General features: G+C 58.9%; 52 protein-coding genes and 1 tRNA gene (1 of these 53 running past the window's edge). 23 read left to right on the forward strand and 30 right to left on the reverse strand.

Features of this window, described 5'->3' with window-relative positions; genetic code table 11:
• Positions 1 to 357: 357 nt before the first annotated feature.
• The 4 genes from G5137_RS15120 to G5137_RS15135 all read right to left on the reverse strand — a co-directional run bounded on the left by G5137_RS15120 (position 358) and on the right by G5137_RS15135 (position 4,892).
• Positions 358 to 2,289: a putative bifunctional diguanylate cyclase/phosphodiesterase gene (locus G5137_RS15120; RefSeq protein ID WP_421207312.1), complete on the reverse strand. Its 1,932-nt coding sequence runs from the start codon at positions 2,287 to 2,289 to the stop codon at positions 358 to 360.
• 23 nt (positions 2,290 to 2,312) lie between these two features.
• A complete protein-coding gene (locus tag G5137_RS15125) occupies positions 2,313 to 2,813 on the reverse strand; it encodes a molybdopterin-binding oxidoreductase (protein ID WP_421207310.1) in 501 nt (166 codons plus the stop codon).
• A gap of 106 nt (positions 2,814 to 2,919) precedes the next feature.
• Complete coding sequence (groL, locus tag G5137_RS15130) at positions 2,920 to 4,554, reverse strand: chaperonin GroEL (protein ID WP_005340575.1); 1,635 nt, start codon at positions 4,552 to 4,554, stop codon at positions 2,920 to 2,922.
• A gap of 44 nt (positions 4,555 to 4,598) precedes the next feature.
• Complete coding sequence (locus G5137_RS15135; RefSeq protein ID WP_005309514.1) at positions 4,599 to 4,892, reverse strand: co-chaperone GroES; 294 nt, start codon at positions 4,890 to 4,892, stop codon at positions 4,599 to 4,601.
• A 260-nt stretch (positions 4,893 to 5,152) separates the two neighbouring features.
• Here G5137_RS15135 and G5137_RS15140 point away from each other — a divergent pair, with 260 nt between their 5' ends.
• Entirely contained in the window at positions 5,153 to 6,487 is a 1,335-nt protein-coding gene (locus tag G5137_RS15140; protein WP_421208996.1) for an MATE family efflux transporter, read from the forward strand.
• 47 nt (positions 6,488 to 6,534) lie between these two features.
• Here G5137_RS15140 and G5137_RS15145 read toward each other — a convergent pair whose 3' ends face one another.
• Positions 6,535 to 7,011, reverse strand: coding sequence for an FxsA family protein (locus G5137_RS15145; RefSeq protein WP_005340570.1), 477 nt, complete (start codon positions 7,009 to 7,011; stop codon positions 6,535 to 6,537).
• A gap of 442 nt (positions 7,012 to 7,453) precedes the next feature.
• Here G5137_RS15145 and aspA point away from each other — a divergent pair, with 442 nt between their 5' ends.
• Together aspA and G5137_RS15155 are read left to right on the forward strand one after the other, a co-directional pair.
• Complete coding sequence (gene aspA, locus G5137_RS15150; protein WP_005341227.1) at positions 7,454 to 8,896, forward strand: aspartate ammonia-lyase; 1,443 nt, start codon at positions 7,454 to 7,456, stop codon at positions 8,894 to 8,896.
• Between the two features lie 125 nt (positions 8,897 to 9,021).
• Complete coding sequence (locus G5137_RS15155) at positions 9,022 to 10,341, forward strand: anaerobic C4-dicarboxylate transporter (RefSeq protein ID WP_021229055.1); 1,320 nt, start codon at positions 9,022 to 9,024, stop codon at positions 10,339 to 10,341.
• A gap of 243 nt (positions 10,342 to 10,584) precedes the next feature.
• Here G5137_RS15155 and tsaD read toward each other — a convergent pair whose 3' ends face one another.
• Complete coding sequence (gene tsaD, locus G5137_RS15160) at positions 10,585 to 11,598, reverse strand: tRNA (adenosine(37)-N6)-threonylcarbamoyltransferase complex transferase subunit TsaD (RefSeq protein WP_042052807.1); 1,014 nt, start codon at positions 11,596 to 11,598, stop codon at positions 10,585 to 10,587.
• A gap of 179 nt (positions 11,599 to 11,777) precedes the next feature.
• Here tsaD and rpsU point away from each other — a divergent pair, with 179 nt between their 5' ends.
• From rpsU to G5137_RS15185, 5 genes are all read left to right on the forward strand, one after another.
• Entirely contained in the window at positions 11,778 to 11,993 is a 216-nt protein-coding gene (gene rpsU / locus G5137_RS15165) for a 30S ribosomal protein S21 (protein WP_005309452.1), read from the forward strand.
• Between the two features lie 15 nt (positions 11,994 to 12,008).
• Positions 12,009 to 12,452 carry a GatB/YqeY domain-containing protein gene (locus G5137_RS15170; RefSeq protein WP_005349081.1) on the forward strand — a complete coding sequence of 148 codons (444 nt, stop codon included), beginning with the start codon at positions 12,009 to 12,011 and terminating at the stop codon, positions 12,450 to 12,452.
• An 88-nt stretch (positions 12,453 to 12,540) separates the two neighbouring features.
• On the forward strand, positions 12,541 to 14,328 hold the full coding sequence (dnaG, locus tag G5137_RS15175; RefSeq protein ID WP_421255622.1) for a DNA primase: 1,788 nt from the start codon (positions 12,541 to 12,543) through the stop codon (positions 14,326 to 14,328).
• A 183-nt stretch (positions 14,329 to 14,511) separates the two neighbouring features.
• Positions 14,512 to 16,407, forward strand: a complete 1,896-nt coding sequence (rpoD, locus tag G5137_RS15180; protein ID WP_263718854.1) for an RNA polymerase sigma factor RpoD — start codon at positions 14,512 to 14,514, stop codon at positions 16,405 to 16,407.
• Between the two features lie 187 nt (positions 16,408 to 16,594).
• A tRNA-Ile gene (locus tag G5137_RS15185) sits at positions 16,595 to 16,671 on the forward strand.
• 337 nt (positions 16,672 to 17,008) lie between these two features.
• Here G5137_RS15185 and G5137_RS15190 read toward each other — a convergent pair.
• From G5137_RS15190 to purH, 4 genes are all read right to left on the reverse strand, one after another.
• Positions 17,009 to 17,563, reverse strand: coding sequence for a cytochrome b/b6 domain-containing protein (locus G5137_RS15190; protein WP_421255623.1), 555 nt, complete (start codon positions 17,561 to 17,563; stop codon positions 17,009 to 17,011).
• Entirely contained in the window at positions 17,544 to 17,918 is a 375-nt protein-coding gene (locus G5137_RS15195; RefSeq protein ID WP_041209147.1) for a cytochrome b562, read from the reverse strand. The genes G5137_RS15190 and G5137_RS15195 overlap by 20 nt, the downstream gene beginning before the upstream one ends.
• A gap of 247 nt (positions 17,919 to 18,165) precedes the next feature.
• On the reverse strand, positions 18,166 to 19,458 hold the full coding sequence (gene purD, locus G5137_RS15200; protein WP_421255624.1) for a phosphoribosylamine--glycine ligase: 1,293 nt from the start codon (positions 19,456 to 19,458) through the stop codon (positions 18,166 to 18,168).
• Between the two features lie 109 nt (positions 19,459 to 19,567).
• Positions 19,568 to 21,160, reverse strand: a complete 1,593-nt coding sequence (gene purH, locus G5137_RS15205) for a bifunctional phosphoribosylaminoimidazolecarboxamide formyltransferase/IMP cyclohydrolase (protein WP_201908755.1) — start codon at positions 21,158 to 21,160, stop codon at positions 19,568 to 19,570.
• 421 nt (positions 21,161 to 21,581) lie between these two features.
• Here purH and zntR point away from each other — a divergent pair, with 421 nt between their 5' ends.
• On the forward strand, positions 21,582 to 22,034 hold the full coding sequence (gene zntR, locus G5137_RS15210) for a Zn(2+)-responsive transcriptional regulator (protein WP_041209144.1): 453 nt from the start codon (positions 21,582 to 21,584) through the stop codon (positions 22,032 to 22,034).
• 172 nt (positions 22,035 to 22,206) lie between these two features.
• Positions 22,207 to 22,446 (forward strand): alternative ribosome-rescue factor A, encoded by a 240-nt coding sequence (locus tag G5137_RS15215; RefSeq protein ID WP_163129758.1) that lies wholly within the window; start codon positions 22,207 to 22,209, stop codon positions 22,444 to 22,446.
• A gap of 106 nt (positions 22,447 to 22,552) precedes the next feature.
• Here the strand turns inward: G5137_RS15215 and hemW are convergent, their stop codons facing one another.
• Both hemW and rdgB read right to left on the reverse strand, forming a co-directional pair.
• Positions 22,553 to 23,698 (reverse strand): radical SAM family heme chaperone HemW, encoded by a 1,146-nt coding sequence (gene hemW, locus G5137_RS15220; protein ID WP_421255625.1) that lies wholly within the window; start codon positions 23,696 to 23,698, stop codon positions 22,553 to 22,555.
• A 90-nt stretch (positions 23,699 to 23,788) separates the two neighbouring features.
• Positions 23,789 to 24,385: an RdgB/HAM1 family non-canonical purine NTP pyrophosphatase gene (rdgB, locus tag G5137_RS15225; RefSeq protein ID WP_076495765.1), complete on the reverse strand. Its 597-nt coding sequence runs from the start codon at positions 24,383 to 24,385 to the stop codon at positions 23,789 to 23,791.
• A 238-nt stretch (positions 24,386 to 24,623) separates the two neighbouring features.
• Here rdgB and G5137_RS15230 point away from each other — a divergent pair, with 238 nt between their 5' ends.
• The 3 genes from G5137_RS15230 (at position 24,624) to G5137_RS15240 (ending at position 27,530) form a co-directional block, all read left to right on the forward strand.
• Complete coding sequence (locus tag G5137_RS15230; RefSeq protein WP_421255626.1) at positions 24,624 to 25,787, forward strand: multidrug effflux MFS transporter; 1,164 nt, start codon at positions 24,624 to 24,626, stop codon at positions 25,785 to 25,787.
• A gap of 135 nt (positions 25,788 to 25,922) precedes the next feature.
• Positions 25,923 to 26,972 carry an oxidoreductase gene (locus G5137_RS15235; protein WP_421255627.1) on the forward strand — a complete coding sequence of 350 codons (1,050 nt, stop codon included), beginning with the start codon at positions 25,923 to 25,925 and terminating at the stop codon, positions 26,970 to 26,972.
• Between the two features lie 309 nt (positions 26,973 to 27,281).
• A complete protein-coding gene (locus G5137_RS15240; RefSeq protein ID WP_005340533.1) occupies positions 27,282 to 27,530 on the forward strand; it encodes a hypothetical protein in 249 nt (82 codons plus the stop codon).
• A 62-nt stretch (positions 27,531 to 27,592) separates the two neighbouring features.
• Here G5137_RS15240 and rimJ read toward each other — a convergent pair whose 3' ends face one another.
• On the reverse strand, positions 27,593 to 28,144 hold the full coding sequence (gene rimJ / locus G5137_RS15245; RefSeq protein ID WP_421255628.1) for a ribosomal protein S5-alanine N-acetyltransferase: 552 nt from the start codon (positions 28,142 to 28,144) through the stop codon (positions 27,593 to 27,595).
• Positions 28,144 to 28,698 (reverse strand): GNAT family N-acetyltransferase, encoded by a 555-nt coding sequence (locus tag G5137_RS15250; RefSeq protein ID WP_005341258.1) that lies wholly within the window; start codon positions 28,696 to 28,698, stop codon positions 28,144 to 28,146. The genes rimJ and G5137_RS15250 overlap by 1 nt, the downstream gene beginning before the upstream one ends.
• Positions 28,699 to 29,044: 346 nt before the next feature.
• Between G5137_RS15250 and G5137_RS15255 the strand changes: the two genes are divergently transcribed.
• Positions 29,045 to 30,820 (forward strand): M4 family metallopeptidase, encoded by a 1,776-nt coding sequence (locus G5137_RS15255; RefSeq protein WP_421255629.1) that lies wholly within the window; start codon positions 29,045 to 29,047, stop codon positions 30,818 to 30,820.
• 32 nt (positions 30,821 to 30,852) lie between these two features.
• On the opposite strand, the gene G5137_RS15260 is transcribed toward G5137_RS15255, so the two are convergent.
• Positions 30,853 to 31,746, reverse strand: coding sequence for a LysR family transcriptional regulator (locus tag G5137_RS15260; protein WP_005349020.1), 894 nt, complete (start codon positions 31,744 to 31,746; stop codon positions 30,853 to 30,855).
• Between the two features lie 92 nt (positions 31,747 to 31,838).
• On the opposite strand from G5137_RS15260, the gene mdtH reads away from it, so the two are divergent.
• Positions 31,839 to 33,035 (forward strand): multidrug efflux MFS transporter MdtH, encoded by a 1,197-nt coding sequence (mdtH, locus tag G5137_RS15265; RefSeq protein WP_421255630.1) that lies wholly within the window; start codon positions 31,839 to 31,841, stop codon positions 33,033 to 33,035.
• Positions 33,036 to 33,174: 139 nt separating this feature from the next.
• The gene (locus G5137_RS15270) at positions 33,175 to 34,089 is read left to right on the forward strand and encodes a bifunctional helix-turn-helix transcriptional regulator/GNAT family N-acetyltransferase (protein WP_421255631.1); all 915 of its coding nucleotides are present in this window, start codon (positions 33,175 to 33,177) and stop codon (positions 34,087 to 34,089) included.
• Between the two features lie 43 nt (positions 34,090 to 34,132).
• Here G5137_RS15270 and G5137_RS15275 read toward each other — a convergent pair whose 3' ends face one another.
• From G5137_RS15275 to G5137_RS15295, 5 genes are all read right to left on the reverse strand, one after another.
• A complete protein-coding gene (locus G5137_RS15275) occupies positions 34,133 to 34,609 on the reverse strand; it encodes an ASCH domain-containing protein (RefSeq protein WP_266134772.1) in 477 nt (158 codons plus the stop codon).
• Between the two features lie 57 nt (positions 34,610 to 34,666).
• Entirely contained in the window at positions 34,667 to 36,253 is a 1,587-nt protein-coding gene (gene prfC, locus G5137_RS15280) for a peptide chain release factor 3 (protein WP_005340517.1), read from the reverse strand.
• Between the two features lie 219 nt (positions 36,254 to 36,472).
• Positions 36,473 to 38,320: a diguanylate cyclase gene (locus tag G5137_RS15285; protein WP_421255632.1), complete on the reverse strand. Its 1,848-nt coding sequence runs from the start codon at positions 38,318 to 38,320 to the stop codon at positions 36,473 to 36,475.
• 195 nt (positions 38,321 to 38,515) lie between these two features.
• Complete coding sequence (gene viaA, locus G5137_RS15290; protein ID WP_421255633.1) at positions 38,516 to 39,970, reverse strand: ATPase RavA stimulator ViaA; 1,455 nt, start codon at positions 39,968 to 39,970, stop codon at positions 38,516 to 38,518.
• Positions 39,971 to 39,979: 9 nt separating this feature from the next.
• Positions 39,980 to 41,593, reverse strand: a complete 1,614-nt coding sequence (locus tag G5137_RS15295) for an ATPase RavA domain-containing protein (RefSeq protein ID WP_421255634.1) — start codon at positions 41,591 to 41,593, stop codon at positions 39,980 to 39,982.
• 313 nt (positions 41,594 to 41,906) lie between these two features.
• Here G5137_RS15295 and G5137_RS15300 point away from each other — a divergent pair, with 313 nt between their 5' ends.
• Positions 41,907 to 42,341 (forward strand): DNA polymerase III subunit psi, encoded by a 435-nt coding sequence (locus G5137_RS15300; protein ID WP_257696323.1) that lies wholly within the window; start codon positions 41,907 to 41,909, stop codon positions 42,339 to 42,341.
• Positions 42,342 to 42,443: 102 nt separating this feature from the next.
• On the forward strand, positions 42,444 to 42,893 hold the full coding sequence (gene rimI / locus G5137_RS15305; protein ID WP_216952883.1) for a ribosomal protein S18-alanine N-acetyltransferase: 450 nt from the start codon (positions 42,444 to 42,446) through the stop codon (positions 42,891 to 42,893).
• Positions 42,894 to 42,900: 7 nt separating this feature from the next.
• Here the strand turns inward: rimI and G5137_RS15310 are convergent, their stop codons facing one another.
• On the reverse strand, positions 42,901 to 43,401 hold the full coding sequence (locus tag G5137_RS15310) for a hypothetical protein (RefSeq protein WP_406596058.1): 501 nt from the start codon (positions 43,399 to 43,401) through the stop codon (positions 42,901 to 42,903).
• 227 nt (positions 43,402 to 43,628) lie between these two features.
• Here G5137_RS15310 and G5137_RS15315 point away from each other — a divergent pair, with 227 nt between their 5' ends.
• Positions 43,629 to 45,419 (forward strand): AMP-dependent synthetase/ligase, encoded by a 1,791-nt coding sequence (locus G5137_RS15315; protein WP_421255635.1) that lies wholly within the window; start codon positions 43,629 to 43,631, stop codon positions 45,417 to 45,419.
• Positions 45,420 to 45,500: 81 nt separating this feature from the next.
• On the opposite strand, the gene gshA is transcribed toward G5137_RS15315, so the two are convergent.
• The 4 genes from gshA to G5137_RS15335 form a co-directional block, all read right to left on the reverse strand.
• Entirely contained in the window at positions 45,501 to 47,099 is a 1,599-nt protein-coding gene (gene gshA, locus G5137_RS15320; protein WP_216976905.1) for a glutamate--cysteine ligase, read from the reverse strand.
• Between the two features lie 61 nt (positions 47,100 to 47,160).
• The gene (locus tag G5137_RS15325; RefSeq protein ID WP_236375967.1) at positions 47,161 to 49,974 is read right to left on the reverse strand and encodes a M16 family metallopeptidase; all 2,814 of its coding nucleotides are present in this window, start codon (positions 49,972 to 49,974) and stop codon (positions 47,161 to 47,163) included.
• 27 nt (positions 49,975 to 50,001) lie between these two features.
• Positions 50,002 to 50,439: a YqaA family protein gene (locus tag G5137_RS15330; RefSeq protein WP_042656294.1), complete on the reverse strand. Its 438-nt coding sequence runs from the start codon at positions 50,437 to 50,439 to the stop codon at positions 50,002 to 50,004.
• Positions 50,436 to 51,413 (reverse strand): NADP-dependent oxidoreductase, encoded by a 978-nt coding sequence (locus G5137_RS15335; protein WP_421255636.1) that lies wholly within the window; start codon positions 51,411 to 51,413, stop codon positions 50,436 to 50,438. Before G5137_RS15335 ends, G5137_RS15330 begins: the two co-directional genes overlap by 4 nt.
• A gap of 56 nt (positions 51,414 to 51,469) precedes the next feature.
• Between G5137_RS15335 and G5137_RS15340 the strand changes: the two genes are divergently transcribed.
• Positions 51,470 to 51,637, forward strand: coding sequence for a hypothetical protein (locus tag G5137_RS15340; protein WP_005308905.1), 168 nt, complete (start codon positions 51,470 to 51,472; stop codon positions 51,635 to 51,637).
• Between the two features lie 54 nt (positions 51,638 to 51,691).
• On the opposite strand, the gene G5137_RS15345 is transcribed toward G5137_RS15340, so the two are convergent.
• Complete coding sequence (locus G5137_RS15345) at positions 51,692 to 52,702, reverse strand: Preprotein translocase subunit SecY (protein ID WP_139494909.1); 1,011 nt, start codon at positions 52,700 to 52,702, stop codon at positions 51,692 to 51,694.
• 255 nt (positions 52,703 to 52,957) lie between these two features.
• Here G5137_RS15345 and G5137_RS15350 point away from each other — a divergent pair, with 255 nt between their 5' ends.
• Positions 52,958 to 53,254, forward strand: coding sequence for a hypothetical protein (locus G5137_RS15350; RefSeq protein WP_139494910.1), 297 nt, complete (start codon positions 52,958 to 52,960; stop codon positions 53,252 to 53,254).
• 19 nt (positions 53,255 to 53,273) lie between these two features.
• Positions 53,274 to 53,624, forward strand: coding sequence for a hypothetical protein (locus G5137_RS15355; protein ID WP_421255637.1), 351 nt, complete (start codon positions 53,274 to 53,276; stop codon positions 53,622 to 53,624).
• Between the two features lie 50 nt (positions 53,625 to 53,674).
• Here G5137_RS15355 and G5137_RS15360 read toward each other — a convergent pair whose 3' ends face one another.
• The 4 genes from G5137_RS15360 to rpsF all read right to left on the reverse strand — a co-directional run bounded on the left by G5137_RS15360 (position 53,675) and on the right by rpsF (position 55,663).
• Positions 53,675 to 54,415, reverse strand: coding sequence for a ferredoxin--NADP reductase (locus G5137_RS15360; RefSeq protein WP_201953778.1), 741 nt, complete (start codon positions 54,413 to 54,415; stop codon positions 53,675 to 53,677).
• A gap of 101 nt (positions 54,416 to 54,516) precedes the next feature.
• On the reverse strand, positions 54,517 to 54,963 hold the full coding sequence (rplI, locus tag G5137_RS15365) for a 50S ribosomal protein L9 (RefSeq protein WP_005340490.1): 447 nt from the start codon (positions 54,961 to 54,963) through the stop codon (positions 54,517 to 54,519).
• A gap of 52 nt (positions 54,964 to 55,015) precedes the next feature.
• Entirely contained in the window at positions 55,016 to 55,246 is a 231-nt protein-coding gene (gene rpsR / locus G5137_RS15370) for a 30S ribosomal protein S18 (RefSeq protein ID WP_005308890.1), read from the reverse strand.
• Positions 55,247 to 55,276: 30 nt separating this feature from the next.
• Positions 55,277 to 55,663 (reverse strand): 30S ribosomal protein S6, encoded by a 387-nt coding sequence (gene rpsF, locus G5137_RS15375; protein WP_005308887.1) that lies wholly within the window; start codon positions 55,661 to 55,663, stop codon positions 55,277 to 55,279.
• Between the two features lie 237 nt (positions 55,664 to 55,900).
• Here rpsF and G5137_RS15380 point away from each other — a divergent pair, with 237 nt between their 5' ends.
• Positions 55,901 to 56,594: the 5' portion of an Nramp family divalent metal transporter gene (locus tag G5137_RS15380; RefSeq protein WP_042053364.1), read on the forward strand. The gene runs 530 nt beyond the window's last position; the window shows 694 of its 1,224 coding nt (coding positions 1-694); the start codon lies at positions 55,901 to 55,903; the stop codon falls past the right edge of the window.

Here is a 56,594-nt window from a genome sequence, read left to right on the forward strand (position 1 = left end):
GAAAATCAAAAATTGTTTTTGATGCTCGATGCTGTGAGTGCCCACACAGATTGCTTGATTCAAATTGTTAAAGAGCGACGCAACAGCGTGTTGCTGCGGGAGTAGAATTCTACTCAACCGCCTTCTCGAGTCAAGCCTTATTTTCAAAGGCTTTTCGAGGTTACCCACTTGGCTTTCTGCGTTGCCGCTTGCCCTGTCGATGGAGGCGCATTATAGGGAACAGATTCTTTCTGGCAAGGCTAAACTGCATGTTTTTTTGATAAAACCGCACAACCGTTCAAACAACAAACAAAAAGCATAAAACTTGAACTGAATCACACATTCTTGAGGCAGATGACCGTCAAGTACCCCTCCCCTTCAACTCATATAAGCCATTTCGGATTGTTGACGTGCTAGCCAAAGCTCCTCCATCTCCAACAAGGTCTGATAGATTTTCTCCGCCTGCTCCGGTCGGCTGAACAGATAGCCCTGTCCATACAAGTGGATATCGGTCAGGGATCGCAGCACATCCAACTGGGCCTGTGTCTCAATCCCTTCACACACCAGACTCTTGCCCAGCATCGACCCCATCCTGCAAATATTGGCGACCAGTTCGGATGCCTCCATTGAGGTGTCAATGCCCTGTATAAAGGAGCGGTCGATCTTCACCTTGCTGACCGGTAACTTTTGCAGATAACTCAAAGATGAATAACCAGTCCCAAAATCGTCTAATGCCAGCAGTACCCCCTGCTGATTGAGATCCTGCATCAGTTGCAGCGAATTCTTCACTTCACGCATGGTGGTATCTTCAGTGACCTCCAAAACCAGACTGCTGGCTGGCAGGTGGTTCTCCATCAATGCCTTGGCCACCAGTTTGAGCAAATTGCGCTGGTACATGCCCGGCGAGATATTCACGCACATCTGCAGGTCGACCATACCCAACTGATGCCACTGATAAAGCTGCTCGCAAGCGGTGTTCAACACCCAGCCGCCCAGACGCTCGGCAAGCTGGAACTCCTCAGCCACCATGATCACTTCGTTTGGCGGAATAAAGCCCAGCTCCGGATGCCGCCAGCGCAGCAGTGCTTCGACAGCTTCACAACGGCCACTCTCGAGATTGACGATGGGTTGGTAATAGAGTTCCAACGCATTGTGTTCCAGCGCCATGATCATGTCCGAGGCCAAATGCTTGCGCCGCGCCGTCTCGTTGAGCAAGGAGTTATCGTAAATCACATAGGGGACATGGGTCTTGCGGCTATGGAACAGAGCCTGTTCCGCACGACTCAATAACTCCTGTGTTTTATCGCTGTCCATCGGATAGAAGGCAATCCCGATCCCCACCTCGAGCCGGAAGGGATAGTTATCATAGACGATATCTTGCTTCAGAACGTGCAGCAGTCGCGCTACCAGCTCCCTGACCTGACGCAGATCGCTGCTACCACGCTGGATAATGGCAAATTGATCGCCACCCAACCGACCACTCCACTCCCCTTCTTCACAGAGCAATCTGATCCGTCTGGCCAATTCACTGAGCAAAAAATCGCCCGCATCATAACCAAACTTGCTGTTGATATCTCTGAAGTCGTTGATATCGACCAATACCAATCCGAAAGGTACCTCCTGAGTGGCACAGAGCTCCATCCGTTCCAGCAATGCCACCCGATTGGAGAGACCCGTCAACGGGTCACGCCTTGCTGCCCTAAAGTGACGTCGAGCTTCATATACAAGAAGCAAGCTAAGGAGTAAAACCGAGATAACCAACCCCGACACCATCAACAGCAGAGCATTACGCAATTGACCAAAATGGCGATCATTCTCTGAGTAGATGTTGATGTTCTTCTGCATAACGGAAGCTAGTGCATAGGATAAAGGCTCCTGCAAGGGGGCTAGGCGCATCATTATTTGCTGGTAGACAGAGTCTCCGCTCTGCAGCTTGGTAATGACAGGCTCTATATCGCGAATGTTGTTTTCAATCAGTTGCACCAAGCGCAAGGTTTTCTGCTTATCCTGCATGCTTTTACGCAACTGACCGCTCAACAGGATGGGGGTTCTGCTCCAAAGAATGTCATAGCGCAACATCAGGTCATTGTGCTCTATTCCACCATAATGGTAGACCTCTACAGCACTGAGGAAACGCCCCAACTCGAGCTGCAGCTGCATCAGCGCCCAGGAGACATCATAGGTATATTTCTCCATCGCTCTGGTCGCATTCTGGAGCTGAACCAGACAATAAAGGGTGCTCCCGGTAAACGACAGAATGGATACATACAGAATGACGAGCAGTGGCCACGCCCTGGTCTTTCCTTTCACCCCGTGCTCCCGTGACTCTTTTATCAGTGTTGAATATCTATCAGGTCCAGCTGCCAAATCATCATGTCGGTATATTCAGAGCGCTTCAGCTCCGGATATTGATCAAGCGGCAACATAAACCAGAGCGGCCCCTTGTCACGGACCCTCATGGCTACCCCGTCATCTTCCCAAGCAAGAATAGGGTTATACTTGGCAACTTTGTCCCAATTGATGCGGATCTGAAAACTGTTCAATGCTGTCAGGGTTATGCTCTTGCCATTAGCCCCCACTGCGGCCAGCACGTCCGCCACCTTGGGCCCTCTGTACTTGTGAGGTTTATCAACCCAAGGGTTGCTGGTGACTATCTCATATTGCGGCAACGCCTGCAGCGTGGCCAAGTCAAAAAGCACTTTGCCGTCCACCTCATCTGGGGATCTGATATTGCCGCTTACTTTCAAGATCACAGGCCCCTTGAGGGCCTCGGCAGCCACAAGCGGCATGGCAATCAATGCAAACAGCAGAGTTATCCATCCAAGCACCTTCATCTTTCCCCCTTACACTTTTCTGCTATCAACAGACTCAGTTTAGCCAGATATAAAAAAACGGCTCGCCTTGAGCGAGCCGTTTGTCAAACAAAGCAAGGGGGGATGATTACATCATGCCCATGCCACCCATGCCGCCCATGTCAGGCATTGCAGGGGTATCTTTCTTCGGCAGTTCGGTGACCATGCACTCGGTGGTGATCATCAGACCGGCGATGGAAGAGGCAAACTGCAGGGCTGAACGGGTTACCTTGGTCGGATCCAGGATACCCATGGCCAGCATGTCACCATACTGTTCGCTGTAAGCGTTGTAACCGAAGTTGCCTTCGCCGTTCTTCACTGCATTGGCAATGACGGAGGCTTCTTCACCGGCGTTGATGACGATTTGACGCAGCGGGGCTTCCATGGCGCGCAGGGCAACCTTGATACCGACGTTCTGGTCTTCGTTGTCACCACGCAGACCAGCCAGTTTGGCTGCAACGCGAACCAACGCAACACCACCACCGGCAACCACACCTTCTTCAACCGCGGCGCGGGTAGCGTGCAGGGCATCTTCAACGCGGGCTTTCTTCTCTTTCATCTCGACTTCGGTGGCTGCGCCAACCTTGATCACGGCAACACCGCCAGCCAGCTTGGCTACGCGCTCTTGCAGCTTCTCACGATCGTAGTCGGAAGAAGTCTCTTCGATCTGCTGACGGATCTGGGCAACACGACCTTCGATCACACCGGCATCACCCACGCCATCGATGATGGTGGTGTTCTCTTTGGTGATGACGATGCGCTTGGCACGACCCAGATCTTCCAGAGTCGCTTTTTCCAGCTCCATGCCAACTTCTTCAGAGATGACGGTACCGCCAGTCAGTACGGCGATATCCTGCAGCATGGCCTTGCGACGGTCACCGAAGCCAGGCGCCTTGACGGCAGCCACTTTCACGATACCGCGCATGGTGTTGACCACCAGAGTCGCCAGGGCTTCGCCTTCCACGTCTTCAGCAACAATCAGCAGCGGCTTGCCAGCTTTGGCAACGCCTTCCAGCACCGGCAGCATTTCGCGGATGTTGGAGACTTTCTTGTCAACCAGCAGGATGAACGGGTCGTCCAGTTCAACGGAACCGGTCTCTTGTTTGTTGATGAAGTAGGGGGACAGGTAGCCGCGGTCGAACTGCATACCTTCAACAACTGCCAGCTCATCTTCCAGACCCTGACCATCTTCAACGGTGATGACGCCATCGCGACCCACTTTGTCCATGGCTTCAGCAATCAGCTTGCCCACTTTCTCGTCGGAGTTGGCGGAGATTGTGCCCACCTGAGCGATGGCATTGCTGTCAGCACACGGCTGGGACAGCGCCTGCAGCTCGGCAACCGCAGCCACAACGGCCTTGTCGATACCGCGCTTCAGATCCATCGGGTTCATACCGGCGGCAACGGCTTTCAGACCTTCGTTGACGATAGCCTGAGCCAGAACGGTTGCAGTAGTGGTACCGTCACCGGCGGCATCGTTCGCCTTGGAAGCCACTTCCTTGACCATCTGGGCGCCCATGTTCTGGAACTTGTCTTCCAGCTCAATTTCGCGCGCAACAGAAACACCATCTTTAGTGATGGTCGGGGCGCCGAAGGACTTGTCCAGCACCACGTTGCGGCCTTTCGGGCCCAGAGTCACCTTGACGGCATCAGCCAGGATGTTGACACCTTCCAGCATCTTGATGCGAGCTTCGTTACCAAACTTGACGTCTTTAGCAGCCATTTTCTTCAATCCTTTCTATCAATTCGGGGAAAATCGGGGATAGATTACTCTTCGACAATCGCCAGGATGTCAGTCTCGGACAGGATCAGGACGTCCTGACCATCCAGCTTCTCGGTCTTCACGCCGTAGCCTTCGTTGAAGATCACCTTGTCACCAACCTTCACGGCCAGCGCTTTCACATCGCCATTATCCAGGATGCGACCAGTCCCCACGGCAAGCACTTCACCACGGGTGGACTTCTGGGCCGCAGTACCAGTCAAGACGATACCGCCGGCAGATTTGGCTTCAGCTTCGATGCGCTTGATGATGACGCGGTCGTGCAGTGGACGAATTTTCATCGATAACTCTCCCAAAATGAGTCTCATTGTTGCTTTGAGGAATGGCCGTTCCAGGCCAAATTAGATATGTCCCTGATGTGGGGCAGAGTTGCTAACCCTTCAAGGGCAAATACAAAAAAAATTTTTTCACGTACTATAAACATCTTCGATGGTTCAGCCATGTCCACACCCTGGAGCAAGGTCGGTTCAAGCCGCCCGTTTTCCATGCCAGAACCTTCAAAGCCAGCTGTAGAGACGAGCCCTTGACCCGCACCAACCCCATGTTGACAGCCCCTATTCCGGTCGTACTGCGCCAGATGACGGGCCCCATGATCTTCGGCATCATCGCCATTCTGGCCTTCAATCTGGTCGATACCTTTTTTATCGGTATGCTGGGCACCGAAGCTCTGGCAGCCATCAGTTTTACCTTTCCTGTCACTTTTGTGGTTACCTCGCTGGCGATGGGATTGGGCGCCGGATTGTCAGCGGTGATCGGTCATACTCTGGGGCAGGGCAAACACGATGAGGCGGCCCATCTCGCCACCGACAGCCTGTTTCTGGCGGTGATCATGGTGGCCCTGCTATCCGCGGGGGGGGCTCTCACCATCAAGCCTCTGTTTACTCTGTTGGGGGCCAGTGCCGAGCTTATCTCTCTCATCCATGACTACATGCTGATCTGGTATCTCACCGTCCCCATGCTGGTGCTGCCCATGGTGGGCAATGCCGCTATCCGGGCGACCGGCGATACCAAAACCCCCAGCCTGGTGATGGCCATAGCCGGGCTGGTCAACGGGGTACTGGATCCTCTGTTGATCTTCGGTATCGGCCCCTTTCCCGAATGGGGGATCCGCGGGGCAGCCATCGCCACCTCTATCTCCTGGTTGATGGCGATGCTGGTCAGCCTCTATATCCTGCGTCATCGGGAGGGCTTGCTGCTGTGGCGCCTCTCGCCTCGGGCTCGGTTGCTGACCCACTGGCGGGCGCTGCTCCATGTTGCCGTCCCCGCCTCTTTTACCAATATGCTCAACCCTCTGGCCAATGCAGTGCTGATGACGATCTTTGCGGGCCTGGGTACCGAGGTGGTAGCCGCTTACGGCGCCGCATCGCGGGTCGAGGCGCTGCTGCTGATCGTGATGATGGCCCTTGCCTCCGTACTGGCCCCTTTCATCTCGCAAAACTGCGGCGCCGGCAATCCGGCCCGGGCCAAAGCCGCACTTCAGAGCTGCCTGCGCTTTGCCCTGCTGTTCCAGCTCGCCATCTATGGCCTGACCTGGCTGCTCGCCCCGCTGATCGCCAATCTGTTCAGCGATCATCCGCAGGTCATTCGCCTGATTATTCTCTATCTGCATCTGGTGCCGATCGGTTACGGCTTTCAGGGCATGGTGATGCTGCTGGCCTCGGCGCTAAATGGCGTGCGAGCATCCAGTATTTCGTTCTTGTTCAACGGATTGCGACTGTTTGGTTTTCTGTTGCCAGGAGCCTGGCTGGGGGCAAAGCTGGGGGGAGAACAGGGGATATATCTAGGAATACTGCTGGCCAATCTGGCGGCGGGCACCCTCGCGTGGTGGTATGCCCGACACCGCTTCGAGGCGCTGTGCCATCAGGGCAAACCCTGATTCAGTCACTCGCCTCGGGTTTTCGTCTCGTCGATTACTCTTTACGCTCACTCTTTGCGCTCAAATTCGCCTTCGATGGTGGTGCCGCCCTGCTTGGCGTTCCCCAGATGATCATCGGACGGTGCGTTGCCAAACGGCGATTGAGTACGCTGGAAACCGCCCATCTGCATCCGGAACTGGCTGCTGCCGATCAGCTTGTCAGCCAGTTTGTTGCGCAGCCAGGGTTGCAGCAACAGCACACCGAAAATGTCGGTCACGAAACCCGGGATAATCAGCAGCAGGCCCGCCAACGCCAGCATCATGCCCCCCATCACCTCGCGGCCCGGCATCTCGCCCATCTGCATCTTTTGCTGGGCGCTGAACAGGGTCTTGATCCCTTCACTTCGCACCAGCGAGGAGCCCAATACCGCGGTCAGTATGAGCAAGCCGACAGTCGGCAGCGCCCCGATTACCGAGCCGACCTCGATCATCACGGTGAGCTCCAGCACAACCAGACCCACCAACAACAAAAACAACTTGCCCATATCCACTCCAGCACCGGTAAATTGAGAAAAAGTGGCGCCCATCCAACGATGGTCAGAGGCGATTTTGCCGCCCCGTCATCACCACTTTCTGCCCTGAATAAATGGGGGCCGTCCCCCCTTTTTCAAGTTGGTCAACTGACTCCTACGTCATCAGCAATCTAAAAAACCAGCAAAAAGTCACAAAAATATATAAAAATCATCATGATAAAAACTTCATAACATATGTGTACTTTCCTCAAAGTAATTTGAAAATGTCGCAAATTTAGTGATCCACCTCTAATAACCGATACCTCAATTGGAGTAGTATATTGATTAGTTTTTCGGGAGGTCACTCTCCCTACCGCCCCACTCGATGTGTGGTGCTTCAGGATGAGCTGTGCGCAAGGAACTCGCGGCCACTCGGTGAGGATTTTTCCATTTATCTGATTTCTGAGGCATTACAATGAGCGACATCAAGAACGTCCGCATTGAAGAAGACCTGCTGGGCACCAAAGAAGTTTCCAATGATCTCTACTACGGTGTGCACACCCTGCGCGCTGTCGAGAACTTCAAGATCAGCTCTCAGAAGATTTCTGACGTTCCGGAATTCGTCCGCGGTATGGTGCTGACCAAGAAGGCCGCTGCGCTGGCAAACGGTGAACTGGGTACCATACGTCCTGAAATTGCTGACAAGATCGTAGAAGCCTGCGACCTGATGCTGAACACAGGCAAATGCTTCGACCAGTTCCCGGTCGACGTTTACCAGGGAGGTGCCGGCACCTCCGTCAACATGAACACTAACGAAGTACTGGCCAACATCGCCTTGGAAATCATGGGTCTGGAGAAAGGCCGTTACGACGTCATCAACCCGAACGACCACGTCAACAAGTGCCAGTCCACCAACGATGCTTACCCGACCGGTTTCCGCGTTGCTGTGGTCAACAGCACTGACGTGACTCTGCATGCTCTGGAAGCACTGATCGCCGCTTTTGATGCCAAAGCAGAAGAATTCAAGAAGATCCTGAAGATGGGCCGTACCCAACTGCAAGATGCGGTTCCGATGACCCTGGGTCAGGAGTTCCACGCATTCGCCGTGACCCTGCGTGAAGAGATCAAGTCCATCAAGCGTTGCCAGGAGCTGCTGCTGGAAGTGAACCTGGGCGCGACCGCCATCGGTACCGGTCTGAACACTCCGCCCGAGTACTCTGCACTGGCCATCAAGCGTCTGGCCGAGATCACCGGTCGTGCCTATGTGCCGGCAGAAGATCTGATCGAAGCGACCTCCGACTGTGGCGCCTACGTCATGCTGCACGGCGCCATCAAGCGTCTGGCCATGAAGCTGTCCAAGATCTGTAATGACCTGCGTCTGCTCTCCTCCGGCCCGCGCACCGCACTGAAAGAGATCAACCTGCCGGAAATGCAGGCGGGCTCCTCCATCATGCCGGCCAAGGTCAACCCGGTTATCCCGGAAGTGGTCAACCAATCCTGCTTCAAGGTATTCGGTAACGACATCACCATCACCTTCGCCGCCGAAGCCGGTCAGCTGCAGCTGAACGTCATGGAGCCGGTGATTGGTCAGGCGATGTTCGAATCACTGAGCCTGATGGAAAAAGCCTGTATTTCCCTGCGCGAGAAGTGCGTGGAAGGTATCACCGCCAACCCGGAAATCTGCATGAATCACGTGCTGAACTCCATCGGTATCGTGACCTACCTGAACCCCTTCATCGGCCACCACGAAGGGGATATCGTCGGCAAGATCTGTGCCCAGACCGGCAAGAACGTCCGCGAAGTCGTTCTTGAGCGCGGCCTGCTGAGCGCCGAGCAGCTGGACGAAATTCTCTCCATCGAGAACCTAATGAACCCGCAATACAAAGCCAAGCGTTTCACCCGCGAAGCTGCCGTATAAGCGAGTGTGGGCCGGGATCTTCCCGGCCCATAAAGTCAGTTCCCGATTGGTCTTTATCCCCAGCCCGATCGGGAATTGGCTTTTTGCCAAATAAAAACCAAAAACTAAAAAATGGAGTTATCGCTATGATTGGAATCGAGTTACTTGTCGTGCTCGCCGCTATCTATCTGGGGGCCCGGATAGGCAGCATCGGCATCGGCTTTGCCGGTGGTCTGGGGGTACTGGTATTGACGTGGGGTCTGGGCATGCCCATCCCGAGCGATCAACTGGTCAGCTACATCCCCTGGGATGTGATCATGATCATCGCGTCCGTCATCTGTGCCATCGCCTGTATGCAACTGGCTGGCGGGATGGACTATCTGGTCTTCCTGGCAGAAAAAGCGCTGCGCAAGAACCCCAAATACATCACCTTCGCCGCCCCGGTGGTCACCTATCTGATGACCATGCTGGCCGGTACCGGTCATACCGCCTTCTCCACCCTGCCGGTGATCGCGGAAGTGGCCAAAGAGCAGGGGATCCGTCCGTCCCGTCCGCTCTCCATCGCAGTTGTCGCCTCCCAGATCGCCATCACAGCTTCCCCGATCTCTGCCGCTGTGGTTGCCTTCTCCGGTATGCTCGAGCCGTTTGGTGTTGACTACCTGACCCTGCTGGCCATCTGCATCCCCTCTACCTTCCTGGCCTGTATCCTGGGCGCCTTCATTGCCAACATGATGGGCAAGCCGCTGGAGCAGGACGAAGTCTATCTGGAGCGCAAAGCCAAGGGTCTGATCAAACTGCGTGGTACTACCAAGCTCGAGATCAAACCGTACGCCAAGCTGTCGGTCTGGATCTTCATCGCAGCCATCGTTGCTGTCATGGCTTATGCCACTGCCATCTCCGGTAAAGTGGGCCTGATCACCAACCCGCCGATCCCCCGTGACGGCGCCATCATGGGCATCATGCTGGCCGCGGCCACCATCATGACCCTGGTGTGCAAACTGGACGCCACCCAGGTCACCAACATGCCGACCTTCAAGTCCGGTATGTCCGCCTGTATCTGCGTACTGGGTGTGGCCTGGCTGGGTAACGTCTTCGTTAAAGGCAACATGGACACCATCCAGCTGATCGCTGGCGACCTGCTGAACCAGTACTCCTGGCTGCTGGCCGTGGTGCTGTTCTTTGCCGCCATGCTGCTCTATTCACAAGGCGCCACCACCAAGGCCCTGATGCCTGCCGCACTGGCACTGGGTGTCAGCCCGCTGACTGCGATTGCCTCTTTCGCAGCCGTGAGCGCCCTGTTTGTACTGCCAACCTACCCGACCCTGCTGGCCGCGGTAGAGATGGACGACACCGGCTCCACCCGTATCGGTAAGGCGGTCTTCAATCACCCCTTCTTCGTACCGGGCACCGCCACCATCGCCATCGCCGTGGCGCTGGGCTTCTTCTTCGGCGGCATCCTGCTGTAACCCTATCGCCTGCCGATTACCAAACAAAAATCCCCGCCAGTTGGCGGGGATTTTTTTATCTCTTTACTCTGTACTTTGCAGTCTGCCAGCACGAGACCTGACCTCTTATACGGATGGCTCAACCACGGCGACAGCAGACACCACAACAGCGTGCCAGCGGCGCTATAACCACCGCTGCCGGATTGCAGGAGCAATAGGCCACCATGGTACTCACCACCACGCCAGAAGGCGGGATCCGTCGGATCAGACCGGATCCAAGGTATCCAGCGGCCAACGCGGCACGGCTTTGACCGCCAGCGGCTCAAACACGCCCGCTTTCAGGCGCTGCATACCGGCATAGGCAATCATGGCGCCGTTATCGGTGCAATATTCAGTGCGTGGATAGAACACCTCGCCCTTGAGGCTCTCCATCAGCTCCGCCAGCTGGGCACGCAGATGACGGTTGGCACTGACGCCACCGGCCACCACCAGGCGCGTGAGGCCGGTCTCTTTCAAGGCGCGACGGCACTTGATGGCCAGGGTATCGACCACCGCATCTTCAAACGCACGGGCGATATCGGCGCGGGTCTGCTCATCATCACCATTGGCGGCGATAGTGTTGGCGGTGAAGGTCTTCAGGCCGGAGAAGCTCATGTCGAGCCCGGGACGATCTGTCATCGGACGAGGGAAGTGGAAGCGCCCGGTAGTGCCCTTCTCGGCCAGACGGGAGAGCAGCGGACCACCTGGATAGTCCAGCCCCATCAGCTTGGCGGTCTTGTCGAACGCTTCGCCAGCAGCATCATCGATGGATTCCCCCAACAGCTGATAGCTGCCGATGCCGTCAACCCGTACCAGCATGGAGTGACCACCGGAGACCAGCAGCGCCACGAAGGGGAACTCGGGAGCTTTCTCTTCCAGCATGGGGGCCAGCAGGTGACCTTCCATATGGTGGACGGCGATAGCAGGCTTGTTCCATGCCATCGCCAGCGAACGACCAATAGTGGCGCCCACCAGAATGGCGCCAACCAGACCCGGCCCCGCAGTATACGCGATACCGTCGATGTCATCCTTGCCCAGTCCCGCCTCTTGCAATGCGGCCTGGATCAACGGGATCGTCTTGCGAACATGATCCCGGCTGGCGAGCTCGGGGACAACGCCACCGTAGTCCGCATGCAGCTTGACTTGGCTGTATAACTGATGGGAAAGGATCCCTTTTTGATCGTCGAAGATCGCGATCCCGGTTTCGTCACAGGATGTCTCTATGCCCAATACACGCATTGCTAAAAAATTTCACTGCTAAAATGAGACGGCTATGGTAACCTTCGCGGGTTTTTTAAACCAGAGCGATCTCTGCGGGTTTACTTTCATTCCCTGTCCAGAGTATAATTTCGCACCATTTTAAGACATGCTGATCGATTGAAGGTCAGCTAACAATTTATCACTGAGGTGAAAGGCACATGCCAGTAATCAAAGTCCGTGAAAATGAGCCGTTTGACGTTGCTCTGCGTCGTTTCAAGCGTTCTTGCGAAAAAGCCGGTATCCTGTCCGAAGTTCGTAGCCGTGAGTTCTACGAGAAGCCGACTACCATTCGTAAGCGCGCCAAAGCGTCTGCTGTCAAGCGTCACGCCAAGAAGCTGTCTCGCGAAAACGCACGTCGTATCCGCCTGTACTAATCGGGAGATATTGCCGTGTCTCTGAAGGATCAACTCAAGGATCAGCAAAAACTCGCCATGCTTGCCAAAGATAAGGCACGTCTGGGAGCGATCCGCTTGTTGATGGCAGAAATCAAGCAACGTGAAGTCGATACCCGTATCGAGCTGAATGATGAGGATATCCTCGCTGTCGTGACCAAAATGGTCAAACAGCGCCGCGATTCCATCAGCCAATTTGAAGCTGCCGGTCGCCAGGATCTCGCCGACAAAGAGTCCGCCGAGATCGTTGTGTTGCAGGAATTCCTGCCGCAACAGCTGACCGCAGATGAAATTGCTGCCCTGATCGAGCAAGCCATCACTGAAAGTGGTGCTGCCGTCATGGCTGATATGGGCAAGGTCATGGCTGTCTTGAAGCCGAAAATTCAGGGGCGTGCCGATGTCGGCGCCGTCAGTGCTCAGGTGAAAACCCGCTTGGCGTAACAGGCAACTCTCTTGTTTGGTCGAAGAAGCCGTGCTTCCCTTGGAATGCGCGGCTTTTTTATTTTCTCCGCAATGAAACAGGACGGTTATGGCAGGCAGGATCCCCCAATCCTTTATCGACGATCTGCTCGTACGCACAGACATAGTCGAGCTGATCGACTCGCGAGTGCGGCTGAAAAAAGCCGGTAAGAATTACCAGGCTTGCTGCCCTTTTCATAACGAAAAAAGCCCCTCTTTTACGGTCAGCCAGGAGAAGCAGTTCTACCACTGTTTCGGTTGTGGCGCCCACGGCAATGCCATCGGCTTTGTCATGGAGTACGACGGTCTCGAATTTCCCGATGCCATCGAAGAGCTCGCCAGCATGCAAGGCATGCAGGTACCTCGCGAGCAGAGCATCGGCGGCTCGGCCAATAGCCAGGCCGCCGTCAGCAAGGATCTGTTCGAGCTGATGAACCAGATCGCCCGCTTCTACGAGAGCAATCTCAAGAGCGCTCCCCATGCGGTGGAGTACCTCAAAGGCCGCGGTCTGACTGGCGAAGTGGTCAAGCGCTTCAACATCGGTTATGCCCCAAGTGACTGGGATCAGGTACGCCGCCGCTTCGGCGCCAGCCGGGATCACGAGCAGTTGCTTATCTCGGGCGGCATGCTGATCACCCGTGACAATGGCCCGGGGAGTTATGATCGTTTCCGCGATCGCATCATGTTCCCGATCCGTGACAAGCGTGGCCGGGTCATCGGTTTCGGCGGCCGGGTGCTGGGTGATGGCACCCCCAAATACCTGAACTCGCCGGAGACCCCCATCTTCCATAAAGGGCGGGAGCTGTTCGGTCTCTACGAAGTAAAGCAGGCACACAAGGATCCACGCCGGATCCTGGTGGTGGAAGGCTATATGGATGTGGTGGCACTCGGTCAGTACGACATCGACTATGCGGTGGCGGCGCTGGGTACTGCAACGACCAGCGACCATATCCACACCCTGTTTCGCACCACCGCCGAGGTAGTCTGCTGCTACGACGGTGACAACGCCGGTCGTGAAGCCGCCTGGCGCGCGCTGGATAATGCCCTCCCTCATCTGCAGGATGGCCGCGAGCTGAAGTTCGTGTTCCTGCCCGATGGCGAGGATCCCGACTCGCTGGTACGCCAGATCGGCAAGGAGGGTTTTGAAGCCCTGCTCGATGAAGCCCAACCGTTCGCCGACTTCATGTTCGAGCGTCTCGGCCGGGATGCCGCACTTTCGGGTGAGGCAGGCAAGTTCGAAGTGGCCAACAAGGCCGCCGAGCTTATTCGTCGCGTTCCGGAAGGGTTTACCCGCGAAGGGCTGATCACTCGTCTCTCCAGCATGATGCGTTGGGGCGAGAACAAACAGCGCATCGCCGAGCTCTTTGCTCGCAACAGTCAGCCCAAGGCCGAGGTCAACAAACCCAAGGCAGCCAAGCTGACACCACTGCGGCGTGCACTGGCACTGATGGTGCAATATCCGGCAGTAACGGCTGAGCTTCCCCCCATGCCGGAATTGGCCGGACTACGCGTACAGGGCATCAAGTTCCTGCTGCAACTGCACCAGCAAATCCAGGCACAGCCTGGTATCACAACCGGTATCCTGCTGGAACACTGGCGTGGTACCAAGGAAGGAGAGATCCTTGCTCAGCTGGCCATGCACGACCTGTTCGAGGAGATCAAACTCGATCAGGAGCCGGATATTCTGGGAGAATTGCAGGACACCTTCGTCGGCTTCATCAACCAGTTTCTGAAGCAGCGGATCGAAGAATTGCAGGCCAAAGTGGCTCAGGAAGGACTAAGCTCCGAAGAAACCCAAGAGCTGATGATGCTGATAAGAGAGGTGCAAATTGAGAAAAGAAATGAGAGTGGGGCTTGATATTTGAGTGATTAGTCCCAATATGGATAGCGTTGCCCGAATCGACGGGATGAAAAGCAAAATTTTTATAACCGCCTGGCCCCGACAATACTGCGGGCAGGGGTTTCTCATGACCGACGCCGCAACCAGACATAGCATGTCTGGCGGTTTTCTATTAGAATTGGCTATTTGCGCAGCAGCGCACTGTACGCGCAACCTAGCAACACCAACCGGATGAGTTCTATGGAGCAAACCCCGCAGTCTCAGCTTAAACTCCTCGTTGCCAAAGGTAAAGAACAGGGCTACCTGACCTATGCCGAGGTGAACGATCACCTCCCGCAAGACATTGTCGATTCAGACCAGATCGAAGACATCATTCAGATGATCAACGATATGGGCATTCAAGTGGTTGAAAACGCTCCGGATGCCGATGACCTTATCATGGCTGAAGGTGGTACCGCCGATGAGGACGCTGCCGAAGCAGCGGCCCAGGCTCTGGCATCTGTTGAATCTGAGATTGGTCGTACGACCGATCCCGTCCGCATGTACATGCGGGAAATGGGTACCGTCGAACTGCTGACCCGTGAAGGCGAAATCGACATCGCCAAGCGGATCGAAGACGGTATCAACCAGGTACAAAGCTCCGTAGCCGAGTACCCTGAAGCAATTACTTACCTGCTCGAACAGTACGACAAGTACGAAGCCGAGCAGCTGCGTCTCTCTGACATCATCTCTGGCTTTATTGACCCGAACGAAACTGAAGACATGGCGCCTACCGCCACGCATATCGGTTCCGAGCTCGGCGAAGACGATCTGGCCGACGAAGATGAAGAGGACGAAGAAGACGAAGACGAAGATGGCGACAGCTCTGACGACGACGGTGACGGTGGTCCGGATCCGGAAGTCGCTCGCGAGAAGTTCGGCGAACTGCGTGCCCAGTATGAAGTGACCCGTCTCTCCATTCAGAAGAATGGTCGCGCGCACGAAGATACCCAGGCTGCCATCGCCCAGCTGGCCGATGTATTCCGTCAATTCCGCCTGATGCCCAAGCAGTTCGATCGCCTGGTCAACAACATGCGTGAAATGATGGAGCGCGTCCGCGTGCAGGAACGCATCATCATGAAGCTCTGCGTTGAGCAGGCCAAGATGCCGAAGAAAACCTTCGTCGCGGCCTTCACCAACAACGAGTGTGAAACTGCCTGGTTTGAATACCAGAAGCAGGCTGGCAAAGCCTGGTCTCCCCGTCTGGTTGAAATGGACGAGGATATTCAGCGCGCCATCGGCAAGCTGCAGCAGATTGAAGAAGAGACCGGTCTGTCGATTGCCCAGATCAAGGATATCAACCGTCGTATGAGCATCGGTGAGGCCAAAGCCCGCCGTGCGAAGAAAGAGATGGTTGAGGCCAACTTGCGCCTGGTTATCTCTATCGCCAAGAAGTACACCAACCGCGGTCTGCAGTTCTTGGATCTGATCCAGGAGGGCAACATCGGTTTGATGAAGGCGGTAGACAAGTTTGAATACCGTCGTGGCTACAAGTTCTCGACCTACGCTACCTGGTGGATCCGTCAGGCCATTACCCGCTCCATCGCGGATCAGGCCCGTACCATCCGTATCCCGGTACACATGATCGAGACCATCAACAAGCTCAACCGTATCTCCCGTCAGATGCTGCAGGAGATGGGTCGCGAGCCGAACCCGGAAGAGCTGGCCATGCGCATGGGCATGCCGGAGGACAAGATCCGCAAGGTACTGAAGATCGCCAAAGAGCCTATCTCTATGGAGACGCCCATCGGTGATGATGAAGATTCCCACTTGGGCGACTTTATCGAAGATACCACCCTGGCTCTGCCAGCAGATGCGGCGACCAGCGAAAGCCTGCGCAACGCCACCCGCGAAGTACTGGCTGGCCTGACGGCCCGCGAAGCCAAGGTGCTGCGGATGCGTTTCGGTATCGACATGAACACTGACCACACCCTAGAGGAAGTGGGCAAGCAGTTCGATGTTACCCGTGAGCGTATTCGTCAGATCGAAGCCAAGGCACTGCGCAAACTGCGCCACCCGAGCCGCTCGGAAGTGCTGCGCAGCTTCCTGGACGAATAGTCCTGACCCTGTGTCAAACTGCTCTGCCAAAGCCCTGCCATGCGGGGCTTTGTTTTGTCTGGCATTTACCCTTGCGACCCGCTTTGCACCCTCTATCGACCTGGACAATTAGTCGCCAAGTGGTTGATATGCCTATAGACTGCCCTTTCCTCTTCCCCTATAATCCACGCCGCTAAACGCACAATTTGGCCCCTTAGCTCAGTTGGTCAGAGCAGTCGACTCATAATCGATTGGTCGTGGGTTCAAGTCCCCCAGGGGCCACCAAATTAAGTTCCGAGCAGGAACGAGAAAATACAGAAACCCGCATAGCGTAAGGCTTTGCGGGTTTTTTGTTGTCCGTAATAGTCCGATGGCGTCGTCAGAAACCAGTTAATTTAGTACCATCATTAGTACCACAAGCGTTGTGGTACTCAATTCAGTGGTACTAGGGCCACCAAATTGAAAAAGGCCGCTCATCATGAGCGGCCTTTTTGCATCTGCGGATCGGGCAATGTCCAGTGATGAGAACGATGAGGCCATAAGAAAAGACCCGCCATTGGCGGGTCTGGGCAGGTTCCGGATCAGGCACCTCAAGCGAGAGCAAGGAGCCTAATGCTGAGCCTCAGGTCTGCTCGTCGCGACGCTGGTTCGAAGCGTGGCGGGGAAGCGAGGGCAGCATCCGGATCACCAGACTGCTGCGCTGACGCCACGAGGTGAACCCAATGGCCAGCAGATGCAGTGCGATCATGCCCTGCAGTGCCCAGGTGCACCAGACGTGCCAGTCATCAGCCCCCAGATCAAACCCCATCTCGGTATTCTGGAACCAGCCGGTACCAGCAGTTGCCAGCACCAGCAACCAGAGCGCCCATACCGCCAACTTGCCGCTGCCGTGATGGCCTGGCGCCGGTGGCAACCGTTCACGCATCTCGTGCATCTGCTGGCGAAAATCCTCACCTTTGGGGATAAGGGCGCCCAGACGGGCGTAGCCACGGGCAAAGGTGATCCCCCAGAGCAAACGCATGGAGACCAGTGCGATGGCCGTATAACCGAGCCACTCGTGCCAATCCTCTCCCGCCTCATTGAGCCAGAGATTACCGATACAGATGGCCGCCACACCCCAATGGGTCAGGCGAACCACTGCATCCCAGCGAAAGGGATCACCCTTTTTGCTTGGCATACTTGTGATACTCCTTCTTCAGGTCGTTGACCTTGGCCAGGTGCTCGCGCGCCTTGGCTTCGTCACCGGCCTTGAGTGCAGCCAGGCTGGCATCCAGCTCGGTCTGAACCTCATTCATGCCCTCGAGGAACTTCTCCTTCTTGGCGGCAGGCATGTTCTTCTGCTTGGCGATGTCGAGCTGAGCCTTCATCTCGTTGATGTGCTTCTCCATGGTAGCCGCATCATCAGCCTTGACCGCCTGCTTGTAGTTGAAGCCAATCTTCTTCATCGGCTGTTCCAGATCGCCAGCCATGGCAGGCAACGCGATCAGACCGAACATCAGGGGCAGCAGCAGGGGGCGAACAGTTTTCAACATGGGATTTCCTTATATAACAACATGCTCAAATTATTAGGGTCACCTATGAATCCAAACAGGAATTCATCACCAGCATAATGCCATGACTCATGGTGAAGCGTTTGTGAAAAATGATGTTTTTTGTGGCAAATAGTGACAAGAGAGCCGCCATTGTTAACCACTGCAACATGAATGCATCGGCCAGCTGGCGCTTTCCGGCATAAAAAACCCCGCCATTGGCGGGGCTTGTCACTGCGGGTATCGGCCATCAGCCAGCCTGCTGTTCACGTTCGATGGCGCGCCAGCCGATGTCATTGCGATAGAAGACACCGTCCCACTGGATACGGGCAGCCAGCTGATAGGCACGCTGCTGCGCTTCAGCCACTGTGCGACCCAGCGCGGTGGCGCACAACACCCGGCCACCGGCGGTCACTACGGTATCGCCCTCAAGGCGGGTACCCGCGTGGAATACCTTCTCGCCGCTCGCCTCTTCCACCGGCAGACCGCTGATGGCCTTGCCCTGCTGGTAGTCGCCGGGATAACCGCCAGCAGCCAGCACCACACCAATGGCTACGCGGGGGTCATAATTCGCTTCTACCTGATCCAGCTTGCCGGCACAGGCGGCCAGACATAGTTCCACCAGATCGGAACGCATCCGCAGCATAATGGGCTGGGTCTCGGGATCGCCGAAACGGCAGTTGAATTCGATCACCTTGGGATTGCCCTGACCGTCGATCATCAGGCCTGCGTAGAGGAAACCGGTGTAGACATTGCCCTCGGCCGCCATACCGCGCACGGTCGGCATAATCACCTGCTCCATCACCTTGCGGTGCACTTCATCAGTCACCACTGGCGCCGGCGAATAAGCGCCCATACCGCCGGTATTGAGGCCGGTATCGCCATCCCCTACCCGCTTGTGATCCTGACTGGTCGCCATCGGCAGCACATGCTCGCCATCGACCATGACGATGAAGCTCGCCTCTTCTCCTTCCAGAAACTCCTCGATCACCACCCGGGCACCGGCGTCGCCAAAGGCATTGCCGGAGAGCATGTCGCGCACGGCCTCTTCGGCCTCGGTCAGGGTCATCGCCACTATCACCCCCTTGCCTGCGGCCAGACCATCGGCCTTGATGACGATGGGAGCCCCCTTCTCGCGCAGATAGGCCAGCGCTGGCTCAACCTCGGTGAAGTTCTGGTACTCGGCGGTCGGGATAGCGTGACGGGCCAAGAAATCCTTGGCAAAGGCCTTGGAGCCCTCCAGCTGGGCAGAAGCCGCGGTCGGACCGAAGATGGCCAGTCCCTCGGCACGGAAGGCATCGACCACCCCTTTCACCAGCGGCGCTTCCGGGCCAACGATGGTCAGACCGATGCGCTGCTCCTTGGCAAACGCCAGCAGAGCCGGGATATCGGTAGCTGCGATGGCCACGTTCTCGATACTCCCTTCGTGCGCGGTGCCGGCATTGCCGGGGGCGACGAAGACCCGGGTCACCAGAGGGGATTGCTTGGCCTTCCAGGCCAGGGCGTGTTCGCGGCCACCATTGCCAATGATCAGTACTTTCATCGTATCGCTCGCTTCTATGTGGGTCACAGGCTTCCGCCAGAGGGAAGCCGGTCGCAATAGTCAGTGGAAAAGAGACAACAAAAGGGCCGCCCGTGGCGGCCCTGATCCATCAGTGACGGAAGTGGCGCATGTTGGTAAAGACCATGCACATGCCGTGCTCGTCGGCGGCGTCGATCACCTCCTGATCGCGCATCGAGCCACCCGGCTGGATCACGCAGGAGATACCGGCAGCAGCTGCTGCATCAATGCCGTCGCGGAACGGGAAGAAGGCATCGGAGGCCATGACGGAGCCCGCCACGGTCAGCCCTTCATCTGCCGCCTTGATACCGGCAATCTTGGCCGAATAGACGCGGCTCATCTGGCCGGCGCCAACGCCGATGGTCTGGCCATCTTTGGCGTAGACGATGGCGTTGGATTTGACGAACTTGGCCACTTTCCAGCAGAACAGCAGATCTTGTAGCTCGGCCTCGGTCGGCTGACGCTTGCTGACCACGGTCAGGTCGCCCAGCGTCACCATGCCGAGATCGCGCTCCTGCACCAGCAGGCCGCCGTTGACGCGCTTGAGGTCAAACCCTTGCGCCGGAGCAGTCCACTGACCGCATTCAAGCAGACGCACGTTCTGCTTGGCAGCGACCGCTTCGCGGGCCTCCTGGCTGACGGTCGGGGCGATGATCACCTCAACAAACTGGCGGGCAACGATGGCAGCGGCGGTGGCGCCATCCAGTTCGCGGTTGAAGGCGATGATGCCGCCAAAGGCGGAGGTGGGATCGGTCTGGTAGGCGCGATCGTAGGCACTCAGCAGGTCGTTACCGACGGCCACGCCGCAGGGATTGGCATGCTTGACGATGACGCAGGCCGGCTCGTCGAACTCTTTGACGCACTCCAGCGCCGCATCAGTGTCGGCGATGTTGTTGTAGGAGAGCGCCTTGCCCTGCAGCTGGACCGCGCTGGAGACGGAACCCGGCGCGGCATGCTCCTCGGCGTAGAAGGCGGCAGCCTGATGGCTGTTTTCGCCGTAACGCATGTCCTGCTTCTTGATGAACTGGCTGTTGAAGGTGCGCGGGAAGCGGGACTCCTCGTCACCCTCCTTGTTGTCACCGTAAGAAGGAACCATGGTGCCGAAGTAGTTGGCGATCATACCGTCGTAGGCAGCAGTGTGCTCGAAGGCGGCGATGGCCAGATCGAAACGGGTGGCCAGTTTCAGGCTGTTACCGTTGGCATCCATCTCGCGAATAACCCGATCATAGTCGGCAGCTTTGACCACGATCGCGACATCTTTGTGGTTTTTAGCCGCAGAGCGAACCATGGTCGGGCCGCCGATGTCGATGTTCTCGACCGCATCGGCCAAAGTGCAGCCCGCTTTGGCAACGGTAGCAGCAAAGGGGTAGAGGTTGACGACAACCATGTCGATGGGGGAGATAGCGTGCTGGGCCATGATGGCGTCATCCTGATCCCGACGGCCGAGAATGCCGCCATGAACCTTGGGATGCAGGGTCTTGACCCGGCCATCCATCATTTCAGGGAAACCCGTGTAGTCGGAGACCTCGGTCACCGGCAGACCCGCCTCGCCGAGCAACTTGGCAGTACCACCAGTAGAGAGCAGGGCGACGCCGCGTTCGTTGAGTGCCTTGGCAAATTCCAGAATGCCGGTTTTGTCAGACACACTCAGCAGTGCACGGCGAATGGGTCGAGCTTGTTCCATCACACTATCGTCCTCAACATAACGGGGACCGTTCCATGGGAGGCGAGGCTCAACACAGAGAGTCCCCAAATAAATGGAAGTGGGGGGATTTCGCAAACCACTCTCGCCACAGGCCTGACAACGGCAAAAGTGCTTTAAGAAATGCCCGCTTGGTGCGGCGCTCTGTTATGGGCGCGTATTCTACACAAAAAATGTGACGGGTGGTGGATTTTTTAAATAGCAAAACCCTTGTGTGGCGCGGCGTTAAACGTTTGCCACTTGATTTTTGCCAAACGTTTGCCATTTAAGGGTTTTATGGCAAAAGAGCGGCCAAACCAACTTTTGTCTGCCCCTTTTATGCCCTTGGCTGGCAATCGTCCGGCAAAGGGGTGATAGTGGGTTCCGGTTTTGTTGAGTCGCATATCCAACGGGAGAAAAGGGCATGTACCGGATCGGTGAACTGGCCAAGGCGTGCGGGGTCAAGGCAGATACCCTGCGTTTTTACGAGAAGAACGGGCTCATCTCGCCGGGGATCCGTAACGAATCCGGCTACCGCCTCTACAGCGAACAGGACAAGCGGCGGCTGGAGTTTATTATCCGCGCCAAGTCGGTGGGATTCTCGCTGGCCGATATCGGCGAGCTGCTCGATCTCGATACCAACAAGGCCAAGGTCACCTGTCAGGAGGTAAAAGCGGTAGCCGACACCAAGCTGGCCCAGGTGGAGCAGAAGATCATCGAACTGACCCGCTTTCGCGACAACCTGCGCGAGCTCTCCAATATCTGCTGCGGCGGGCCGCGCTCGGCGGAGCACTGCGCCATTCTGGAAACGCTGGAGTCGGGAGCACCCGCTCATCACGAGCATCATAACCACGATGAGCATGACCACGTTGGCTGACGGCACCAGCCCGCTCATTGCTCCAACGGCGATTTGGTGACAAAATCGCCGCGTTTTTAACCGGTGCCAGAGCATCCGGTTGCCGGGTGCTCACCTGAACAGACGCCCGTCGCGAAAACCGCCATCCAGACACAGAGTCAACACACCAAGAGAAGAAAGAAGAGGAGCCATCATGGCCAAGATTCGGGTCGACCAACCCGCCCTCCCCCGTGAGGAGCATGCGCAAGGGGGCAACTATGCCCATCAGCGCGGCGAGATAAAGGATAACCATCTGCACGCCCTGCTCTCCGATCCCCTGTTTCGCAGCCGGGTCGAGCGCAACAAGAAGGGCAAGGGGAGTTACCAGCGCAAGGCCAAATTTGGCAAGCGGTGGGAGCCCGGCCAACAGCAGATGATCCGCGTCTGCTGCTGAGCGGGTTTCTACCGACCATAAACAATCAGGGCGCCAATGGCGCCCTGATTGTTTTTACTGAAAAAGCGGTCTCTCACCACCTCAAAGCTGCGCCTCAACAGGCCGCTTACTCATCCATAAACAGTTCGAGCAACACGTTAAGGTAACGATGACCGAGGGAGGTAAGTTGCCAGCTGTCGCCCAGATCGTCGATCAGCTCCTTGCTTTGGGCAATGGTCAGCACCGTCTCCACCCGCTCCAGCGGCAGGCCGGTATAGGCCTCGAATTCCGCCTTGGGGGCCGGTTCGAACAGGCGAAAGCGGTTCATAAAGTATTCGAGCGGCAGATCGTCTGCCGTCACCTGCCACTGCTCGTCCAGATAGGGGCGACTCTTGTCCAGATACCCTTTCGGATGCTTAACCTTGGCGGTACGCAGGATCTGCAGATCCGCGAGATCGGTCACCTTGCCGTGGGCACCACAGCCGATCCCCAGATAGTCGCCGAAACGCCAGTAGTTGAGGTTGTGACGGCACTGGTAGCCCTCTTTGGCGTAAGCCGAGATCTCGTACTGACGATAACCGCTGGCGGTGAGCATGGCGTGGCCCTGCTCGTAGATGTCCCACAGGGTGTCATCTTCCGGCAGTTTGGGCGGTTTGGAGGCAAATGCTGTGTTCGGCTCTATGGTGAGCTGATACCAGGAGAGGTGCGGCGGGGCGCAGTCGATCGCCTGCTGCAGGTCATAAAGGGCATCATCCAGACTCTGATCCGGCAGACCGTGCATCAGATCCAGATTGAAGGTAGGCAACTTGATGGCATGGGCCAGTGCGGCGGCCTTGCGCGCCTCTTCCGGGCCGTGAATGCGGCCGAGGCGGGTCAGCTTCTCCTGCTGGAAGCTCTGCACCCCGATGGAGATACGGTTGATGCCGGCGCGCTGGAAACCGGCGAACTTGTCCGCCTCCACCGTGCCCGGGTTCGCCTCCATGGTGATCTCGCAATCTGCGGCGAGCGGAATACGGGCCCGCACCCCGTCCAGCAAGGTTTGCATCGCCTCCACCGTCAACAGGCTGGGGGTGCCGCCGCCGATAAAGATCGAGGAGAGCGGCCGCCCCTGGGCCCACTTCAGATCCTGATCCAGATCCTCCAGCAGAGCGGCGACATATTCGAGGTGAGGCAACTCCCCCTTCTGGGCATGGGAGTTGAAGTCACAATAAGGGCACTTCTGGACGCACCAGGGCACATGAATATAGAGAGAGAGCGGCGGCAGTTGCAGCATGGGGCTTCCAATAAAACGGGGGCTCAAGGCCCCCATTGTAGATGACTATGTGTAATTGACCGTGTGTAACCGACAAGGTGGCGAAGTGACTCAGTGCGCCGCAGCCAGCGCCGCTTTGAGCTTGGCCAGCGCCTGACCGCGATGGCTCAGCTGGTTTTTCAGCTCGGCGGGCATCTGGGCGGCGGTGCAGTCGTGATCCGGCACGAAGAATACCGGGTCATAGCCAAAGCCATGTTGACCGCGCGGCTCGTCGATGATCATCCCTTCCCAGCTCGCCTGACAGATGATGGGGGTGGGATCGTCGGCGTGGCGCATATAGACCAGCACACACCAGAAGCGGGCGCTCTTCAGATACTCGGGGGCACCTTTGAGCTCGCCGAGCAGCTTCTCGATGTTGGCCTTGTCGCCGGCACCCACACCGGCAAAGCGGGCGGAGTAGACGCCGGGGCGCCCTTGCAGCAGATCGACTTCCAGACCGGAATCATCGGCCACGGCGGGCAGACCGGTAATGCGGGCGGCGTGGCGGGCCTTGATGATGGCATTCTCGACGAAGGTGGTACCGGTCTCATCGGCATCGGAGACCGCAAACTCGCTCTGTGGGATCACCTGGATCTTCATATCGGCCAACATGGCGGCCAATTCCTTCACCTTTTTCTGGTTACCTGTTGCCAGGACAAGCTTGTTCATCGAGCACCTCCGCAAAAATAATCTGCGCATTCTATGCGGCGCAAGCGTTTAGTAAAAGCGTCAATTACACCCGCTGTGATGGGGTTACGGGGGATTTGCCGCCATCGAATAACCAGCTTTTTAATACATGTTTCCATAATGGAATAACCAAAGTGATTAAATACCATTTCTATTCATTACTGTGAGTCAGTAGACTCGCGCCCCAATTCATTAACCTGGCTGACTAAAGAGGTGACAGATGCCATTGATACTTTTGCTCGTACTACTGGTGCTGTTCAGTCCGCTGGCTATCGACATCTACCTGCCCGCCATTCCGCAGATGGCCGAGCAGCTGGGCGCCGAAGTAACTCTGATGCAGGGCACCATCACCTGGTTCCTGTTCAGCATGGGACTGGGGCAACTGCTTGTTGGCCCGCTGGCCGATCGCTACGGTCGCAAGCCCATCGCGCTGGGCGGCGTGCTGCTCTATGGCCTGAGCGCGCTGGGGGCCGGTTTTGCCGCCAGCCTCGGCGAATTGATGCTGGCGCGAGTGCTGCAGGGCTTCGGCGCCTGCGCTACTTCGGTCGCCGCCTTCTCGGTGGTGCGTGACAGCTATGGCCCGAAAAAGAGCGGCCAGATGATCTCCTACCTCAATGGCGCCATCTGCTTTATTCCGGCGCTGGCGCCCCTGCTCGGTGGCTGGCTCACTGCCAAGGCGGGCTGGTCTGCCAACTTCTGGTTTATGGCCGGTTATGCGCTCATCGTCGGCAGCTGGCTGCTGTGGCGGATGCCGGAGACCCGCCCGGAGGAGACCCGCAGCGAAGGGGCCCTCATCAGCTGGTCTCGCTACAGCCCGGTGCTGCGCTCCCCAAGCTTTTTGTTCAACGCGGCGCTGTGCATGCTGGCGATGGCGGTGATCCTCGCTTATGTCACCGCCGCACCGGTGCAGCTGATGGTAAAACTGGGGCTGGATATGAGCGGCTTTAGCTACTGGTTTACCGCCAACGCCGCGCTCAACATTCTGGCCTGCTTCATGGCGCCGCGCTTTATCGCCAAGGTGGGGCCAAGACGCACCCTGCGCATCGGCCTGCTGGTGTTGATGCTCTCGGCTATCATCCTGACTTTGGCCATGCACATCGAGCATCCGCTGGCGATGATGGGGCCGGTGTTCCTCTCCAGCATCGGCTTTGCCATGATTCTGGGCGCTGCCGCCGGCATGGCGCTGGCACCATTCGGCCACTGCGCCGGTACCGCAGCGGCCCTGCTCGGCCTGTTCCAGATGAGCGGCTCCGGCGCCCTGGTTGGTCTGACCGGCGCCCTGATGCACGACCCGCTCAGCCAGCTGGCACTGCATATGTGGCTACTGCTGCCGCCTCTGGTGATGCTGATGACCCGGCACGGCCGACGCTTGTGTTTGCAATAAATCCTGTGCTCTGATGGGCACACTCAGGGGGCCATCGGCCCCCTTCTCGTTTGTATCGCCTTTACAACGAATGGCCATCCGGCAGAGAGCCGGCGATGGCAACCCCACTCACTCGATGTCAGCGGAGAACTCCCGATGAGCCACACTCTCAACGCAGCCCTGGTGGGCTATGGCTTTGCAGGCAAGACCTTTCACGCCCCCTTCCTCTCCACCACGCCGGGCTTGTCCCTGAGCTGGATAGTCAGCAGCGATGCTGCCAAGGTGCAGGCCGATCTGCCCGGTTGCCGGGTCGGTTCACTGGAGGAGGTACTGAGCGATGAGACCGTCGATCTGGTGGTGATCGCCACCCCCAACGACACCCACGCTCCCCTCGCCCGCCAGGCGCTACTGGCAGGCAAACATGTGGTGATCGACAAGCCCTTTGCACTGGATCTGGCCGAAGCGCAAGCGCTGGTCGAACTGGCCGAAAAGCAGCAGCGGCTGCTCAGTATCTTCCACAACCGCCGTTGGGACGGGGATTTCCTTACCGTGTGCCGTTTGATTGCCGAAGGGACGCTGGGGCAGATCGTCCAGTTCGAATCCCATTTCGATCGCTATCGCCCCGAAGTGCGCCAGCGCTGGCGCGAAGCAGGTGGCCCGGGTTCCGGCCTCTGGTTCGATCTCGGCCCCCATGTACTGGATCAGGCGCTGCAGCTGTTCGGCCAGCCGGACTGGCTGCAGGCCGATCTGGCCGAGCAACGCCCCGGCGCACTGGCGGACGACTACTTCCATGTGGTGCTGGGTTACGGTGCTCTGCGGGTTATTCTGCATGGCAGCTGTCTGGTCTCGGCCACCATGCCGCGCTTTGTCATTCACGGCAGCCAGGGATCGTTCGTGAAATTCGGTATGGATGTGCAGGAAGATCAGCTCAAGCAGGGCTTGCGGCCACCAGCAGCTGATTGGGGCATGGATAGCGAACCCGGTCAGCTCAGCCGCATTGTCGATGGTCAGTTACAGCAGCAGAGCGTGGTGGGTGAGGCGGGGGATTATGGCGCCTACTATCGCGGTATCTGCGCCGCCATCAAGGGCGAAGGGAGCAACCCGGTGCCAGCAAGTGAAGCGCTGGCGGTGATGGCGCTGCTGGATCTGGCCCGTCAGAGCCACCTTGAGGGAAAACGGCTGCCCTGTCAGAAGCTGTCTGACTAAGGTGCGGGTCATCGGCCGCGCTTGACCAACCTTGACCTTGTCAAACCTCCACAAGATGGCAACAAAGTGGTGTTTTATTGTGCAATTAGCACCATTTAACGGCATCTTGTATTGATATCAGTCGTTGCAGTGGAGCTTTTTATCCACGGCACGAAAAAATGTCATTGTGATATCCGTTTTCATCGGTAACTAATGGGGCTATATTGCGCCCGCCTGCTGCCTCCCGGCTTCTTGTTTCAATACCGGGCAACGGTGGGCGCTGTGATGGTTGCACAGACCATCTCTCCATATTTATTTGAGGGAATGCACATGAACAAAGTACTGGTAGCCGGTATCCTGGGTCTGATGTTGACTGCTTGCGGTCAGAAAGAAGAAAAAGCTGCCGCTCCTGCTGCTGCTCCGGCCGCCGAAGTTGCTGCCACTGTAGAAAAAGCCGCTAGCGAAGCCACCTCTACCGTAGAGAAGGCCACCTCCGAAGCGACTGCAACCGTAGAAAAAGCTGCTACCGAAGCCGCTACCAAGGTTGAAGCTGCAGTGAGCGATGCCAAGGCCAACTAAGCCTGCACCTCATTCGAAGACGGGTCCGAAGGCAACTTCGGGCCCGTTTTTTTATCTGTCGTTCAGGAGGCCGGATTAATCAGCGAGGTGAGGATGTGATCCTCCCAGCGGCCATTGATCATCAGATATGCCCGCGCGAATCCCTCCCGCTCGAAACCAAGCCGCTCCAGCAAGGCGCCACTGCGCTGATTGGCAGGCATATAGCAAGCCATGATGCGATGCAGATCGTGCTCGCGAAACAGGTAGTCAATGGCGGCTGACAGCACCTCTCTCATCACCCCCTGCCCCTGATGCTGCTGGTCGATGGCATAGCCCAGATGACACGCCTTGAAGACCCCCATCAGGATATTGCTGAAGTTGCAGGTGGCGATCACCCGCTCGCCAGCCGGATCGAGGGCCACCAGATTGACGCCGGTGCCGTTGAAGAACTGGCTGTAGCTGTCCTGCAGCCGGGCATGCCAGTAAGAGAGGGTGTAAAAGTGCTCGTCGCGCAGCGGCTCCCAGTGGGCGAGATGGGCGCGGTTGCGCCGGTAGAAGTCGAGCATCATGGGGGCCCGATCCGGCGACAGTATGGTCAGGTGGGTGCGGGCCGTCTTGATATGTGGCAGCGCCATCAGGACTCTCGCTGTCTTAGCCACTCATCGCGCAGCAAGCTGTAGTGGGCATGGTCCACAATCCGGTTGCCCAGCCGCTCTGCGCGCCGGGTCACCCCCTCTTGCTGCATCCCGAGCCGTTCACAGACGGCTCTGCTGGGCTCGTTATCGGTGGCGGCGCTGATCTCCACCTTCTCCATCCCCATCTCCTCGAAGGCGTGGTGGATCAGGGCCTGACAGGCACGGGTGATGATACCGTTGCCCTGCCAGCGCTCCGCCAGCCAGTAGCCGATGACCACCTTGCCAAGGTCGTGATCGATGCTGTTGTAACCTATGACCCCCACCACCTCACCCTGATACTCGATGGCGGTGGTGAGCCCCTCGCCCCGGGCGAACTTCTCGATGGCACTGCGAATGAAGAGGGCGCTGTCAACGGGGCGCTGGATCAGTGGCGGCCAGGGCAGCCACTGGGAGAGGTACTCCCGGTTGTCATTGCAGAGGGCAAACAGTTCGCTCGCCATATCGGGCTGCAAGAAGAGCAGCGCAAGCTCGTCGTCCAACTGCCATGAAAACATGGGATTCTCCTTTCAAATCAGTGATCAAATCGAAAACCAGCACCCAATGTAGCCAATCGCCACTGGCCGCGCCAGCCACTTTTACGGCCCTCATCCGGCAGGCTTCGCAGAGGGTGACAGCGCACGTACTCTCCTCCCTCAAAAGAGGAGGGTGGGTGTCTGAAACCGGATAATGCTCTCCACATGGCGCCGACGAATGCCCACAAACGGCACTTTGGCAGATCCTGCTACCCCTTTGTGCTGCTCTGTCACTTTTGACAGGGGGTACTTTCCCCCACCGGCACTAGCTTCAAAACGCCCGACCTTCGGTCGGTTTATCAACCTCATCGATTTAAGGAAAGAAGAGATGAATAAAATTTATCTGGCCGTTGCGCTGGCTTGCTGGGGAAGCGCCGCACTGGCGGCGCAAGAGGTAGAGATCAACGTAACGACAAACGGCATCCGGGCCATAACCGGCCTCAGTGCCGCGAGTGCTACCTTGCAACTGGAAGATGGCGAGTTTCGTCAGGTACGGGTGGTACAGCTGCCCAACGGCCAGCAGCGGATCCGCTACGAGCAGGTCTGGAACGGCATCCCGGTAATGGGTCAGGTGGTGGTGGCTGACAAGAGCCTGAACGGCCAGCTGCAACAGGCCAGCGGGCGCATGCTGCGCCAGATCGATCAGGATGTGGCAAGCCCGGTCGCCACCCTCTCGCCACAGGATGCCGCCAGCAAGGCCAAGGCGGGCAGCAAGGGGAGCAACGAGCAGGTCAAACTCTACGTGATGCAGGATGAGAACGGGCTGGCCCGGCTGGTTTATCAGGTCTCCTTCATCGCCGAAGGTGACAAGCCCAGCCGCCCCTTCGTCATTCTTGATGCCCAGAGCGGTGAGGAGCTCAAACGCTGGGAGGGGATCAACCACAAGGATGCGACCGGCCCGGGGGGCAACATCAAGACCGGCAAATACGTCTACGGCACCGATTTTGGCCCGCTCATCGTGGATGACAACTGCCGGATGACCAGCCCCAACGTCGATACCATCAACCTCAACCACGCCACCTCTGGCGGCACCATCCACCAGTTCACCTGCCCGGAGAACCGGGTCAAGGAGATCAACGGCGCCTACTCGCCCCTCAACGACGCCCACTACTTCGGCAACGTGGTGTTCGACATGTACCGCAACTGGTACAACACGGCGCCATTGACCTTCAAGCTGAAGATGCGGGTTCACTACAGCAAGAATTACGAGAACGCCTTCTGGGATGGCAGCCAGATGACCTTCGGTGACGGCGCCACCACCTTCCACCCGCTGGTGAGCCTCGATGTGGCGGCCCACGAGGTGAGCCACGGCTTTACCGAGCAGAACTCCGGGCTGATCTATTCAGGACAATCCGGCGGCATCAACGAGGCCTTCTCCGATATGGCGGGGGAAGCGGCCGAGTTCTACATGAAGGGGAGCAACGACTGGCTGGTCGGTGCCCAGATCTTCAAGGGCAACGGCTCCCTGCGCTACTTCGAGGATCCGACCCGGGATGGCAGCTCCATCGGCCATGCCGCGGATTATCAGGAGGGGATGGATGTACACCACAGCTCCGGGGTCTATAACCGCGCCTTCTACCTGCTCGCCACCAGCAGTGGCTGGAACACCCGCAAGGCATTTGAAGTCTTCTTGCTGGCCAACCGCCTCTACTGGGGCGCCAGCACCAACTATCAGCAAGGGGCCTGCGGCGTCAGCCGGGCGACCGCCGATCTGGGTTACAGTCAGGCGGATGTGGCACGGGCCTTCCAGACCGTCGGGGTCGATGCCAGCTGCGGCAGCACGCCGCCACCGAGCGACAACGTGCTGCAAAACGGCGTGCCGGTGAGCAACCTCGCCGCCAGCAAGGGTGGCAAGCTCAACTACACCCTGAACGTACCGGCGGGCACCAGGTCGCTGCAGATCAGCAGCAGTGGTGGCACCGGAGATGCCGACCTCTACGTCCGCTTTGGCAGCGCCCCCACCAGCAGCAGTTACGACTGCCGTCCTTACAAGGGGGGCAATAACGAAAGCTGCTCGTTCACCAATCCCAAGGCGGGCACCTGGCATGTGCAGCTGTCAGGGTTTGCAGCGTTCAGTGGCGTGACCCTCAAGGCCAGCTACTGATCCACCCGATGCGGGTCTTGTCCCGCATCGTTCTACTCATTGCGCCACCGTTTCGCCAACGTGCGGGCGGTGGCCAACACGGTTTCCCGAGCCGGGTTGGGCCGCTTGCCACCGCGCCACGCCATCATCACATCCCAATGCTCCTGCGGCAGATTGCGCACATCGAGCCTGACCAACCGCCCCACCTCCAGATCCCGCTTGATAGCCAGCTCCGGCATCAGGGTGATAAATCCGTGTTCCAGCGCCAGATCCCGCGCTGCACTGGCGGGTTGCACCGCATGCAGGGGGCTGGCGGCCCGCCGCAGCCGCCGCAACTGCTGGATAAAGACGTCACACCCCGGCCCCCATACCTGAGGCGCCAAACGCTGGTCGGCAATATCCTCCAGGGTGAGGCCGTGACAACCGGCCAGCGGATGCAGTGGCGAGGCGATAGCGATAATGGGGGAGCAGCAGAGCAGCTCCATCTGGAGGCCAGCAACCGGCGGGCGCTTGAGCACAAAGCCGATATCGGCCTCGCCGGTCAGCAGCGACTGCATGATCTCGCCGGAGTGATCCGTGGTGCAGCGGATCTCGAACGGCTCATCCACCAGCTCCATCAATAGCGAGCCAAACACCACCGAAGTGAGGGAGGGCAGGCTGGAGAGACGGATACAAGGCAGCGCCGGTGCCCCCTGCAGTGCCAGCCGCCCTTCGCTCAGGATCGCCAGCGCAGAGCGGGCCGATGGCAGAAACTCCTCGCAGGCACGGGTCGGCGTCACCCCGCGTCGATGACGCTGAAACAGCGGCGCCCCGAGGCTCTCCTCCAGCTGGGCAATCCGCTGGCTCACCAGCGGCTGTGACCAGCCACGAATGGCCGCCGCCTGACTGAAGCTGCCCAGCTCGGCCACATCCAGCAGCAGTTGCAGATCGTCCAGATCCATAGACATAAATAATCCTGATATGAAATATAGGTAGTTGTCGTCTACCACTATATCTAAACCCTCTCCAGAATGAAGATATCTGTGAATGAGAGGGCGTTATGGTCGATAGGGCGAGGTTTTGGGGACGCTGGTTTCTGGCGCTGGATACCACACTGGTGATCCTGGGTTTCTTTGTGGTGATGCCGATGATCAGCCTGCGCTTCGTCGATCAACTCGGCTGGGCGGCCGGTCTGGTGGGGCTGGCCCTCGGCCTGCGCCAGCTGACCCAGCAGGGGCTGGGGATCTTTGGCGGCTCGCTGGCCGACCGTTTTGGCGCCCGCCCGCTCATCGTCACCGGCATGCTGTTGCGCGCCGTCGGCTTTGCCACCCTGGCCTGGGCCGACAGTGGCACCATGCTGATTTTCTCCTGCTTCCTCTCAGGTCTGGGCGGCTGCCTGTTCGACCCGCCCCGGGCCGCACTGGTGATCAAATTTACCCGTCCCCATGAGCGGGGCCGCTTTATCTCCCTGCTGATGATGCTGGAGAGCGCAGGCGCCGTCACCGGTGCCCTGCTCGGCAGCTGGCTGCTGCGCTTTGACTTCACCTACGTCTGCCTGCTGGGTGCCGGGCTCTTCACCCTGGCGGCTCTCTGCAACTGGACCCTGCTGCCCGCCTACCGCCTCTCGGTCAAACCGACTCCGATGCGGGAAGGGTTGGGGCAGGTGCTGGCGGATCGCGCCTTCTGTCGGCTGGTGCTGATCTTAAGCGGCTACTACATGCTGTGGGTACAGGTGATGCTGATTTTCCCTATTCTGGTCAAGCAGCTCTCCGGCACCACCACGGCAGTGGGCTGGATGTACAGCCTGGAAACGGCGCTGTCACTGGCGCTGCTCTACCCTATCGCCCGTTTTAGCGAGCGGCGCTATCGGCTGGAGAGCCGACTGATGGCAGGTATCCTGCTGATGACGGTGGGGATCGGGCTGGTCGCCTTTGTCAGCACCCTCTCCGGCATCTTCGTACTGCTGGCCTGCTTCTATCTCGGGATCATCATCTGTGAACCGGCCAGGGAGACCCTGATGACCCGGCTTGCCAACCCCACAGCCCGCGGCAGCTACATGGGCTTCAGCCGCCTCGGACTGGCGCTGGGGGGCATGACCGGCTACGTGGGCGGTGGCTCCCTCTATGACTTCTCGCTGCAACAGGGACAACCTGCCCTCCCCTGGCTGGTGCTGGGCACCATAGGCGTCGCCACCATGTTGCTGCTCGCCCGCTGCTTCTCCCGCCGCCCGGAGCTGGCCATCAGAGCAGCCGCCTGACGACCGCCCCACCTGCGGCAGCCCAATCAACGGGGCTGCCGCTCACCCCAAATTCTGCAAGCCATCACAGCAAAAGGTTGCGAATTACAACTTTTACGTTATTTTAGTTGTCATGCACAACTAAAAAGGAAACCACGACATGGATCCCCGTCCCCTGCGCGCCCTGTCGCGCGATCTGGTTCGCGAACTCGGCATGCTCTCCCAGCAGTGCGGCAACCTGGCCCTCACACCCATCGAGGCTCACCTGCTGATCGAGCTGGAGAATGCCCCGGCCACCAACCAGCAGCTGGCAGAAAAGCTGCACATTGACAAATCCAACGCCAGCCGTCCGCTGGCCCGCCTCGCCGAGCGGGAGCTTATCAGCTGGCACCCGCACCCATCCGACGGGCGCAGCAAGGAGGCCCGCCTCACTGCCGACGGGCAGGCGATGTTGCTGACGCTGCATCGGGAGATGGACGGGGCGATGGAAGAGATGCTGGCACAGTTGAGCCTGTCCGAGCGGGAGCAGCTGTGGCAAGGGCTGCGGCTCTATCGCAGCGCCCTCTCCCGCGCCCGTCGCCAGCGGGGTTACCAGATCCGCCCCATCACGGCGGCGGACAATGCCCAGATCGCCTTGGTGATCCGCGCCGTATCGGCCGAATATGGTCTCACCGCAGACAAGGGGTATGGCGTCTCGGATCCCAATCTCGACACCCTCTCCCAGAGCTATCAGGGGGAGAAGAGCCGCTACTGGGTTATCGAAGGGCCGGACGGTTCCATCCTCGGCGGTGGTGGTATCGCGCCATTGGCGGGAGAAGAGGGAGTCTGCGAGCTGCAGAAGATGTACTTTATGCCCGCCCTGCGCGGACTGGGCCTTGGCAAGCGGCTGGTGTTGCAGGCACTGGATGCCGCTCGTGGTTTGGGCTATCGCCGCTGCTATCTGGAGACCACTGAGGTACTGCGCGAAGCCACCAGCCTCTATGAATCACTGGGCTTTGAACACCTGCCCGGCCCCCTTGGCTGCACCGGCCACGGGGATTGTGAGATCTGCATGGTGTTAGACCTAGCGCTCTAAAGTGATAGCGGCAAGCAGGAGTCTCCCCTGCTTGCCGCTTCGTTTACTGCGGCAGCGCCACTACCCGGAATCGCTCCAGCACCAGCGTGGCGTGCTCATCAAATTCTCTCCCTTCCGCCTTCATCTCGCGTTCGAAGAAAGCCTTGTGCGCCTCGTGCCACCAAGCCAAAGAGCCATCTCCCTCCCCTTCCTCGGCGGCAAACGCAGCATCAATCTCATCGAATGGACACAAGGTGACTGACACCAGTTCAACCAGAGCCTTGGGCAGACCACTCCAGTCGGTTACCACCAGTAGGTCCCCCTGTTCCGGCATCCGCTCGCCCTTCTCCAGATACCAGTAAGCGAGGCTACAGGTTGCTCGCTTGCGGCCTGCTGCTACCAGCGCGGCACAGAGGTTGGCATTGTGTGCATCAGCACAGAAGTAGTCCGCTGAGACATGACGAGCCCGTGCTGCCACCGGCAGGGATAACAGATAACTCTCAGCCAGAGCCGAGCAGGCAGGATTCATCGATTCAACCATCACCTCTCCTTGATGCATAAAAAAATCCCGCCATCTGGCGGGATTTGGTAAGCAGTATCAGTGCTCGCGAGTCTGGCGGAACTCGACGTCCGGGTGGCGCTCCTGGGCCAGGCGCAGGTTGACCATGGTCGGTGCGATATAGGTGAGGTTGTCACCGCCATCGAGGGCCAGGTTGACCTCGTTCTTGCGCTTGAACTCTTCGAACTTCTTGACGTCGGTCCCTTCCACCCAGCGGGCGGTGGAGACGTTGACCGCCTCGTAGATGGCCTCGACGTTGTACTCGCTCTTCAGACGAGAAACCACCACGTCAAACTGCAGCACACCGACCGCACCGACGATGAGATCGTTGCTGATCAGCGGACGGAACACCTGTACCGCCCCCTCTTCGGAGAGCTGGACCAACCCCTTGAGCAACTGCTTCTGCTTGAGCGGATCGCGCAGGCGGATGCGGCGGAACAGTTCCGGTGCGAAGTTCGGGATACCGGTGAACTTGAGATCCTCACCCTGGGTGAAGGTGTCGCCGATCTGGATGGTACCGTGGTTGTGCAGACCGATAATGTCACCGGCGAAGGCGTCTTCCGCCTGCTCACGGTCACCGGCCATAAAGGTCACGGCGTCGGAGATGTTCACATCCTTGCCGATACGCACGTGGCGCATCTTCATGCCCTTGGAATAGGTGCCTGACACGATACGCATAAAGGCGATACGGTCGCGGTGCTTCGGATCCATGTTTGCCTGGATCTTGAACACGAAGCCGGAGAACTTCTCCTCGGTCGCCACCACTTCGCGGCTCTCGGCCTTGCGTGGCATGGGAGACGGCGCCCAGTCAGTCAGGCCATCCAGCATGTGGTCAACACCGAAGTTACCCAGTGCGGTACCGAAGAAGACCGGGGTCATCTCGCCAGCGATAAAGGCATCGTGATCGAACTCGGGAGAGGCGCCCTGCACCAGCTCCAGCTCATCACGCAGCTGCTGGGCCAGATCTTCGCCGACGGCGGCATCCAGATCCGGGTTGTTCAGCCCCTTGACCACCCGCTTCTCCTGGATGGTGTGGCCCTGACCGCTCTGATAGAGATAGGTCTCATCCTTGTAGAGGTGATAGACACCCTTGAAGGATTTGCCACAGCCGATAGGCCAGGTGATGGGGGCACACATGATCTTCAGCTCGCGCTCTACTTCATCCATCACTTCCATCGGATCGCGCACTTCGCGGTCCAGCTTGTTCATGAAGGTGAGGATGGGGGTATCACGCAGACGGGTGACTTCCATCAGCTTGCGGGTCCGGTCTTCAACACCCTTGGCGGCATCGATGACCATCAGGCAGCAGTCGACCGCGGTCAGGGTACGGTAGGTATCTTCGGAGAAGTCCTCGTGACCCGGGGTGTCAAGCAGGTTGACCAGACAATCGGCATAGGGAAACTGCATCACCGAGGTGGTGATGGAGATACCACGCTGCTTCTCCATCTCCATCCAGTCGGATTTGGCGTGCTGGCCCGAGCCACGGCCCTTGACGGTACCGGCGCGCTGAATGGCCTGTCCGAACAGCAGGACTTTCTCGGTGATGGTGGTTTTACCCGCATCCGGGTGCGAAATGATCGCAAAAGTGCGTCTCTTGGAGACTTCACTCAGAAATTCAGCTGACATAATTCAACGTTCTTCTATTGAGCGGTGGCATCAGCCACCGTGGGAATAAATCCGGAATGCCGCTCACGGCACATGTATACGCAACGAAAGCCACGCCAGCTGGCGTGTTGCCAACCTGGTGGAGAGAGGGAGGAGGGTTGCGTTACATGGGTCTTATCGCCTGAGTCAAAGCAAAATTGCGCGACATTATACCCGCGCGAGTGAAAAATACCCAGTCCGTCAGTCGTCTGTTTCCACCCGGTTGCGCCCGGCCCCTTTTGCCCGGTAGAGAGCCTCATCCGCACGCCGGATCAACGCGGCCAGATCCTGATCATCATCGCGCTGGCAGGCACACCCGATGCTGATGGTCACCGGATGGGACAAACCGGGCAACGCCCGTTGGCCGACCCTGGCGCGGATCCGCTCAGCCAAACGGGACGCCTCCTCCAGCCCCGTCTCCGGCAGCAGTGCCAAAAACTCCTCTCCACCGGTACGGCCCAGCAGATCCTGCTGCCGCAACTCTCTTGCCACCATTCTGGATACCCACTGCAGTACCCGGTCTCCCTGATGATGCCCCAGCAAATCGTTGATCCGCTTGAAGTGATCGATATCAAAAAGCAGCAGAGAAAAGGGCATTCGCTGCCTGCGGGCCAGCTCAAAGTGCTCGCGCCCATCCACCAGCACCCGACGCCGGTTATCGATGCCGGTCAGCTCATCGGTAAAGGCCAACCGATGCATCCGACGATTGCGCTCCAGCAACCACCTCATCGTCAGCAGAGCCACTCCACCGCAGAGCACCATCACCACCAGCAACCAGAAGCGACGCTCCTTGATCTGCGCCAGCTCCTGCCGCTGCAACTGCTGCTCGACCCGCAACCGCTTGTTCTCTTCCGCCTGGCGGGTCAGTTCAAACTGGCCGCGCACCCAGGCTGTACTCTGCTCTCGCTGCATCTGGTCGAGGCGCTGCTCTTGCACCAAATGATCCCGCAAGGCCGCCAGCGCAGCCGGATAGTCCCCTTGCAGCTCGAATGCTTCGCTGCGCACTGCGTAGAGATCCATCAGGTAACGAGTGTGCCCCTCAGCCTTCAGGATCGGTTCAATCTTCGCCAGTGCGCTCAAGGCCGGGACCGGATCCCGCATTTTCACCTGCAGTTTGGCCATTACCAGCTCGAGATGGGCGTGGAGGATAGGATCAACTTCAGGGGTGAGCACGCCTGCTGCCTGCGCCAGCAAGCGTCCGGCCTGCTCCAGGCGCGCCAGACCGAGCAGAGCCTCCGCCAGCATCACTTGACGATCCGCATGTTCAATCCGGTACTCGGGTTGTTGCAAAAAGGCGAGACTACGTTCGAGCTCCTGCTGCGCTTCCTGATAGCGCCCCGTCTCCAGATAGACCAGAGCCAGCTGCTCTCTCATCCTGGCCAAACCGAACCCGTCATGGTTGTGGGCAAAGTGTTCATGCAACCGGTTCAGGGTAGTGAGAGCCTCGGCATAGAGACCCATGCGGCGAAACGCGGCGGCAATCTCGAGCTGCGCCCGGTTATACCAGGTGGTCAATCCCAACCGTTCGTAGATGTCGTGCGCCCTAGTGAGATCCACCAGCCCCTGCCCTGACGCCCCCTGAAACGACAACATGGCTCCCCGGTGGGACAGCGCCAGCGCCTCCAGCTTGAGCACAGCGGCCTCCCCTGCCAACCGCAGCCCCTCATCATAATCCCGACGGGCTTGTGCCACCTCGCCGAGCAGCTGATTGAACCAGCCACGACAGATGAGCAACTCGGCAATGGCTGCGTCATCTCCCCGTTGTTGAGCCAGCACCAGTTGGCTGTCGGCATACGCAATCGCACGGCGAGACGCCTGGATGTCATCGGCAGATTGGGCCCAGCAAGCCAGACGACTGATCCGCATCAGCTGGGACGGTGGATAGTCGCTGCCATCCCGCAGCAAGCGAGCAACGCGCTCCCGCAGCAACTCGATAGGCTGATGGACCTGCTCCATCTCCTCCAGTTCATTTTCCAACTGCTCGGGGGACAAGGGTCTGGCTGCCAGCCCGAATACCGCCAGCAACAGCAGCAAGGCAAGTCGGCTCATAAACACTCCGGATGAATGGGGAAAGAGCAGCAGGCGACCCGATACCGGAAAATCACCCTGTAACAACGGCTGTAAAGGCTACCGCAAGGAGAGAGGACTTGAATGGGTTTCATCTCACATTTTACAGCAATATCATAACGTTGGAATGAGGAGGGGGATACAGAGCGAAAGAGGGGGCTGGCTCCCTCCCGGTAACTAATGATGCTGCCAGCGCCGCAGTAGCCGGCCGCGCAGACCGCAATCGAGCAGCCAGCTGTTGTCAAAGATCCGCAACAGTGCCGGTTTGGCGTGCCGGGACATGGCCACTGCGTGAAAGCGGGTCTGGCGCTGGCGATAGCGGTTCATCTGCTCGAGCAGGGCATGGGGCAGACTCTGAGCGATAAAGTCCGAAATAACCAGCACATCTGCCTTGGCAAAAGCGGGCTCATCGAGTTTGACCAGCGCCTTCTCCAGACAAGGCACCAGATCGGTACCACCGTGAAAGCTCATGGAGAGGAAGCGCTCCGCCTTGTCCAGTCCGGTATCGGCGGTGATCTCAAGGGTCGCCACCTCGGTAGAGAAGAGCATCAGGTAGCAACCGCGCTTCTCATCCATCGCCACCTTGAGCAGCGCAAGAAAGAGTGCCTTGGCACACTCCTCGGGATAGCCCCCCATGGAGCCGGAGGTATCGACACAGACGATAAAGGGGCCCCGCTGCTGCAACTGCTGCCCCCCCTGCTCCGGGGTGCGCAGCATGATGCGCTGGCGCGGCAAGGTGCCGCGTGACTGGTAACTGAGCAGGCGCCGCTCCAGATAGCGGCGGTAGAACTCCAGCTCCAGCTCCGGCAGCCCCAGCATCACCGCCTCGCTTGGCAGTAGCCGCATCAGGTCGCTCGCCTGGTGGATGCCCACCAGGTCGTCCGGCACATCGTCGCTGGGGGCGGGCTCCAGCTCCAGCACCTGAACCGGTGGCACCGGCTGCTCCTGCGCCCGGCGATCCCGCTCGCTGCGCCCGAGCAGAGCGGCAATCTCCGCCAGCAAGGGCTCGCGCTGCAACATACGGGCGTATTGCTTGACCAGCACCAGACTGCGTTTGTGCCAGTGCCCCTGCGCCAGATCCCAAAGACCACCGGCTGAGATCTGGTTCGGATCGAGGGCATCGGCCAGGGTGCGGCTCGCCAGCAGCTGATCTTCAATCTCCTGACGCTGCTTCTCCCGCTCCGCCTCGGCGATCTGCTGCTGCAGTTGCAGCAGGCTCCCCACCAGACTGGCGCGCCACTTATCGATAAAGAGCTGGCGCAGCCCCTCGGTGGGGTGAGCCATCAGCTGGCGAACCAGCGAACGGGCCTCACCGGCAAAGGGGCTGTAGTGATCCAGCGACTCCAGCAGGGCGGGCAAACGGCCTATCAGTTCGGTCATCGGCAACTGCCGGTGCGCCTGATAGAGCAGGTACTCCTGCTCCAGCGCCACCGGCACCGGCTTGTGACGGATCTCCTCGCCAAGCTGCTCACCCCAGCTCTGCAGGCGCTTTTTCAGCAGCTTGCCCTGCAGCGGGGAGCGCTTGATGAACTCGGAGATCTTGGGCGACGCAGCAAGCAAAAGAGCCACCTCCCCTGCCAGCTCCCCTTCACCGATCAGGAGCCCCAGATCCAGCATGCCAATCTCAAGCATGAGCGCTCCTTACTCGTCCAGCCTTGGCAACCGCTCGCGCCACTGTGTCAGCTCGCCGCGCAGCAGTTCAAGATCCCGGCTCAGCACGAAGAAGCTGTCTTCCACCTGTTGCAGCCAGCGCTGGGCAATAAAGAGGTGCTGCCGATGACGATCGAACAGAGTGCGCTGCTGTTTAAGCTCCTGCACCACCTTGCCAACCTGGGCAAGCAGCTCATCGAGCGCTTGCAGCCAGGGCTCCAGCACCACCTCAGGGATGGCGTTGCGCTCCATCAATACCAGCGGGATCTGCTGGCGCTGGATATCGAGCACCTGCAGGCGCAGCTCATCGTCAAGTACCAGCTCGTAGTGTCCCTCTTTCGGGTTGCCATATTGATAACCCACCAGCGCCTCACCGGTCGGATGCCAATGGGAAAGCAGGGTACGATCGAACACCAGGGTGCTGGTGAGACGCTCGGGATCGCTGCCATCCAGCGGGGCCGGGGTGAGCAGATGGAAGTGCACCTGCTTGCCAAAGGGTCTGGCGTTGGCGAGCGGGATCTCGATCCCCCTCGCCCGTCTGCCAAACCACTGCTTGCGCTTGCGCGCCTTGCAGCAGAGACGTTGTGCCACGCCCTGTTTGAGCTGTTTGAATTGATCCCGCAGGACAAGCAGCTGGCGGGTCAAGGCCAGTTGCTGATAACCGTAGAGACGGGAAAACTCGGTCATCATCTCCAGCAGGGCGGTGCGGGACTCCTCGTCGTGCCAGAGACAATCCTTGAACAGCAGCAGATCTACCGGTGCGACCTCATCGCGGCCATTGAAGAAGGCGCTCGCCTTGATGAGCCGTACCGCCTTCTTCCAGCGGCGATCCGACACATAACAGCGATGGGCCAGCTGGCTGTCTAGCTGCTGGCGCAGCTGATAGATAAGTTCGAAACAGGCATCCGGCAGGCGCACCAGCTCAATCTGGCTCTGCCACTGCTCGTACTCATCCCCCCGGATCTGCAGGGATTCCGGCAGATTCTGGTGGGCGTGACCGTCGCTGGCCAGCATGGATTGAAAGTTGGCTTTCTCCTGCACCCGGTCCATCCAGATCCGCACCAGCATCCGGTCGTAGAGCGCTTCCAGCCCGCTGTCCGGCGCCGGCAGCTCGTTGGAGGCGGTCACCAGCAGCCGCATGGGGATGGGATGCTGGCTATCACCATTGCGGAACTGCCGTTCGTTGATGGCGGTGAGCAGGGTGTTGAGAATGGCGGGACCCGCCTTCCAGATCTCGTCGAGGAACACCACCTCAGCCTCCGGCAGATAGCCGGCAGTGAGGCGCAGGTATTTGCCATCCTCTTTCAGCGCCTGAATGGAGAGGGGGCCAAATACCTCCTCCGGTGTGCTAAAACGGGTCATCAGATATTCAAAGTGGCGGGCGTCGTGAAAGGCCAGCTTGAGGCGACGGGCAATCAGACTCTTGGCGATACCGGGTGGCCCCAGCAAGAAGACACTCTCGCCACTGAGGGCTGCCAGCAGACCGAGGCGCAGGGCATCCTGCCGTTCATAAAGCCCCTCACCGAGGGCTGCCAGCAGCCGGGGCAGGCGCTCCTGGATGGGAATAAGACGCGCAGGGTTCTGGGCTTGAGCTAAAGACGACATAGAGAGTGTTCCGAAGCTGGGATGATGTTAGCCCCAAGGCGCGATATCCATTTGCTCGACCTTGGGTTTTGTCTTGTTATGATGTTTATTCTGGTATCTCTTGCCGCACAATACCCGCCTCTGGCAGGAAAAAACGCAAAGGCAGTGCGATACCGTATCGGCAGCGTGCTGCGCCCATGCATAGCCAGTGTCGTGATGGCACCATGCCCGCATGCGCCAGATGATGCGTTGCAAAGGGTGCAGCAAAAGCGGTTCGAGTGTACCCTGCGCAACACAATTTTCCCCAACGCAGATCAAGAGTGAGTCGCCCCAGATGCAAGATCCCGTTCGTCAGAGCATGTTGGCCCGCATGGGCATTCAAAGCTGGCAACTGCGTCGTCCGGCATTGCTGGGTGCAGATCTCGTACCCGAGCTTGCGCAAGATGCCGTGCAGCCCGACCAGACAGCACCGGCCACCCGCGCTCCGCTGCCCAGCGGCAAACTCTGGTTGCTGGCGCCTCAGCTGCCTGCCACCACGCTGCTGGCGGATATCTGCCAGCTGCTCGGCATGACCCCCGACGAGGTCTCACTGCTCAGCGAGCTGCCGCCTGCCGATCTGCAAACGGCGGATGCCTCACCGCTGCTCTGGCTGACGGAGGCCAACCCGGAACGACCCGATGCGTTGATCTGTCCGCTGGCCCCCAGTGCCGCACAAAAGCGCGCCCTGTGGCAACAACTACGCCGACACCTGGCGAACAGTACGGCATGATCATGCCTTCAACGCCCTCTTGGAAGCCGCTCTTTTTACCTGATTTTACAAAAGTCGTCTTTGCCAACCCCGACATCCTCCACCCAGTCACCCGGAGTCAACATGCCTGAGTTTCGTCCCCTGCTCGAAGCCGATTTCGACCTTGTCTATCCCATAGAGCAGGCCGCCCACAAGGAGCCCTGGAGCCAGGCCAACCTGCTATCCTGCTTCGGTCCTCGCTATCTCAACGGCTTGATGCTGGTCGATGGTCGCCCGGCCGGCTTCTATATCTCGGATCTGGTGGCCGGAGACAGCTCGCTGATGAATATCTGTGTCCACCCCGAATTTCAGGGCAAGGGGTTGGGACGGACACTGCTGCAAGCCTACCTGACTCGCAGCAAACAAGCCGGGGCAGAGGCCTGGTTTCTCGAGGTGCGGGCAGGCAACCAGACCGCCATCAACCTCTACGAGAGCGCCGGCTTTGCCGAGTATTGCCGCCGCGCCGACTACTACGGCACCGGCAATGATCGGGAAGATGCGGTACTGATGTCCCGCCTGTTCGACTTCAGCTGATCCCGCCTCAATCGAGGGGGGCATTGTCCATCGCCGGATCCTGCAAGGAGAGAGTGGTGTGAACCACCGCCTCGAATCCGGCGGCGGAAAGCGGCATATAGAAGCCCCGCAGCCAGGTTTTCCCCGGCATCCAGATCTGCTGTATATCCACCACTATCTTGATCGGTTTGAGGGGTTGACCCGGCTGCTGGATATAGATGCCGGGCGGTGTGGCCACCTTGGGAAAACGGCGCAGGATCTGTTCACTACCATCCCCCTTGCCCGGATTGAGCCGCACCTTGACCAATCGGCTCAACGGCACTCTCATCTCTTCACTGCGCCAGAAGCGTTCGTTCAATGCCTTGCAGCGACGGCACTTGGGGGTCTCCAGCACATAGAGCAGCGGATAGCCCAGCGCCAATGCCTGCTGTTGGGCCTGCTGGTATCCCTCCGCCCCTTCATACCAGGGATTCGCAGGCTGCTGTGTCTTGCCCAGAAAGTACCAGGCCGCCCCGCCCCCCACCATCATGAGCCCGATCACGGCCAATGCCCCTTTCATCCATAGATTCATATCGTTAACTCTCCCTTTGCTCCTTTGCAGTATCGGCCACTCTGCACAAAGGAAGAGCTATTTGCACTCTTTGTGATCCAAGACAAACAGCGAACACTTGTAAGCTGTAATCTTGGAGTTTAAACTCTAGCCCGATTTTTAGTGCCCTCGCGGGCGTACAACTGTAATTAAAGGATGTTTAACTGATGCCGAAGCTTCATCTGGTTCGACTGATGCGTGAACGTATTGCCCAGCTTGGCAACAAGGCTGCCCTGCGGGTTCAGCAAGATGGCCAGTGGCGCGCCATCGGCTGGCGTACTCTGGGCCAGGCCATGGACTACTGCGCACAGGCGCTGATCCGTGCCGGCCACCAGCCAACCGAAATGGTCGGCATCTATGCCCGCAACATGCCGGAGTGGACCCAGGCCGATCTCGGCATCCTTGCCGCCCGCGGCGTCAGCGTCCCTATCTACCCCACCAGCACGCTCGATCAGCTGCGCTACATCGTCAAAGATGCCGGCATCAAGGTGCTGTTCGTTGGCGAACAACCTCAGTTCGATCAGGCGCTGCAACTGATTGAAAGCGGCGAGATCCGCCAGCTCATCGCCCTCGACGGCAGCGTCAACTTGCGCGGCTGCGAGCAGGCGAGCCACTTCCAGACATTTCTGGTCTCCGGCAACCATCAGCCCAGCGAGCAGGAACTGCGAGTACGGGAAACCCAGTACCGGATGGATGATCTGCTGACCCTGATCTACACCTCCGGCACCACAGGCGAGCCCAAGGGGGTCATGCTCGACTTCAGCAACATCGCCGCCTGTTTCGAGATGCACAACAGCCGCCTCGACCTGAACGAGCAGGATGTGTCGCTCTGCATGCTGCCGCTCAGCCACGTGTTCGAGCGGGCATGGAGCTACTACGTGCTCTATTGCGGCGCCGAGAACGTCTATATCCGCGATCCGCAGAAGGTGATGGATGTGATTGGCGAGGTGCAGCCGACCGTGATGTGCGCCGTGCCGCGCCTCTACGAGAAGGCCTATGCCATGATCCAGGCCAAGGTGGCTCAGGCTCCGGCTCTGCGCCGCGCCCTGTTTGGCTGGGCGACCCGGGTCGGAAAACAGATGGTTGCCACCCGTCAGGCGGGCAAGTCCGCTTCCCCGCTGCTCTACGGCCAGCTCTGGCTTGCCGAGCGACTGGTGTTTCGCAAGCTGCGCGCCCGCTTCGGCGGCCGCACCCGCTTTCTGCCGGTGGCGGGCGCCCGTCTGGCCGACGATGTGAACCTCTTCTTCCAGGCGATGGGGCTCAATCTCAAGTACGGCTACGGCATGACCGAGACCACCGCCACCGTCTGCTGCTACGAAGAGAGCCAGTTCAAGCTCGGCTCCATCGGCACGGCACTCAACGGCATCGAAGTGAAGCTGGGTGAGAACAACGAGTTGCTGGTGCGCTCGCCCACCGTGATGCGCGGCTACTACAACAAACCGGAAGCCACCGCAGAAGTGATGACCGAGGATGGCTTCCTGCGTACCGGCGATGCCGGTGAGCTCGACAGCCAGGGCAATATCTACTTCACCGAGCGCCTCAAGGAGCTGATGAAGACCTCCAACGGCAAGTACGTGGCCCCGCAACTGGTGGAAGGGACCATCGGCAAGGATCGCTTTATCGAGCAGATCGCCATCGTCGCCGATGCCCGCCACTTCGTCTCGGCGTTGATCGTCCCCTGCTTCGAGTCGCTGGAGGAGTACGCCCGCTCCATCAACCTGCAGTACCAGTGCAAGACCGAGCTGCTGCGCCACTCCCGGGTAATGGAGTTCTTCGAAGCACGCATCGCCGACTTGCAAAAAGAGCTGGCCAAGTTCGAGCAGGTGAAGAAGTTCACCCTGCTGCCGAGCGCCTTCTCCATGGAGCTGGGTGAACTGACCCCCACCATGAAGCTGCGCCGCAAGATCATCGAAGCCAAGTATCAGAGCGAAATCGAGGCCATGTATAACCACGTCTGATATCGCTCAGGTTCAGAGAAATAAAAAAGCCGCTCACTCGAGCGGCTTTTTGTTGGCACCTTGGTTGGTACGAACCCGCCTTCAGGCCGTAGTGGTATTGGTACCGAAGTAGTCGGCCAGGAAGTCATCGAACGACAGGCTGTCGCTGCGCTCGCGCTCCCGCTGCTTGGCCAGCGAATCCTTCGCCTCACCGGCAAAGTAGGCCTCATCCCAGTACTGCAGCTCCCCTGCCAGCAGCTCCTCGCGATAGCGGGTCGCCAGCTTGTCGCCATAGCAGCCGTTGTCCTTGCCGCTCTCCAGCAGCTCCTTGAGCATGCGGGCGGAATAGGTGAGCTCGGGGTTGAGCAGCTTCTCGCGATGCATCGCCAGCGTCTCGCGATAGCGGTTGCGGCCGCAGCAGCGATCCAGCAGATCGGCCACCTGAGCCAGCTCGTCGAACAGTTTGAGGCCGTACTCTTTGAGGCCAATGGCATTGCCCTGCTCATCTTCCAGCGTCAGGCCGGGACGACGCCCTTCCAGCACCACCTTGTTCTGGTTGCGGCGGTTGCGGGCAATCTCCTCGTCACTCAGCACCGGAGAGGGGCGCAGCAGACACCAGACCAGGAACAGGTCGAAGAAGCGGATCTGATCCGCATCGATGCCGAGCGGGGTGAAGGGGTTGACGTCCACGGTGCGCAGCTCGATGTATTCGATGCCGCGCTGATCCAGCGCATCCGAGGGCTTCTCGCCGCTGCGCGGGGTGCGCTTGGGGCGGATCGGGGCGTATAGCTCGTTCTCCAGCTGCAACACGTTGTCGTTGAGCTGACGATACTCCCCATCCACCTTGACCCCGATCTTGGCAAAGTCGGGATTGTGGGTGTTGATGGCGCGGCGCAGGCTGCTGACATAGGCTGGCAGGCTGTCGTGGCTGATCTTGAGCCCAGCCTGGGCGCTGTTGGTGTAACCGAGATCGGAGAGACGCAGCGCGGTGGCGTAAGGCAGATAGAGGGTACCCTTGCCGGTATTCTCGAACGGCAGGTTGCTCTTGCGCCCTTTGAGGAAGGATTCGCAGATGGCCGGGGAGGCGCCGAACAGATAGGGCACCAACCAGCCGAAACGGTAGACGTTGCGAATAAGCCCCATGTATTTATCGGAGATAAAGCGCTGGCTGCAGCACCCTTCGCACACCAGATCCTGCCACTCGCTCCAGAAGCTGTCTGGCATGGAGAAGTTGAAGTGCACCCCGGCGATCACCTGCATCAGGCTGCCGTAGCGGTTCTTCAAGCCCTGACGGTAGAGGGTCTTCATCCGGCCGATGTTGGAGCTGCCGTACTGGGCCAGCCGGATACTCTCTTCCCCGCCGACGAAGCAGGGCATGGAGAGCGGCCAAATCCGCTCATCACCCAGATGCTGAATCACATGGTGATGGATGTCGCCGAGCTGCTCCATCAGGCTGTCGATGGAGTCGGTGGCCGGGGTGATGAACTCCAGCAGGCTCTCCGAGTAGTCGGTGGTGATATTGGGATGGGTCAGGGCCGAGCCCAGCGCCCGGGGATGGTCACTCTGGGCGAGTCGGCCATCCGGCGTGATGCGCAGGCATTCACGCTCGATCCCGCGCCGGATCCCCTTGAGCGCGGTGAGGCGCTCCGGTGATCCCAACGCATTCAGCAACTCGGTGAGCGACAAGCTTGTTGTAGTCATATTCACGGCTCATGTGAGGCCGCCCCATCCGGGGCGGCTCTTGATTTTTATAAAGCGTCAGTTACGGCAACTGCAGCGGATAGATGGGAAGATGAAGCTCCTTCAGGGGTTTTTCAAGCTTTTGCTTGTCTCCCACCACCACGATCACCATGTCGGCCGGATTGAGCCAACGGGCGGCACTGGCCTTCAGCGCCTCGGGCGACACCGTTTTGATCAGGTTGTTCTGGGCCTGCACATAGTCCGGTTTCAGGTCATACATCACCATCTGCAGCAGGAAGCCCGCCTTCTGGCCCAAGGTCTCGTAAGAGAGAGCATCCTGCTGGGAGACCGCGCTGCGCATATAGGCCAGCTCGACCGGGGTCGGGCCGCTCTTGCGGTAGTTGTCCATCTCCTTGAGGAACTGGCGAATGGCATCCACGGTCGCATCGGCCCGCACATTGGCGCCGGTGGCGAAGGTGCCCACCTCGCGGTTGGCGGAGAAACCCGAGCTGGCGCCGTAGGTGTAGCCCTTGTCTTCCCGCAGGTTGAGGTTGATGCGGCTGTTGAAGTTGCCACCCAGGTTGAAGTTCATCAGCCCGGCGGTGAAGTAATCCCCCGTGGTATCAAACGGCATGGCGCGGCGGCCGATGCGGATCACCGACTGGGGCGCCCCCGGCTTGTCGACCAGATAGATGCCCGGCTTGGCCTGCTCACCCTTGAGCTTGAGATCTCCCAGAGTCGGCGTGGCTCCCTTCCACTCGGTCAGGAAGCCAAGTTGCTCCTCGATCTGCTTCTGGTCCACATCACCGACCACCACCACTTTGGCGTTGGTGGGGTTGTAGTAGGCCTGATAGAAGTGCTTCACGTCCGCCAGGGTCAGCTTGGCCACATCGGCCGCTACCCCGTCGGTAGGTTGACCGAGGCGGTTCTGCTTGCCGTAGACCAGTTCGCGGAACGCCTGCCCGGCCAGCCACTCGGGCTGCTGCTGGGCCTGTTGCATCCCTTGCAGCAGCTGCGCCTTGACCCGTTCGAAGTCCGCCTCCCGCATGCCCGGGCGCTCCAGCACCTCGCGCACCAGCGCCAGGGTCTGGGGCAACTTGTCCGCCAGCGAGCTGACGGTGATGAGGTTGTTGTACTGGGCGCTGGAGACATCGATGCTTGAGCCCAGCTTTTGCAGCTCATCGCTCAGCTGAGCCTCGGTCAGGCGCACCGTGCCCTGCCCCATCATGGCGGCAGTCAGATTGGCCAGCCCCAGTTGCCCCTTATCTTCGGCACGAATGCCGCCCGGCAGGGCAATCATGATGGAGACGGCGGGGATCTCGTCACTCTTGGTACCGATGATCTCGATGTTCTTGTCGAGCTTGCCGTGCCAGATGGCGGGCACCTTGACGCTCACCGCCTCACTCGCCTTGGGTTGCACGCTGCGATCGAAATTGTCTTTTACCGGTCGTTCGGCCAGCGCCTCGTCATGCTTGCTGTAATCCGGCAGCTCGCGCTTGGCGGGGGTAAAGTTCGGGGTGGCAACCTGCCACTCTGTCTTGCCCTTGGGCACCACGCTCAGCACCACCGCCGGCTTGTCGGCGATGAACTTGTCGTAGGCGGCCTTCACCTGCTCCGGTGTCACCTTGCCGATGGCATCCAGCGTCTTGAACACATAGTTGGGATCCTGGGCAAACACCTGACCCATGGCGAGCTGGCTCACCTTGCCGGAGACGCTATCCAGACCCCAGATGGCTGAGGCGCGGTACTTGGCGATCGCCTTCTCCAGATCTTCCGGCTTGAGGCCGCGCTGGGCGAACTCGCCGATCACCTTGTCCACCTCCCCCTTGAGGGTCTTGAGGCTGCCATCCACCGACGGATTGGGATAGGCGTAGACGGTCAGGGTACAGGCCAGCTCTTCGCAGTAGTGGGACGCCCCCACATCGATCGCCTTGCCGGTTTTAACCAGCGACTGATAGAGCATGGAGCTGGCGGAACCGCCGAGCACGTCGGCAAACATGTCGAGCGCAGGCTCCTGCGGATCGCCAAGGGATACGGTGGGGTAACTGATATAGAGCAGCGGCAGGTGCACCTTGTCCTGCAGCGTCACGTAGCGGGTCTCGGGCAGAGTCACCGGCTTTGGCGTCGGCTCGGCCACGTCCGGACCGCGCGGGATGGAGCCGAAGTACTTCTCGATCCATTCGAGGGCCTGCTTGCTGTCAAAGTCGCCGCCCAGAGTCAGGGTGGCGTTGTTGGGGCCATACCAGCGCAGGAAGAACTGCTTGAGGTCGTTCACATCGACCCGGTCGAGATCTTCCACGTAACCGATAGGCTGCCAGGAGTAGGGGTGAGTACGTGGATAGAGCGCCTCCCCCACCTTCTCGCTCACCAGCCCGTACGGCTGGTTGTCGACCCGCTGGGCCCGCTCGTTCTTGACGGTGGCGCGCTGGATCTCGAACTTCTTCTGGCTCACCGCATCGAGCAGAAAGCCCATTCGATCCGCCTCCAGCCAGAGCACTTTTTCCAGCTGGTTGGCAGGCACAGTCTCGTAGTAGTTGGTGCGGTCCTTGTTGGTGGTGCCATTCATGTCACCACCGGCCTCGTTGATGATCCGCATATGCTCCTGATCACCGACGTGTTTCGAGCCCTGGAACATCATGTGCTCGAAGAAGTGGGCGAAACCGGACTTGCCGACCGTCTCGCGGGATGAACCGACGTGATAGGTCACATCGAGGTGCACCAGCGGATCGGAGCGATCGGGGGCCAGGATCACGGTCAGGCCGTTGTCCAGCTTGTACATCTGGTAGGGGATGGCGAGCTTGCCCTCCTCCTTGCCCTGTTCGGCGATCAGGGTCGGTGCCGCCAGCACCGGCAGGGTGAAGCCCAGCAGAATCGTTAAAGGTATGACTTTGTTCACGGTAACCTCGTGAGTGACAAAAACAGGCTAGAAAATGTGACTGGCCAGCAGAAAAACCAGGGCATAACGGAACAATTTGCCGAGCCCGATCAGAATGAGAGAGCGCCAGAAGGAGAGGCGCAGCCAACCGGCCAACAGACAGAGACCATCACCGACCACCGGCGTCCAGGCAAGCAGCAGACACCAGTGACCATGTTGTTTGAGCCAGCCTAAGGCTTTTTGTTCCCCACGGCCTTGAAAATCTTCCGGTTTTTTCTTGAAGGTGGCGAGCCAGCCGAGCCACCAGGTGGTCATGGAGCCGAGGGTATTGCCCAGCGTCGCCCACAGCAACAGGCTCGCCATGCTCCACTCCCCCTTGGCCACCATGGCCCCCAGCAGCACTTCGGAGCTGCCGGGCAGCAGGGTGGCGGAGGTAAAGGCGCTTAAAAAGAGCCACCCCAGCCCCATCTCCATCATCTCGCTCATCCGGGATAGCCATCGGCCGCAGGCATGCGCAGCAGCAGCTTGCCGCGTACATGGCCCCCTTCGATGGCCTGATGGGCCAGCGCCCCCTCAGCCAGAGCGAACTCACCGGCTAGGGTGACCTTCACCTCCCCCTGACGCAGCAGCATCAACATCTGACCCAGCTGCTTCTGGTCGGGGTGAACCAGCATGCCGACCACCTCGATACCCGCCGCAGCCCCAGCATCCTTGATCTGCTGGGCGGTAATGGTAGGCACAGTCACCAGGCGGCCACCCGGTTTGACGCAGGCCAGCGCCGCCTTGCCGCTCTCGCCGCCCACCAGATCCAGCACCAGATCGACCTGACTGGCCTCTGCCACCACCCGTGCTGGCCAGTTCGCATCATGGTAATCCACCATCCAGCGCGCCCCCAGTGCGTGCAGGAAGCCATGGTTGTCGGGGCTGGCGGTGGCCACCACCTCGGCGCCATAAGCGCTGGCAAACTGCACCGCCAGATGGCCGACGCCACCGGCACCGGCGAGGATCAAGACCCGCTGACCGCTCTGGAGGCCGCCGTGCTCAAGCAGCCCCTGCCAGGCGGTGAGACCGGCCAGCGGCAGCGCCGCCCCCTGCTGCAGGCTCACTCCGTCGAGCTTGACCAGCTCGCCTTCGCTTGCCACCACAGACTCCCCGTAGCCACCGGCAGCGAGGGGAAAACCGACCATGCCGCACACCAGATCCCCCTCGACCAGCGAGGTCACGCCGGGGCCTATCTTCTCCACCACGCCGGAGATGTCATAACCCGGTGTCCAGGGCAGCTTGTCCTTGTTCTGGGCCGCCGCCCAGCCAAGACCGGCGCGGGTTTTGGCATCGATGGGATTGACCCCCGCAAAGCAGATGCGTACCCGCACTTCGCCATCGGCTGGCACCTTATCGAGGGAAGGGTTGAGCTTGAGTACCGAGGGGTCACCGAATGCGGTAATCTGTAGTTGCGTCATTGCACAATCCATCCTGTTGATTGATCAAGGGTCAACAGAATAACAGCGAGGACACCATGGCTCGAATGTTTCTTATTCCTCTGTTGCTGGCACTGGGGTGGTGGGCATTTCTGCTCTACTTCCGCATCCCGCTCAAACAGGGGGCCAAGGGGTTTTACTGGATCATCGGCATCGGTGGCGGACTGGCCGCCTTCCTCAGCCTGATGATGGTGCTGACTCACTGAGTGCCACAGCCACTCGATAACGAAAAAGGCCACCGCGTTCCGGTGGCCTTCTCACTATCCGGGTTGCTGCTCCAGCGCCGGATTTAGGTAGTAGTGTCGATTGCTCCCCTGCCCCAGCACCCCTTGCGACAGCAGATGGTGGAACACCCGATCCACCTCCTCCAGCGAGAGTGACAAAGCCTGTGCCACCGAGCGTTTGCTGCACTTGAGCTCACCGCTCACCAGCGCACCGCGCACCTGCGCCAGCACCTCGGGGGCGGGCTCGGGCGGCAGCATGGGCTCAGGCTGGGCTGCCATCGCCAACTCTGCCTGCGCCTCTCTGCGAGCTTGATCCTGCTGCCAGCGCCACATCCGGCGAAAGCGGTTCTCCTCGCCGATCAGGCTGACGAAGAAGGCGCCGAACACGTCGAGCAGCACCGAGAGGAAGCAGACCAGCAGGAACTGCACCTGGCTAATGCTCATCCCGACCCCGTCCGCCAGACTGCTCATCAGCCCCAGCATGGAGGATTGCTCATTGACCGGCTTCGCATCGCGCTGCTGACGCAGCTCATCCTGCTGCAAGCGCAGCTTGGTGTTGGCATGCTGCAACGAGGAGACGCCACTGGAGATGCGCTCCAGCTCGATATATTTGCGGGCTGCCTCTTCGTTGAGCTGGATCTGCCGCTCGATGCTGGCGATCTGCTCGTCGAAACGGGCGAGCTCCCGCTCGTGGCGCGCCTGCTGGCTCAACACCGTATTGGTGGCGCTGTTGATGCCACCGATACTGCCGCCGATGGAGATGGCCGCCAGCACGCTGTAAAACAGCAGCGACCAGAGAGCACCACTCAAATCCCGCCGTGCCTTGCGCTCGCCGTACTCGTACCAGACGTAAAACTTGCCCAGCTCGAAGATGATGGCCAAGCCGCCGAACAGCCACTTCATCAGCGGGTTGTCATCGATGGAGAGGAACAGCAGCAGGGAGAAGATAATGGAGGCCAGAATGGCCAATCCGGTGAAACTGTATACCGTCGTCAGAGCGAACCACCCCTTGGGGTAGCGCTGTGTGGAGGAGTCCTGTGTGGTCATGATGAAGGGGTGTGCTATGCAGGAAAAGTTGGCTGCCGATTATAGTCGCCAGACTCGCACAGAGAAGGGCAAATGACTGAATTCCTTCAGATTGGCAACCAGCTGCCCAGAGTGCGACCAAAACGGACAAATCGGCAGCAGAAAAGCGATACAATTCCTCCCTGACTTGATCATGTGGTGAGATGAGGTGCGATTCCGCCCGGGTTCAGCCCAGATCCGTACACTCATCCACCGTTGCAATTATCCGAGGCCATCATGAACAGTACGACCACCTTGCTACTCTCCCTTCTTCTGGTTACCGGCGGCGCCGCTGCGACACAGCAATATCCAGAGAGCGGTGGCACCGAATTTTCCGTCGATGAGCTTAAATTCAATCTGGACTGGGATGACAAACAGTTCGGCTGGACCCAGAACGACTGCCTCACTCTGGATATCGGGGAGACCTCCACCGTCGACTGCAAGGCGGTCAAATTCAATCTGGAAGATGAAGAGAATCGCAACCAGCCACCGAAAACCAACCAGGTCCCTGCCAACTCGCAGAGCGACCAGTAACAACAGGAGTACCCTTGCGATGACCCAAGCTAAACACAACCCCGTTATCCGACGCGGCGCCCTGCTGCTTTCCCTGCTCATGGCGCACGGCATCGCGGTTGCGGCACCGCCAAGCAAAAATAGCGATGGCATCAAGATCTCCGGTGATGACATCAAGATCAATCTCGACTGGGATGACAAGGAGTACGACTGGTGGCAAGACAACTGTCTGGATCTTGGCATTGGCGACAGCCGGATCAAACTCAACTGCGACAAGATGGATGGCAAGTACCGGGATCACTACAACCGCAGCATCCACAGCGGCAATAACCCGGGACAGGGTCACGACAAACAGAAGGATAAATACAAGGGTAACGGCAAGAAAAACTGACCCCCCCTTTCCTTATCCAGCAGGGGCCTGGCGCCCCTGTGCTGATTGTTTTACCAATAATTCTCCGCACTGATATTGCCCGGTGCCCGCCGCAGATTCTTGGCCAACCCCAGCGCCAGCAAGGTTTGCTGGGTCTCTTTCACCATCTCCGGATTGCCGCAGATCAGCACTTGGCTCAGCTCGGGTGAGAACTCCAACCCCACTCTAGCCTGCAGCTGACCATTGGCGATAGCCGCCGGGATCCGCCCTGCCATTGCATCGGGCCAAGGCTCGCGGCTGACAAAGGGGACATAGCAAAAACGCTCGCCATATTGCTCGGCAAAGCTGGCGATCAAATCCTGATAGCTCAGCTCTTCGCCTTTGCGCACCCCGTGCACCAGCACCAGATTCTCGAAACGGTTGAAGGCTTCCCCATCTGCCAACATGGAGAGGAAGGGGCCGATGGCAGTGCCAGTCGAGAGCAGCCAGAGATCGCGCCCGGCGGGCACCTCATCCAGCGTCAGGAAGCCGGTGGCCTGGGATTGCACCAGCAATGTATCGCCCGCTTGCAGCAAGCCAAGGGACGGAGTCAGCTCACCGCTCGGGATCTCGACCAGATAGAACTCGTGGTATGGCGCAGAGGGGGGATTGACGAAGGAGTAGGCGCGCTGAATGCGGCGATCGCCCTGCTCGAGGGCCAGCTTGGTGAATTGGCCTGCCTTGTAGGGGACCAGCTCGGCCGCTACCCGCAGGGAGAACAGGGTGGGTGTCCATTCGATGCGTTCGATGACGCGACCTTCTACCCAAGCCATAATGATCTCCTCCAGTGGAACAGACCTTCACTCTACCCCCGGGCCGGAAAATAAAAAACCCGCGCAAGAGCGCGGGTTTTTTCTGCAAAAGCGAATCGCTATTACAGGGCAACAACCTGGATCTGTACGGTTGCTTTAACGTCAGCGTGCAGCTGAACAGCAACTTCGTAGTCACCGGTGTTACGCAGAACGTTGCCCATGCGGACTTCGCTCTTGGCAACGGCTACGCCGGCAGCAGTGATGGCTTCAGCCACGTCACGGGTACCGATGGAACCGAACAGCTTGCCTTCGTCGCCAGACTTGGAAGCGATAACCACGGTAGCCAGTTCGGCCAGCTTGGCAGCACGCTCTTCAGCAGCAGCTTTGTTGGCAGCCAGTTTGGCTTCCAGCTCAGCGCGACGAGCACCGAAAGCTTCGATGTTGGCCTTGGTGGCCATAACAGCTTTGCCTTGCGGGATCAGGTAGTTACGGGCATAACCAGATTTCACAGAAACTTGGTCACCCAGACCGCCCAGTTTGGCGATTTTGTCGAGCAGGATAACTTGCATTACCTTTCCTCTATAAATTTCGTTGAGTTAGGCTTAAGTGCCGGGCCGATTCTTACTTGTTGTGCAGATCGGTGTACGGCAGCAGAGCCAGGTAACGAGCACGCTTGATGGCGCGTGCCAGCTGACGCTGATACTTGGCGCGGGTACCGGTGATACGGCTCGGTACGATCTTGCCAGATTCAGTGATGTAGTTTTTCAGAGTAACGATATCTTTGTAGTCGATCTCGGTAACGTTCTCGGCGGTGAAGCGGCAGAACTTACGACGACGGAAATAACGTGCCATGGCCTTTATCCTCTAGTCAGTGATCCAGAATTACTCTTCGGAAGCAGCTTCAGTAGCTTCTTCGCGGCGCTCGTCGTCACGACGGGTGAAGCGCTCTTCTTTGGCCTTGGCCATCGGAGAAACTTCAGTCACGGCGTGCTTGGTGCGCATGATCATGTTGCGGATAACGGCATCGTTGAAGCGGAAGTTGGTTTCCAGCTCATCGATAACGGCTTGCTCTGCTTCTACGTTCATCAGAACGTAGTGGGCTTTGTGCAGTTTGTCGATCGGGTAAGCCAGCTGACGGCGGCCCCAATCTTCCAGGCGATGAATGGTACCACCGGAGGTGGTGATGGCGCCGGTGTAACGCTCGATCATGCCGGGAACTTGCTCGCTCTGGTCCGGATGAACCATGAAGACGATTTCGTAATGACGCATTTTAGCTCCTTACGGATTAATTCAGCCTCCGCCCAGGTGCAGCCAGACCTCGGAGGCAAGGAACATAATGGTGTTTAGTCGCTGCTTTTCTAGGGCGGCGTATTGTACGAAATCACATCCCTCACTGCAACTGGCCGCCTTAAATGTTTTTCCCGATGGAAATCATCAGAAACAACAATTGATAACGATTATCATTTAGATCTATTCTCTCTCCATATCCTTATGGAGGGTGATGCCATGCAACCCGCACTGACGACTACGATTCCAGCCCGCAAATTCAAACTGACCCTGCTCGGGCCTGCCTTTATCGCCGCCATCGGCTATATCGACCCGGGCAACTTCGCCACCAATATTCAGGCGGGCTCTACCTTTGGCTACCAACTGCTCTGGGTAGTGGTATGGGCCAACTTGATGGCAATGGTGGTGCAAACCCTCTCGGCCAAACTCGGTATCGTCACCGGCAAGAATCTGGCGGAGCACATCCGCGACCGACTGCCGAAACCGGCGGTCTGGGCCTACTGGGTGCAGGCAGAGATCATCGCCATGGCCACCGATCTCGCCGAATTTATCGGCGCCGCAGTCGGCTTCAAGCTGCTGCTTGGCGTGACCTTGCTTGAAGGAGCCTGCATCACCGCCGTGGTGACCTGGGGGATCCTGATGTTGCAGTCCCGTGGCCAGAAACCGCTGGAGTTCGTGGTCGGTGGCCTGCTGTTGTTTGTCGCGGCGGCCTACATCGTCGAGCTGATCTTCTCCCGCCCCCATCTGCCTAGCCTACTGGAAGGAGCTCTCTTCCCCGGTCTGCCCAACAGCGATGCCGTCTATCTGGCCGCCGGTGTGCTCGGTGCCACCGTGATGCCCCACGTTATCTACCTGCACTCGGCACTGACCCAGCACACGCAGGATCAGGGCTCGGTCAGCCAGCGGCTGCACA

The sequence above is a fragment of the Aeromonas sp. 600282 genome (assembly GCF_049175755.1).
GTDB lineage: Bacteria > Pseudomonadota > Gammaproteobacteria > Enterobacterales > Aeromonadaceae > Aeromonas > Aeromonas veronii_A.

What these genes read in the sequence shown, in the direction of transcription:
- G5137_RS15125 (WP_421207310.1), bottom strand. Translation starts at nt 2,813, where the DNA reads ATGAAGGTGCTTGGATGGATAACTCTGCTGTTTGCATTGATTGCCATG.
- groL (WP_005340575.1), bottom strand. Translation starts at nt 4,554, where the DNA reads ATGGCTGCTAAAGACGTCAAGTTTGGTAACGAAGCTCGCATCAAGATG.
- G5137_RS15135 (WP_005309514.1), bottom strand. Translation starts at nt 4,892, where the DNA reads ATGAAAATTCGTCCACTGCACGACCGCGTCATCATCAAGCGCATCGAA.
- G5137_RS15140 (WP_421208996.1), top strand. Translation starts at nt 5,153, where the DNA reads ATGTTGACAGCCCCTATTCCGGTCGTACTGCGCCAGATGACGGGCCCC.
- G5137_RS15145 (WP_005340570.1), bottom strand. Translation starts at nt 7,011, where the DNA reads ATGGGCAAGTTGTTTTTGTTGTTGGTGGGTCTGGTTGTGCTGGAGCTC.
- aspA (WP_005341227.1), top strand. Translation starts at nt 7,454, where the DNA reads ATGAGCGACATCAAGAACGTCCGCATTGAAGAAGACCTGCTGGGCACC.
- G5137_RS15155 (WP_021229055.1), top strand. Translation starts at nt 9,022, where the DNA reads ATGATTGGAATCGAGTTACTTGTCGTGCTCGCCGCTATCTATCTGGGG.
- tsaD (WP_042052807.1), bottom strand. Translation starts at nt 11,598, where the DNA reads ATGCGTGTATTGGGCATAGAGACATCCTGTGACGAAACCGGGATCGCG.
- rpsU (WP_005309452.1), top strand. Translation starts at nt 11,778, where the DNA reads ATGCCAGTAATCAAAGTCCGTGAAAATGAGCCGTTTGACGTTGCTCTG.
- dnaG (WP_421255622.1), top strand. Translation starts at nt 12,541, where the DNA reads ATGGCAGGCAGGATCCCCCAATCCTTTATCGACGATCTGCTCGTACGC.
- G5137_RS15190 (WP_421255623.1), bottom strand. Translation starts at nt 17,563, where the DNA reads ATGCCAAGCAAAAAGGGTGATCCCTTTCGCTGGGATGCAGTGGTTCGC.
- G5137_RS15195 (WP_041209147.1), bottom strand. Translation starts at nt 17,918, where the DNA reads ATGTTGAAAACTGTTCGCCCCCTGCTGCTGCCCCTGATGTTCGGTCTG.
- purD (WP_421255624.1), bottom strand. Translation starts at nt 19,458, where the DNA reads ATGAAAGTACTGATCATTGGCAATGGTGGCCGCGAACACGCCCTGGCC.
- purH (WP_201908755.1), bottom strand. Translation starts at nt 21,160, where the DNA reads ATGGAACAAGCTCGACCCATTCGCCGTGCACTGCTGAGTGTGTCTGAC.
- zntR (WP_041209144.1), top strand. Translation starts at nt 21,582, where the DNA reads ATGTACCGGATCGGTGAACTGGCCAAGGCGTGCGGGGTCAAGGCAGAT.
- G5137_RS15215 (WP_163129758.1), top strand. Translation starts at nt 22,207, where the DNA reads ATGGCCAAGATTCGGGTCGACCAACCCGCCCTCCCCCGTGAGGAGCAT.
- hemW (WP_421255625.1), bottom strand. Translation starts at nt 23,698, where the DNA reads ATGCTGCAACTGCCGCCGCTCTCTCTCTATATTCATGTGCCCTGGTGC.
- rdgB (WP_076495765.1), bottom strand. Translation starts at nt 24,385, where the DNA reads ATGAACAAGCTTGTCCTGGCAACAGGTAACCAGAAAAAGGTGAAGGAA.
- G5137_RS15230 (WP_421255626.1), top strand. Translation starts at nt 24,624, where the DNA reads ATGCCATTGATACTTTTGCTCGTACTACTGGTGCTGTTCAGTCCGCTG.
- G5137_RS15235 (WP_421255627.1), top strand. Translation starts at nt 25,923, where the DNA reads ATGAGCCACACTCTCAACGCAGCCCTGGTGGGCTATGGCTTTGCAGGC.
- G5137_RS15240 (WP_005340533.1), top strand. Translation starts at nt 27,282, where the DNA reads ATGAACAAAGTACTGGTAGCCGGTATCCTGGGTCTGATGTTGACTGCT.
- rimJ (WP_421255628.1), bottom strand. Translation starts at nt 28,144, where the DNA reads ATGGCGCTGCCACATATCAAGACGGCCCGCACCCACCTGACCATACTG.
- G5137_RS15250 (WP_005341258.1), bottom strand. Translation starts at nt 28,698, where the DNA reads ATGTTTTCATGGCAGTTGGACGACGAGCTTGCGCTGCTCTTCTTGCAG.
- G5137_RS15255 (WP_421255629.1), top strand. Translation starts at nt 29,045, where the DNA reads ATGAATAAAATTTATCTGGCCGTTGCGCTGGCTTGCTGGGGAAGCGCC.
- G5137_RS15260 (WP_005349020.1), bottom strand. Translation starts at nt 31,746, where the DNA reads ATGTCTATGGATCTGGACGATCTGCAACTGCTGCTGGATGTGGCCGAG.
- mdtH (WP_421255630.1), top strand. Translation starts at nt 31,839, where the DNA reads ATGGTCGATAGGGCGAGGTTTTGGGGACGCTGGTTTCTGGCGCTGGAT.
- G5137_RS15270 (WP_421255631.1), top strand. Translation starts at nt 33,175, where the DNA reads ATGGATCCCCGTCCCCTGCGCGCCCTGTCGCGCGATCTGGTTCGCGAA.
- G5137_RS15275 (WP_266134772.1), bottom strand. Translation starts at nt 34,609, where the DNA reads ATGGTTGAATCGATGAATCCTGCCTGCTCGGCTCTGGCTGAGAGTTAT.
- prfC (WP_005340517.1), bottom strand. Translation starts at nt 36,253, where the DNA reads ATGTCAGCTGAATTTCTGAGTGAAGTCTCCAAGAGACGCACTTTTGCG.
- G5137_RS15285 (WP_421255632.1), bottom strand. Translation starts at nt 38,320, where the DNA reads ATGAGCCGACTTGCCTTGCTGCTGTTGCTGGCGGTATTCGGGCTGGCA.
- viaA (WP_421255633.1), bottom strand. Translation starts at nt 39,970, where the DNA reads ATGCTTGAGATTGGCATGCTGGATCTGGGGCTCCTGATCGGTGAAGGG.
- G5137_RS15295 (WP_421255634.1), bottom strand. Translation starts at nt 41,593, where the DNA reads ATGTCGTCTTTAGCTCAAGCCCAGAACCCTGCGCGTCTTATTCCCATC.
- G5137_RS15300 (WP_257696323.1), top strand. Translation starts at nt 41,907, where the DNA reads ATGCAAGATCCCGTTCGTCAGAGCATGTTGGCCCGCATGGGCATTCAA.
- rimI (WP_216952883.1), top strand. Translation starts at nt 42,444, where the DNA reads ATGCCTGAGTTTCGTCCCCTGCTCGAAGCCGATTTCGACCTTGTCTAT.
- G5137_RS15310 (WP_406596058.1), bottom strand. Translation starts at nt 43,401, where the DNA reads ATGATGGTGGGGGGCGGGGCGGCCTGGTACTTTCTGGGCAAGACACAG.
- G5137_RS15315 (WP_421255635.1), top strand. Translation starts at nt 43,629, where the DNA reads ATGCCGAAGCTTCATCTGGTTCGACTGATGCGTGAACGTATTGCCCAG.
- gshA (WP_216976905.1), bottom strand. Translation starts at nt 47,099, where the DNA reads ATGACTACAACAAGCTTGTCGCTCACCGAGTTGCTGAATGCGTTGGGA.
- G5137_RS15330 (WP_042656294.1), bottom strand. Translation starts at nt 50,439, where the DNA reads ATGAGCGAGATGATGGAGATGGGGCTGGGGTGGCTCTTTTTAAGCGCC.
- G5137_RS15335 (WP_421255636.1), bottom strand. Translation starts at nt 51,413, where the DNA reads ATGACGCAACTACAGATTACCGCATTCGGTGACCCCTCGGTACTCAAG.
- G5137_RS15340 (WP_005308905.1), top strand. Translation starts at nt 51,470, where the DNA reads ATGGCTCGAATGTTTCTTATTCCTCTGTTGCTGGCACTGGGGTGGTGG.
- G5137_RS15345 (WP_139494909.1), bottom strand. Translation starts at nt 52,702, where the DNA reads ATGACCACACAGGACTCCTCCACACAGCGCTACCCCAAGGGGTGGTTC.
- G5137_RS15350 (WP_139494910.1), top strand. Translation starts at nt 52,958, where the DNA reads ATGAACAGTACGACCACCTTGCTACTCTCCCTTCTTCTGGTTACCGGC.
- G5137_RS15355 (WP_421255637.1), top strand. Translation starts at nt 53,274, where the DNA reads ATGACCCAAGCTAAACACAACCCCGTTATCCGACGCGGCGCCCTGCTG.
- G5137_RS15360 (WP_201953778.1), bottom strand. Translation starts at nt 54,415, where the DNA reads ATGGCTTGGGTAGAAGGTCGCGTCATCGAACGCATCGAATGGACACCC.
- rplI (WP_005340490.1), bottom strand. Translation starts at nt 54,963, where the DNA reads ATGCAAGTTATCCTGCTCGACAAAATCGCCAAACTGGGCGGTCTGGGT.
- rpsR (WP_005308890.1), bottom strand. Translation starts at nt 55,246, where the DNA reads ATGGCACGTTATTTCCGTCGTCGTAAGTTCTGCCGCTTCACCGCCGAG.
- rpsF (WP_005308887.1), bottom strand. Translation starts at nt 55,663, where the DNA reads ATGCGTCATTACGAAATCGTCTTCATGGTTCATCCGGACCAGAGCGAG.